This window comes from Pseudomonas serbiensis, assembly GCF_030580745.1.
Lineage (GTDB): Bacteria > Pseudomonadota > Gammaproteobacteria > Pseudomonadales > Pseudomonadaceae > Aquipseudomonas > Aquipseudomonas serbiensis.
In genome coordinates this window covers 57,672-113,965 of sequence record NZ_JAUQOO010000006.1, presented here as the reverse complement: position 1 = coordinate 113,965, position 56,294 = coordinate 57,672, and the positions used below count along the sequence as shown (strand labels likewise).

54 protein-coding genes (2 of these 54 cut by a window edge) are annotated in these 56,294 nt (G+C 58.6%); 29 read left to right on the top strand and 25 right to left on the bottom strand.

What is annotated here, in order from left to right:
* The 4 genes in view from Q6A51_RS10065 to Q6A51_RS10050 are tightly spaced (at most 9 nt apart) and all read left to right on the top strand, a layout consistent with a single transcriptional unit that may run on beyond the window.
* Positions 1-249 carry the 3' portion of a DUF4426 domain-containing protein gene (locus Q6A51_RS10065; RefSeq protein ID WP_201018879.1) on the top strand. 186 nt of this gene lie to the left of the window's left edge, so the window shows 249 of its 435 coding nt (coding positions 187-435); the start codon falls outside the window, past its left edge; the stop codon is at positions 247-249.
* Positions 246-842, top strand: coding sequence for an RdgB/HAM1 family non-canonical purine NTP pyrophosphatase (gene rdgB, locus Q6A51_RS10060; RefSeq protein WP_304574721.1), 597 nt, complete (start codon positions 246-248; stop codon positions 840-842). Before Q6A51_RS10065 ends, rdgB begins: the two co-directional genes overlap by 4 nt.
* Positions 839-2,053 (top strand): radical SAM family heme chaperone HemW, encoded by a 1,215-nt coding sequence (gene hemW / locus Q6A51_RS10055; protein WP_236124167.1) that lies wholly within the window; start codon positions 839-841, stop codon positions 2,051-2,053. The genes rdgB and hemW overlap by 4 nt, the downstream gene beginning before the upstream one ends.
* 9 nt (positions 2,054-2,062) lie before the next feature.
* Positions 2,063-2,386, top strand: coding sequence for a DUF3392 domain-containing protein (locus tag Q6A51_RS10050; protein ID WP_025262281.1), 324 nt, complete (start codon positions 2,063-2,065; stop codon positions 2,384-2,386).
* A 66-nt stretch (positions 2,387-2,452) separates the two neighbouring features.
* Here the strand turns inward: Q6A51_RS10050 and trmB are convergent, their stop codons facing one another.
* The 4 genes from trmB to Q6A51_RS10030 all read right to left on the bottom strand — a co-directional run bounded on the left by trmB (position 2,453) and on the right by Q6A51_RS10030 (position 4,723).
* Complete coding sequence (gene trmB / locus Q6A51_RS10045) at positions 2,453-3,100, bottom strand: tRNA (guanosine(46)-N7)-methyltransferase TrmB (RefSeq protein ID WP_236124183.1); 648 nt, start codon at positions 3,098-3,100, stop codon at positions 2,453-2,455.
* Between the two features lie 97 nt (positions 3,101-3,197).
* Positions 3,198-3,992, bottom strand: coding sequence for a thiazole synthase (locus Q6A51_RS10040; protein ID WP_025262283.1), 795 nt, complete (start codon positions 3,990-3,992; stop codon positions 3,198-3,200).
* A 47-nt stretch (positions 3,993-4,039) separates the two neighbouring features.
* On the bottom strand, positions 4,040-4,240 hold the full coding sequence (thiS, locus tag Q6A51_RS10035) for a sulfur carrier protein ThiS (RefSeq protein WP_117166447.1): 201 nt from the start codon (positions 4,238-4,240) through the stop codon (positions 4,040-4,042).
* Between the two features lie 99 nt (positions 4,241-4,339).
* Positions 4,340-4,723 (bottom strand): DUF423 domain-containing protein, encoded by a 384-nt coding sequence (locus tag Q6A51_RS10030; protein ID WP_304574720.1) that lies wholly within the window; start codon positions 4,721-4,723, stop codon positions 4,340-4,342.
* An 81-nt stretch (positions 4,724-4,804) separates the two neighbouring features.
* On the opposite strand from Q6A51_RS10030, the gene mtgA reads away from it, so the two are divergent.
* Positions 4,805-5,515, top strand: a complete 711-nt coding sequence (gene mtgA, locus Q6A51_RS10025) for a monofunctional biosynthetic peptidoglycan transglycosylase (RefSeq protein WP_201003884.1) — start codon at positions 4,805-4,807, stop codon at positions 5,513-5,515.
* A gap of 71 nt (positions 5,516-5,586) precedes the next feature.
* Here the strand turns inward: mtgA and rpoH are convergent, their stop codons facing one another.
* The 4 genes from rpoH to ftsY all read right to left on the bottom strand — a co-directional run bounded on the left by rpoH (position 5,587) and on the right by ftsY (position 9,701).
* On the bottom strand, positions 5,587-6,441 hold the full coding sequence (gene rpoH, locus Q6A51_RS10020) for an RNA polymerase sigma factor RpoH (RefSeq protein ID WP_025262287.1): 855 nt from the start codon (positions 6,439-6,441) through the stop codon (positions 5,587-5,589).
* 112 nt (positions 6,442-6,553) lie between these two features.
* On the bottom strand, positions 6,554-7,579 hold the full coding sequence (gene ftsX, locus Q6A51_RS10015) for a permease-like cell division protein FtsX (protein ID WP_201003886.1): 1,026 nt from the start codon (positions 7,577-7,579) through the stop codon (positions 6,554-6,556).
* A complete protein-coding gene (gene ftsE / locus Q6A51_RS10010; RefSeq protein WP_201003888.1) occupies positions 7,576-8,247 on the bottom strand; it encodes a cell division ATP-binding protein FtsE in 672 nt (223 codons plus the stop codon). The genes ftsX and ftsE overlap by 4 nt, the downstream gene beginning before the upstream one ends.
* A complete protein-coding gene (gene ftsY, locus Q6A51_RS10005) occupies positions 8,244-9,701 on the bottom strand; it encodes a signal recognition particle-docking protein FtsY (protein ID WP_304574719.1) in 1,458 nt (485 codons plus the stop codon). The genes ftsE and ftsY overlap by 4 nt, the downstream gene beginning before the upstream one ends.
* Before the next feature lie 255 nt (positions 9,702-9,956).
* Here ftsY and Q6A51_RS10000 point away from each other — a divergent pair, with 255 nt between their 5' ends.
* From Q6A51_RS10000 to rsmD, 3 genes are read left to right on the top strand one after another with little or no spacing between them, the layout of a single operon-like run.
* Positions 9,957-11,309, top strand: a complete 1,353-nt coding sequence (locus Q6A51_RS10000; protein ID WP_201003891.1) for a M16 family metallopeptidase — start codon at positions 9,957-9,959, stop codon at positions 11,307-11,309.
* Entirely contained in the window at positions 11,306-12,799 is a 1,494-nt protein-coding gene (locus tag Q6A51_RS09995) for a M16 family metallopeptidase (protein ID WP_304574718.1), read from the top strand. Before Q6A51_RS10000 ends, Q6A51_RS09995 begins: the two co-directional genes overlap by 4 nt.
* Positions 12,799-13,383 carry a 16S rRNA (guanine(966)-N(2))-methyltransferase RsmD gene (gene rsmD, locus Q6A51_RS09990; RefSeq protein ID WP_304574717.1) on the top strand — a complete coding sequence of 195 codons (585 nt, stop codon included), beginning with the start codon at positions 12,799-12,801 and terminating at the stop codon, positions 13,381-13,383. Before Q6A51_RS09995 ends, rsmD begins: the two co-directional genes overlap by 1 nt.
* 111 nt (positions 13,384-13,494) lie before the next feature.
* Here rsmD and Q6A51_RS09985 read toward each other — a convergent pair whose 3' ends face one another.
* Both Q6A51_RS09985 and Q6A51_RS09980 read right to left on the bottom strand, forming a co-directional pair.
* Positions 13,495-14,106: a hypothetical protein gene (locus Q6A51_RS09985; RefSeq protein ID WP_201018884.1), complete on the bottom strand. Its 612-nt coding sequence runs from the start codon at positions 14,104-14,106 to the stop codon at positions 13,495-13,497.
* Positions 14,075-15,127: an AAA family ATPase gene (locus tag Q6A51_RS09980; protein WP_201018885.1), complete on the bottom strand. Its 1,053-nt coding sequence runs from the start codon at positions 15,125-15,127 to the stop codon at positions 14,075-14,077. Before Q6A51_RS09980 ends, Q6A51_RS09985 begins: the two co-directional genes overlap by 32 nt.
* 272 nt (positions 15,128-15,399) lie before the next feature.
* Here Q6A51_RS09980 and Q6A51_RS09975 point away from each other — a divergent pair, with 272 nt between their 5' ends.
* Entirely contained in the window at positions 15,400-16,446 is a 1,047-nt protein-coding gene (locus Q6A51_RS09975; protein ID WP_201018886.1) for a hydrolase, read from the top strand.
* A 58-nt stretch (positions 16,447-16,504) separates the two neighbouring features.
* On the opposite strand, the gene Q6A51_RS09970 is transcribed toward Q6A51_RS09975, so the two are convergent.
* Positions 16,505-17,359: a sulfurtransferase gene (locus tag Q6A51_RS09970; protein WP_304574716.1), complete on the bottom strand. Its 855-nt coding sequence runs from the start codon at positions 17,357-17,359 to the stop codon at positions 16,505-16,507.
* A 50-nt stretch (positions 17,360-17,409) separates the two neighbouring features.
* Positions 17,410-18,081 carry a TetR/AcrR family transcriptional regulator gene (locus tag Q6A51_RS09965; RefSeq protein WP_201018888.1) on the bottom strand — a complete coding sequence of 224 codons (672 nt, stop codon included), beginning with the start codon at positions 18,079-18,081 and terminating at the stop codon, positions 17,410-17,412.
* Positions 18,082-18,247: 166 nt separating this feature from the next.
* On the opposite strand from Q6A51_RS09965, the gene Q6A51_RS09960 reads away from it, so the two are divergent.
* From Q6A51_RS09960 to Q6A51_RS09950, 3 genes are all read left to right on the top strand, one after another.
* On the top strand, positions 18,248-19,657 hold the full coding sequence (locus Q6A51_RS09960; protein WP_201018889.1) for a coniferyl aldehyde dehydrogenase: 1,410 nt from the start codon (positions 18,248-18,250) through the stop codon (positions 19,655-19,657).
* Positions 19,658-19,816: 159 nt separating this feature from the next.
* Complete coding sequence (gene coaD, locus Q6A51_RS09955) at positions 19,817-20,299, top strand: pantetheine-phosphate adenylyltransferase (protein WP_025258126.1); 483 nt, start codon at positions 19,817-19,819, stop codon at positions 20,297-20,299.
* Between the two features lie 88 nt (positions 20,300-20,387).
* Positions 20,388-20,639, top strand: coding sequence for a YfhL family 4Fe-4S dicluster ferredoxin (locus Q6A51_RS09950; protein ID WP_025258125.1), 252 nt, complete (start codon positions 20,388-20,390; stop codon positions 20,637-20,639).
* Positions 20,640-20,671: 32 nt separating this feature from the next.
* Here the strand turns inward: Q6A51_RS09950 and Q6A51_RS09945 are convergent, their stop codons facing one another.
* From Q6A51_RS09945 to Q6A51_RS09935, 3 genes are all read right to left on the bottom strand, one after another.
* Positions 20,672-21,010 carry a multidrug transporter gene (locus tag Q6A51_RS09945; RefSeq protein ID WP_201018890.1) on the bottom strand — a complete coding sequence of 113 codons (339 nt, stop codon included), beginning with the start codon at positions 21,008-21,010 and terminating at the stop codon, positions 20,672-20,674.
* A gap of 105 nt (positions 21,011-21,115) precedes the next feature.
* A complete protein-coding gene (gene mutM, locus Q6A51_RS09940) occupies positions 21,116-21,928 on the bottom strand; it encodes a bifunctional DNA-formamidopyrimidine glycosylase/DNA-(apurinic or apyrimidinic site) lyase (RefSeq protein WP_304574715.1) in 813 nt (270 codons plus the stop codon).
* A gap of 45 nt (positions 21,929-21,973) precedes the next feature.
* Positions 21,974-22,840 carry an HDOD domain-containing protein gene (locus tag Q6A51_RS09935; protein ID WP_201018892.1) on the bottom strand — a complete coding sequence of 289 codons (867 nt, stop codon included), beginning with the start codon at positions 22,838-22,840 and terminating at the stop codon, positions 21,974-21,976.
* Between the two features lie 190 nt (positions 22,841-23,030).
* On the opposite strand from Q6A51_RS09935, the gene Q6A51_RS09930 reads away from it, so the two are divergent.
* Positions 23,031-24,227 (top strand): class I SAM-dependent rRNA methyltransferase, encoded by a 1,197-nt coding sequence (locus Q6A51_RS09930; RefSeq protein WP_201003911.1) that lies wholly within the window; start codon positions 23,031-23,033, stop codon positions 24,225-24,227.
* 266 nt (positions 24,228-24,493) lie between these two features.
* Complete coding sequence (ilvD, locus tag Q6A51_RS09925; protein WP_304574714.1) at positions 24,494-26,341, top strand: dihydroxy-acid dehydratase; 1,848 nt, start codon at positions 24,494-24,496, stop codon at positions 26,339-26,341.
* 78 nt (positions 26,342-26,419) lie between these two features.
* On the opposite strand, the gene Q6A51_RS09920 is transcribed toward ilvD, so the two are convergent.
* Both Q6A51_RS09920 and Q6A51_RS09915 read right to left on the bottom strand, forming a co-directional pair.
* The gene (locus tag Q6A51_RS09920) at positions 26,420-27,475 is read right to left on the bottom strand and encodes an HAD family hydrolase (protein WP_201018895.1); all 1,056 of its coding nucleotides are present in this window, start codon (positions 27,473-27,475) and stop codon (positions 26,420-26,422) included.
* Between the two features lie 177 nt (positions 27,476-27,652).
* Complete coding sequence (locus Q6A51_RS09915) at positions 27,653-28,165, bottom strand: dihydrofolate reductase (protein WP_304574713.1); 513 nt, start codon at positions 28,163-28,165, stop codon at positions 27,653-27,655.
* 103 nt (positions 28,166-28,268) lie between these two features.
* Here Q6A51_RS09915 and Q6A51_RS09910 point away from each other — a divergent pair, with 103 nt between their 5' ends.
* From Q6A51_RS09910 to Q6A51_RS09900, 3 genes are all read left to right on the top strand, one after another.
* Positions 28,269-29,648 carry a DUF2868 domain-containing protein gene (locus Q6A51_RS09910; protein WP_304574712.1) on the top strand — a complete coding sequence of 460 codons (1,380 nt, stop codon included), beginning with the start codon at positions 28,269-28,271 and terminating at the stop codon, positions 29,646-29,648.
* The gene (locus tag Q6A51_RS09905; RefSeq protein ID WP_304574711.1) at positions 29,641-31,026 is read left to right on the top strand and encodes a GTPase/DUF3482 domain-containing protein; all 1,386 of its coding nucleotides are present in this window, start codon (positions 29,641-29,643) and stop codon (positions 31,024-31,026) included. Before Q6A51_RS09910 ends, Q6A51_RS09905 begins: the two co-directional genes overlap by 8 nt.
* Positions 31,027-31,161: 135 nt before the next feature.
* A complete protein-coding gene (locus Q6A51_RS09900; protein ID WP_025258115.1) occupies positions 31,162-31,617 on the top strand; it encodes a YkgJ family cysteine cluster protein in 456 nt (151 codons plus the stop codon).
* A 94-nt stretch (positions 31,618-31,711) separates the two neighbouring features.
* Here the strand turns inward: Q6A51_RS09900 and typA are convergent, their stop codons facing one another.
* Together typA and thiI are read right to left on the bottom strand one after the other, a co-directional pair.
* Positions 31,712-33,532 carry a translational GTPase TypA gene (gene typA, locus Q6A51_RS09895; protein WP_201003925.1) on the bottom strand — a complete coding sequence of 607 codons (1,821 nt, stop codon included), beginning with the start codon at positions 33,530-33,532 and terminating at the stop codon, positions 31,712-31,714.
* 140 nt (positions 33,533-33,672) lie between these two features.
* Positions 33,673-35,127, bottom strand: coding sequence for a tRNA uracil 4-sulfurtransferase ThiI (gene thiI, locus Q6A51_RS09890; protein WP_304574710.1), 1,455 nt, complete (start codon positions 35,125-35,127; stop codon positions 33,673-33,675).
* 332 nt (positions 35,128-35,459) lie between these two features.
* Here thiI and glnA point away from each other — a divergent pair, with 332 nt between their 5' ends.
* The 6 genes from glnA (at position 35,460) to ntrC (ending at position 41,473) form a co-directional block, all read left to right on the top strand.
* Positions 35,460-36,866: a glutamate--ammonia ligase gene (glnA, locus tag Q6A51_RS09885; RefSeq protein WP_201003928.1), complete on the top strand. Its 1,407-nt coding sequence runs from the start codon at positions 35,460-35,462 to the stop codon at positions 36,864-36,866.
* A gap of 170 nt (positions 36,867-37,036) precedes the next feature.
* Positions 37,037-37,459 (top strand): cupin domain-containing protein, encoded by a 423-nt coding sequence (locus Q6A51_RS09880; RefSeq protein ID WP_201018900.1) that lies wholly within the window; start codon positions 37,037-37,039, stop codon positions 37,457-37,459.
* A 34-nt stretch (positions 37,460-37,493) separates the two neighbouring features.
* A complete protein-coding gene (locus Q6A51_RS09875; RefSeq protein ID WP_304574709.1) occupies positions 37,494-38,021 on the top strand; it encodes a DUF4124 domain-containing protein in 528 nt (175 codons plus the stop codon).
* Entirely contained in the window at positions 38,005-38,649 is a 645-nt protein-coding gene (locus tag Q6A51_RS09870) for a DUF4124 domain-containing protein (protein ID WP_236250213.1), read from the top strand. Before Q6A51_RS09875 ends, Q6A51_RS09870 begins: the two co-directional genes overlap by 17 nt.
* A gap of 305 nt (positions 38,650-38,954) precedes the next feature.
* Positions 38,955-40,040, top strand: coding sequence for a nitrogen regulation protein NR(II) (gene glnL / locus Q6A51_RS09865; RefSeq protein WP_201003932.1), 1,086 nt, complete (start codon positions 38,955-38,957; stop codon positions 40,038-40,040).
* Positions 40,037-41,473 (top strand): nitrogen regulation protein NR(I), encoded by a 1,437-nt coding sequence (gene ntrC / locus Q6A51_RS09860; RefSeq protein ID WP_201003934.1) that lies wholly within the window; start codon positions 40,037-40,039, stop codon positions 41,471-41,473. Before glnL ends, ntrC begins: the two co-directional genes overlap by 4 nt.
* 62 nt (positions 41,474-41,535) lie before the next feature.
* Here ntrC and mgrA read toward each other — a convergent pair whose 3' ends face one another.
* From mgrA to Q6A51_RS09840, 4 genes are all read right to left on the bottom strand, one after another.
* Positions 41,536-42,573 carry an L-glyceraldehyde 3-phosphate reductase gene (gene mgrA, locus Q6A51_RS09855; protein WP_201018902.1) on the bottom strand — a complete coding sequence of 346 codons (1,038 nt, stop codon included), beginning with the start codon at positions 42,571-42,573 and terminating at the stop codon, positions 41,536-41,538.
* Between the two features lie 49 nt (positions 42,574-42,622).
* The gene (locus tag Q6A51_RS09850) at positions 42,623-43,567 is read right to left on the bottom strand and encodes a sulfonate ABC transporter substrate-binding protein (RefSeq protein ID WP_304574708.1); all 945 of its coding nucleotides are present in this window, start codon (positions 43,565-43,567) and stop codon (positions 42,623-42,625) included.
* A 153-nt stretch (positions 43,568-43,720) separates the two neighbouring features.
* On the bottom strand, positions 43,721-45,049 hold the full coding sequence (locus tag Q6A51_RS09845) for an LLM class flavin-dependent oxidoreductase (protein ID WP_304574707.1): 1,329 nt from the start codon (positions 45,047-45,049) through the stop codon (positions 43,721-43,723).
* A gap of 45 nt (positions 45,050-45,094) precedes the next feature.
* Entirely contained in the window at positions 45,095-47,362 is a 2,268-nt protein-coding gene (locus tag Q6A51_RS09840) for a TonB-dependent receptor (RefSeq protein WP_304574706.1), read from the bottom strand.
* A gap of 216 nt (positions 47,363-47,578) precedes the next feature.
* Here Q6A51_RS09840 and Q6A51_RS09835 point away from each other — a divergent pair, with 216 nt between their 5' ends.
* The gene (locus Q6A51_RS09835; RefSeq protein ID WP_201003944.1) at positions 47,579-48,625 is read left to right on the top strand and encodes a LacI family DNA-binding transcriptional regulator; all 1,047 of its coding nucleotides are present in this window, start codon (positions 47,579-47,581) and stop codon (positions 48,623-48,625) included.
* Positions 48,626-48,745: 120 nt separating this feature from the next.
* On the opposite strand, the gene betT is transcribed toward Q6A51_RS09835, so the two are convergent.
* Positions 48,746-50,704 carry a choline transporter BetT gene (gene betT / locus Q6A51_RS09830; protein ID WP_236124185.1) on the bottom strand — a complete coding sequence of 653 codons (1,959 nt, stop codon included), beginning with the start codon at positions 50,702-50,704 and terminating at the stop codon, positions 48,746-48,748.
* 298 nt (positions 50,705-51,002) lie between these two features.
* Complete coding sequence (epsC, locus tag Q6A51_RS09825; RefSeq protein ID WP_201018907.1) at positions 51,003-51,956, bottom strand: serine O-acetyltransferase EpsC; 954 nt, start codon at positions 51,954-51,956, stop codon at positions 51,003-51,005.
* Between the two features lie 197 nt (positions 51,957-52,153).
* Between epsC and Q6A51_RS09820 the strand changes: the two genes are divergently transcribed.
* The 5 genes from Q6A51_RS09820 to Q6A51_RS09800 form a co-directional block, all read left to right on the top strand.
* Positions 52,154-53,152, top strand: coding sequence for a D-cysteine desulfhydrase (locus Q6A51_RS09820; protein ID WP_304574705.1), 999 nt, complete (start codon positions 52,154-52,156; stop codon positions 53,150-53,152).
* A gap of 149 nt (positions 53,153-53,301) precedes the next feature.
* Positions 53,302-54,099 carry a cystine ABC transporter substrate-binding protein gene (gene tcyJ, locus Q6A51_RS09815; RefSeq protein WP_201018909.1) on the top strand — a complete coding sequence of 266 codons (798 nt, stop codon included), beginning with the start codon at positions 53,302-53,304 and terminating at the stop codon, positions 54,097-54,099.
* The gene (tcyL, locus tag Q6A51_RS09810; protein ID WP_201018910.1) at positions 54,096-54,764 is read left to right on the top strand and encodes a cystine ABC transporter permease; all 669 of its coding nucleotides are present in this window, start codon (positions 54,096-54,098) and stop codon (positions 54,762-54,764) included. The genes tcyJ and tcyL overlap by 4 nt, the downstream gene beginning before the upstream one ends.
* 3 nt (positions 54,765-54,767) lie before the next feature.
* Positions 54,768-55,511, top strand: a complete 744-nt coding sequence (gene tcyN, locus Q6A51_RS09805; protein ID WP_304574704.1) for an L-cystine ABC transporter ATP-binding protein TcyN — start codon at positions 54,768-54,770, stop codon at positions 55,509-55,511.
* 578 nt (positions 55,512-56,089) lie between these two features.
* Positions 56,090-56,294, top strand: partial view of a hypothetical protein gene (locus tag Q6A51_RS09800; RefSeq protein ID WP_304574703.1) — the beginning only. 521 nt of this gene lie beyond the right edge of the window; 205 of the gene's 726 nt are visible here — the first part of the coding sequence; the start codon lies at positions 56,090-56,092; its stop codon lies beyond the right edge, outside the window.

The following is a 56,294-nucleotide window of genomic DNA, read 5'->3' as shown; positions in this document are numbered from 1 at the left end:
GGCGTGATCAATATCTCCGTGCTGAAGGATGGCAAACCGCAGGCGGCACAGGTCAGCGGCACGATCAAGGACCTGACCAGCGCTTCGATCCCCTTGAGTTTCAAGCAGATCACCGAGCGCGGCGCGGTCTACTACATTGCGCAATACCCTGTGCCACAGCAGGAAAACCGAACCTTCGACATCCACGTTAAAACTGGCAGCGATACCAATAGCTTCAGTTTCAACCAAGAGCTTTTCCCGGGCCAATGATGAACCTCACGCAACTTGTATTGGCCAGCCACAACGGCGGCAAACTCAAAGAACTCCAGGCCATGCTGGGCGACAGCGTGCAGTTGCGCTCCGTGGGCGAGTTCAGCCACATCGAGCCGGAAGAAACCGGCCTGTCCTTCGTCGAGAATGCGATCCTCAAGGCCCGCAACGCCTCGCGCCTTTCCGGCCTGCCGGCACTGGCCGATGACTCGGGGCTGGCGGTGGATTTTCTCGGCGGAGCGCCAGGCATCTATTCGGCACGCTACGCCGACGGCAAGGGTGACGCCGCCAATAACGCCAAGCTGCTGGACGTCCTGAAAGACGTGCCCGACGAGCAACGCGGCGCACAGTTCGTTTGCGTGCTGGCACTGGTTCGCCATGCCGACGACCCCTTGCCGATCCTCTGCGAAGGCCTGTGGCACGGGCGCATCCTGCATGCGGCCAGCGGCGAACATGGCTTCGGTTACGATCCACTGTTCTGGGTGCCTGAGCGCAACTGCTCCAGCGCCGAACTCAGCCCGACCGAGAAAAACCAGCTCAGCCATCGCGCCCGCGCCATGGCCATACTGCGTCAGCGCCTGGGTCTGCAATGATCCACGATCCACCTGCGCAGCCCCTGTTTCTGGGTGAGGCTGGCTTTTCGTCCGAAAGCCCAAGGGCTGCCCTGCCGCAACTGCCACCGTTGTCGCTGTACATCCATATCCCGTGGTGCGTACGCAAATGCCCGTACTGCGACTTCAACTCTCACACTGCCAGCCCGGTGTTGCCGGAGCAGGAATATGTCGATGCGCTGCTGGCAGACCTGGATCAGGACCTGCCTCACGTCCATGGCCGGGAACTGCGTTCGATCTTCTTCGGCGGCGGTACGCCGAGCCTGTTCAGCGCCGAAGCCTTGGGCCGGCTGCTGGCCGGTGTCGAGCAGCGCATCCGCTTTGCCAGCGATATCGAAATAACTCTGGAAGCCAATCCAGGCACCTTCGAGCAGGTCAAGTTCAGCGCCTATCGCGGGCTGGGCATCAACAGGCTGTCCATCGGCATCCAGAGTTTCCAGGAAGCAAAGCTCAAGGCTCTGGGACGGATTCACAACGGTGACGAAGCGATTCGTGCTGCCGACATGGCGCGCATGGCCGGTTTCGACAACTTCAACCTGGACCTGATGCACGGCCTGCCGGACCAGTCTCAGGACGAAGCCCTGAACGACCTGCGTCAGGCCATCGCACTGGCACCGACACATCTGTCCTGGTACCAGTTGACGCTGGAGCCCAACACCGTTTTCTGGAACCAGCCGCCAGTCCTGCCCGAAGACGACATCCTCTGGGATATTCAGGAAACCGGTCAGCAACTGCTGGCTGACAGCGGCTATGCGCAGTACGAAGTCTCTGCCTATGCCCAGCCTGGCAAGGCAGCGCGACATAACCTCAATTACTGGAGTTTCGGGGACTTCATCGGTATCGGTGCAGGCGCCCATGGCAAACTCAGCCATCCGGACGGTCGCATTGTCCGCACCTGGAAAACACGCCTGCCCAAGGATTATCTCAATCCGAAAAAGCCGTTCCAGGCCGGTTCCAAGCTGTTGAGCGTCGAGGAATTGCCTTTTGAGTTCCTGATGAATGCACTGCGCCTCACAAATGGTGTGGACGCTGCATTATTTCGCGAAAGAACAGGTCTAAGCGTCGATTCACTGGCCAGCGCCCGCCGACAAGCCGAACAACGCGGCCTGCTGCAAGCCGACCCGACACGTCTGGTCGCAACCCCGCAAGGCCAGCTTTTTCTCAATGACTTGCTGCAATACTTTCTGACCTAAGGACCCTGCATGGATCTCATACTCGATCTGCTCGCCACCGTCTCGCGATGGAGTCGCAACAATCTGTCAGAAATTGCACTGGCACTTGTGGGCTGTTTGTTGGTGCTGTTCGGTTCGGACTTCAAGGTATGGATCGAGCAACGTATCAGCAGCATGACAGGCGCATTGCGCATCCCGCTTCTGGCGCTGCTGTGTACCATCGGCAGCGGCCTGGCGCTGATCTATGCAACACCCTGGGTCGTGCGTGGCCTGAGCCAGTTCAACAATTACAGTCTGGCGCCGGTCTTGTTGGTGGTGCTGGTGTTGATCGGTGTGATTGCGGATCGTAAATAGCTTTTCTTCGCGAATGAATTCGCTCCCACATCAGTCTGTGGAAGCGAATTCATTCGCTAACCGGTTTTAAGCCAGCTTCTCGAACTTCAGATCCCACACACCATGCCCCAGGCGCTCACCACGGCGCTCGAACTTGGTGATCGGACGCTCGGCCGGGCGCGGGACATACTGGTTGTCTTCTGCCTGATTGCGATAACCAGGTGCAGCACTCATCACTTCCAGCATGTATTCAGCGTACGGGCCCCAGTCGGTAGCCATGTGGAACACACCACCGACCTTCAGCTTGCTGCGCACCAGTGCCGCAAACTCGGGCTGCACGATGCGGCGCTTGTGGTGACGGCTCTTGTGCCATGGGTCCGGGAAAAACAGCATCAGGCGGTCGAGGCTGTTATCGGCGATGCACCGGTTCAGCACTTCGATCGCGTCGCAATCGTAGACCCGCACGTTGGTCAGGCCTTGAGTCAGCGCGCCATTGAGCAACGCACCCACACCCGGCGAATGCACTTCGACACCAATGAAGTCGTGCTCAGGCGCAGCCGCCGCCATTTCCAGTAGCGAGTGGCCCATGCCGAAGCCGATCTCCAGAGTACGCGGCGCTGAACGGCCAAACACCTGATCGAAATCCACAGGGGCGTCAGTCAGCTGCAAGCCGAACTTCGGCAAGCCCTGGTCCAGACCGCGCTGCTGGCCTTCGGTCATGCGACCGGCACGCATCACGAAGCTCTTGATGCGGCGGTGATGGCGCTCTTCGCCTTCTTCGGTAGCAGGCGACTCTGGGTGTGGAACGTGCGAATCAATCATCAACGGGCTCTTACTTGATCAGGCCATCCAGCGGCGAAGATGCGCTGGCATAGAGTTTTCTTGGCATACGCCCGGCGAGGTACGCCAGACGACCGGCAATTACAGCGTGCTTCATGGCCTCGGCCATCATGACCGGCTGCTGAGCGTGGGCGATGGCCGAGTTCATCAGCACGGCTTCGCAACCCAGCTCCATGGCGATGGTTGCGTCGGAAGCAGTACCGACACCGGCATCCACCAGAACCGGAACCTTTGTTTCTTCCAGGATGATCTGCAGGTTGTACGGGTTGCAGATCCCCAGGCCACTCCCGATCAGACCCGCCAGCGGCATGATCGCGATACAGCCGATCTCCGCCAGTTGACGGGCGATGATCGGATCGTCGCTGGTGTAGACCATCACGTCGAAACCGTCCTTGACCAGCACTTCGGCAGCCTTGAGGGTCTCGATCACGTTAGGAAACAGGGTTTTCTGGTCAGCCAGCACTTCCAGCTTCACCAGATTGCGCCCGTCGAGCAGCTCGCGGGCCAGACGGCAGGTACGCACAGCTTCGACGGCATCGAAGCAACCGGCCGTGTTAGGCAGAATGGTGTAGCGATCCGGCGGCAGAACGTCCAGCAGGTTCGGCTCGCCCGGGTTCTGACCCAGGTTCGTGCGCCGCACGGCTACCGTGACGATTTCTGCACCCGAGGCTTCGATAGCCAGGCGGGTCTGTTCCATATCCGCGTACTTGCCGGTGCCTACCAGCAGACGCGACTCAAAGGTCCGACCGGCCAGGATGAATGGCTTGTCGCTGCGAACATTGCTCATCGGAAATCCTCTTTAACTAGCACAAGGGGGTCATTGCTGTGCCGGGGCTAGCCGCCGCCGATGGCATGGACCACTTCGACCTGATCGCCTTCGCGCAGGACTGTGGATTCATGCTGGCTGCGGGGCACGATATCCAGGTTCAGCTCGACGGCTACCCGGCGTCCGGCAAGATCCAGACGAGCCAACAAAGCCGCGACGGTTTCACCATCGGGCAATTCAAAGGATTCACCGTTCAACTGAATGTGCATGCGAGACAGCAGCCATCATTTTAGGGGCCAGCATTCTAGCCCGATCAGCCGGTATGACCAAGGCAAAGCCGCGCCATTCGTCTCAAGCGCGGCTCGCGATCACAGGGATACGCCACCCAGACGCCAGGCCGCAACGCCCAGGGCCAGCCAACCGATCAGAAAGGCCAGCCCGCCGAATGGCGTCACGATCCCCAGCTTGCTGATGCCGCTGAGGGTCAGCACATACAGGCTGCCGGAGAACAGCACGATGCCAATGGCGAAGGAGAAACCGGCCCAGGTGACCAGCCGACCGGGAATCTGTGCCGCGAGCACAGCCACGCCGAGCAAAGCCAGCGCATGAACCAGTTGGTAAAGCACGCCGGTATGGAAAATCGCCAGATATTCGGGGCTCAACCGACCTTTCAGGCCGTGGGCAGCAAATGCACCGAGGGCCACGCCGGTAAAGCCGAAAAAGGCAGCAAGCATCAAAAAGCTACGAAGCATCAAGGATCTCCAGTCAAAAATCGTCCAATGGCGCACGGTCTGTATAATGGCCCGCTCAACGGGTTCGGCCAAGCCATCTCTATGCTGCGTTTTCTCTTGCATCGTGTCGCCAAAACCCTGCTGTGGTTTGCAGCAGGCAGTTTCATTCTGGTTCTTGTCCTGCGCTGGGTCCCGCCACCGGGCACGGCGTTGATGGTCGAGCGCAAGATTGAATCATGGATTGATGGCGAGCCCATTGACCTGCAGCGCACCTGGCAGCCGTGGAACAGGATTTCCGACAGTTTGAAAGTCGCGGTCATTGCAGGCGAGGACCAGAAATTCGCCGAGCACTGGGGTTTTGATATCAGCGCCATTCAGGCTGCGATCCTGCACAACGAGCGCGGTGGGTCGATACGCGGGGCCAGTACGCTGAGCCAGCAAGTCTCGAAAAACCTGTTTCTATGGTCGGGCCGCAGCTATCTGCGCAAAGGGCTTGAAGCCTGGTTCACGGCCCTGATCGAGTTGCTGTGGTCAAAGGAGCGCATTCTTGAGGTGTACCTCAACAGCGTCGAGTGGGATGAAGGCGTATTCGGCGCACAAGCCGCAGCGCAGCATCACTTCGGCATCAACGCCAGCGCCCTGTCGACGCAGCAGGCCAGCTACCTCGCCGCCGTACTGCCCAACCCGCGCCAATGGAGCGCCAGCCATCCCAGCAGCTATGTCTCGCGCCGTGCGGGCTGGATTCGTCAGCAGATGCGTCAGTTGGGTGGGGACAGTTATCTGGCGGGGTTGAACAGTAGTCGCAAGCTGTAATTACTGCCTTCGCGAATGAATTCGCGACACAGATACAAAAACGCCCTGAGGTTATCAGGGCGTTTTGCGTATTACGCGGCTATCGATGTCTTGAGCTTGTTCATCGCGCTCTTTTCGAGCTGGCGAATGCGCTCGGCGGAGACGTTGTACTTCTGCGCCAGGTCGTGCAGCGTGGCTTTCTCTTCTGCCAGCCAGCGCTGGTAGAGGATGTCGCGACTACGCTCGTCCAGTACGTCCAGGGCCTGATGCAGATTGGCCGTGGAGTTGTCGCTCCAGTCGGAATCTTCCAGCTGACGCGCAGGATCGTAACGGTGGTCTTCCAGGTAGTTGGCTGGCGACTGGAATGCGCTGTCGTCGTCAGCTTCCGACGCCGGATCGAACGCCATGTCCTGGCCGGTCAGACGGCTTTCCATCTCGCGAACTTCACGCGGCTCAACGCCAAGGCTTTCAGCCACACGATGTACTTCATCGTTGTTCAGCCACGCCAGACGCTTTTTCTGGCTGCGCAGGTTGAAAAACAGTTTGCGCTGGGCCTTGGTCGTGGCGACCTTGACGATACGCCAGTTGCGCAGGATGAATTCGTGGATTTCCGCCTTGATCCAGTGAACGGCGAACGACACCAGACGCACACCCATTTCCGGGTTGAAGCGCTTTACAGCCTTCATCAGGCCGACGTTACCTTCCTGGATCAGGTCGGACTGGGCCAGACCGTATCCCGAATAACTGCGTGCGATATGCACGACAAAACGCAGGTGGGCGAGGACCATCTGACGAGCCGCATCCAGATCCTGTTCATAGTAGAGACTCTCAGCCAGTTCACGCTCCTGCTCAGGCGTCAGCAAGGGAATGCTGTTCACCGTGTGCACGTAAGCCTCCAGGTTCGCACCCGGGACTAAGGCATATGCAGGTTGCAAAGAAGTGGTCATACGGGAAAAACCTCCAACTCATGACTCGTGCAGTTCAGCACTGCGAAATTGACCGGGAACCGCTAGACAAGTTCCCTGCGCTGAAAAGTCAATTGGTTAAACAAAATTCACTTTAACGTGGCGCCAGCTCTCGCAAATGGCGGGCGACCGCAATCCAAGCACCGATATACCCTAACAAGACCGCTCCAAGCAAGAGCGACAGACCATCGGCCAACGGAACACCCGCCAGCGCGAAGTCGCTGCCGTACAGGCCTGCCAGCCCGACGACCGAGTCATTCAGCCAGTCCAGACCGAACGCCAGCACGCCCCAGGACAGGAAACCCGCCCCAAAACCATACAGCGCGCCCATATAAAGGAAAGGCCTGCGCACATAGCTGTCTGTACCGCCGACCAGCTTGATGACTTCGATTTCCGTGCGGCGGTTTTCGATGTGCAGACGGATGGTGTTACCGATCACCAGCAGCAAAGCGGAAACCAGCAAGACCGTCAAGCCGAAGACAAAACGGTCACCCAGCTTGAGAATCGCCGCCAGACGCTCCACCCAGACCAGATCGAGCTGGGCCTGTTCCACTTTAGGCAGGCCGGCCAGTCGGGAGCGAAGGGCTTCAAGTGCAGGCTTGTCGACCTCCGTTGGAGTGACAAGCACTACGCCCGGCAACGGGTTCTGCGGCAACTCCTTGAGCGCCTCGCCCAGGCCGGACTGCTGCTGGAACTCGCCCAGCGCCTGCTCGCTGCTTATGTACTCGGCATCGGCAACGCCTGGCATGGACTTGATTTCGTCACGCAAACGGGCGCCATCCGCCGCATTGGCGTTCAGATGCATATAGATCGATATCTGCGCCGCCCGCTGCCACGACCCACCCAGACGCTCGACATTGCTCAACAGCAATGACAGGCCCATGGGCAGACTCAATGCAATGGCCATCACCAGACAGGTGAAGAAACTGCCGATTGGCTGTTTGCCCAGACGGCGCAGGCTGTCGAGCAGGCTGGAGCGATGGCTTTCCAGCCAGGCGGCCAGCAAGGTGCTGAAGTCCGGGCCATCATCGTCATGATCCTGGCGTTTATTCTGCTTCGGCGGGGAAGGATCGGCGGCCTTGGGCGCGACACGATCCGAGACCTTGCGAGTGGCACTCATGCTCCGGCCTCCCCGTCACCGATCAGACGACCGCGTTGCAGGGTCAGCATGCGATGGCGCATACGCGCGATCAGTGCCAGGTCGTGACTGGCGATCAGCACGCTGGTCCCCAACCGGTTGATGTCTTCAAACACGCCCATGATTTCTGCGGCCAATCGAGGGTCGAGGTTACCGGTCGGTTCATCGGCCAGCAGCAAGGCCGGGCGATGAACGATGGCACGTGCAATACCGACACGCTGCTGTTGGCCTGTGGACAAGTCGCCAGGGTACAGATCCGCCTTGTCGGACAAGGCCACACGCTCCAGTGCCGAATCCACACGTTTGGCGATATCGACCTTGGACAGACCGAGAATCTGCAAGGGCAGCGCGATGTTGTTGAAAACGGTGCGGTCGAACAGCAACTGATGGTTCTGGAACACCACACCGATCTGACGCCGCAAAAACGGAATCTGGGCGTTGCTTATCTGCCCCAGATCCTGACCGGCCAGCATCAATTTGCCAGTTGTCGGGCGTTCCATGGCCAGCAACAGGCGCAGCAAGGTGCTTTTACCGGCACCGGAGTGGCCGGTAACGAACAGGAACTCACCGCGACGTACTCGAAAGCTCAGTTCATGCAATCCGACATGTCCATTCGGATAACGCTTACCGACCTGCTCGAAACGAATCATGTACGCTCCCGCTCCGCAAACAGAGCCTGAACAAAGGGTTCGGCTTCAAAGGTACGCAGATCGTCGATACCTTCACCCACGCCGATATAACGGATCGGCAAGCCAAACTGCTTGGCCAGAGCGAAGATCACACCGCCTTTTGCCGTGCCATCGAGTTTAGTGAGCGCCAGACCGGTCAGGGAGACCGTCTGGTTGAATTGTTTGGCCTGATTGATGGCGTTCTGACCGGTGCCGGCATCGAGTACCAGCAGGACTTCATGCGGCGCTTCGGCATCCAGCTTGCCGATCACACGACGAACCTTTTTCAGTTCTTCCATCAGGTTGTCTTTGGTGTGCAGACGGCCCGCAGTGTCAGCGATCAGCACATCGATGCCACGGGCCTTGGCGGCTTGCACGGCATCGAAGATCACCGAGGCCGAGTCGGCGCCCGTATGCTGGGCGATGACCGGAATATGGTTACGCTCGCCCCAGACCTGCAATTGCTCGACTGCCGCAGCGCGGAAGGTGTCACCCGCCGCCAGCATGACTTTCTTGCCTTCGAGTTGCAGCTTCTTGGCCAGCTTGCCGATGGTCGTGGTCTTGCCCGCGCCGTTGACGCCTACCACCAGAATCACGAACGGCTTGTGCTCGGCCTTGATAACCAGAGGCTGCTCGACAGGCTTGAGCATCGCCGCCAGTTCGCCTTGCAGCGAGGTGTACAGCGCCTGAGCGTCGGTCAACTGCTTGCGCGCAACCTTTTGGGTCAGGCTCTGGATAATCACCGATGTCGCTTCGACACCCACGTCGGCCGTCAGCAAACGGGTCTCGATTTCTTCCAGCAAGTCATCGTCGATTGCCTTTTTACCCAGGAACAGGCTGGCCATGCCCTCGCCAATGCTGGCGCTGGTTTTCGACAAGCCCTGCTTGAGGCGGGCGAAGAAACCGACCTTGGGTGCTTCGGCCTGTGGCTCGGCGGGTGCGGCTTCAACAACAGGCTCGGCAACCTCGGCAACTGGCTGCTCCACTACAGGCGCGGCAACCGGCGGTATAACCGGGACAGGCTCAGGTACCACGGCTGGCACAACTTCCAGCACCGGCGCGGGCTCGATCACAGGCTCGGGAGCAGCATGCACGGGTTCCGGAATCGGCGGCGTGACATGAGCCTCACGCTCATCGGTCAAGGCCACCGGCTCTTCGGCCACAGGCAAGGTCAGCCAGGGCTGCGGAGCAGGCTCACCTGGTTGCACAGGAGCATGCACTTCTGGCGCGTGGGCTTCGAGAGAGGGCTCAGGAACTGGCGGCGCGAGTTGTGGCTCGACAGGCAGCGGCGCTTCGGCGACCGGCTCGGGCTGGGCTGTGGATAACTCTTGCGCCGGTTCTGCGGCTTCCTGCGGTTTTTTACGCAGCCATCCGAACAGGCCTTTCTTTTCTCCAGCCGCGGCTGGGGTCTTCTTGTCGTCGTTGGAACCAAACATGGAGGACGGCTATCTCAAGGTAGCGAAACGCCATAGGGCGCTCCGGAAAATTCTGACATGTACCAAGACTGCTTTTAGGGCTGCTTGTTCATTAGGCCGTTCTTTAATGGCCTGGTGTTTAACCGCGATTTGAACAGGTTTCACTCGCACTTGGCTAATGAAGGCTGTTTCTGTCGCAAACGGATCAGTATCCTAACACCCCCGCGCCCGCCGACGCTAAGTTCAAGCGGGCAGTCCTACAGGTTCAAATTACGAATGAATGCTCTAGCCCGCCGCGCCGCTGGCCTGCTGCTCAGCACGATTTGTCTGCCCCTGACAGCATTGGCCGCCGATCCACAGCCTACTCATGAATTCATGCTGGACAATGGCTTGAAAGTCATCGTCCGCGAAGACCACCGCGCACCGGTCGTGGTATCCCAGATCTGGTACAAGGTCGGCTCCAGCTACGAGACACCGGGCCAGACAGGTCTGTCCCACGCCCTTGAGCACATGATGTTCAAAGGCAGCAGCAAGACAGGTCCCGGTGAGTCTTCATTGATCCTGCGCGATCTGGGGGCCGAAGAAAACGCCTTCACCAGCGACGACTACACCGCCTATTACCAGCTTCTGGCCCGCGACCGCCTGAGCGTGGCCCTGGAGCTGGAAGCCGATCGCATGGCGACCCTGAAGCTGCCGGCCGACGAGTTCAGCCGCGAAATAGAAGTCATCAAGGAAGAGCGCCGCCTGCGCACCGATGACAAGCCCATGAGCAAGGTCTTCGAGCGCTTCAAGGCCATGGCCTACCCGGCCAGCGGCTATCACACGCCGACCATCGGCTGGATGAAAGACCTGAACCGCATGCAGATCGAGGATCTGCGCCACTGGTATCAATCCTGGTATACCCCGAACAACGCCACTCTGGTGGTGGTAGGCGATGTGAAGCCAGAAGAAGTCAAAGCCCTGGCCGAGCGCTTTTTCGGCCCGATCCCGCGCCGCGACGTGCCGCCTGCGAAAAAACCGCTGGAACTGGCCGAGCCTGGCGAGCGTCGCATCAGCATGCACGTCAAGACTCAGCAGCCGAGCCTGATTTTCGGCTTCAACGTGCCGAGCCTGAGCACTGCTGAGGACCAGCGTTCGATCAATGCCCTGCGCCTGATCTCCGCGCTGCTCGACGGCGGCTATAGCGCCCGCATCCCGACTCGTCTGGAACGCGGCGAAGAACTGGTTTCCAGCGCATCCTCCATGTACAACGCCTTCGTCCGCGGCGACAGCCTGTTCATGATCAGCGCGACACCCAACGTGCAGAAGAAAAAGACCCTGGCCGATGTCGAGGCTGGTATCTGGCGCCTGCTCAATGACCTGAAAACCAAGGCGCCTTCGGCAGAAGAGCTGGAGCGCGTACGGGCACAGGTCATTGCCGGTGTGGTCTACGAGCGCGATTCGATCACCAGCCAGGCCACCACCATCGGCCAACTGGAAACCGTCGGTTTGTCCTGGAAGCTGATCGACGAAGAACTGGCTGCTCTGCAAAGCGTGACCCCGGAAGACATTCAGAAAGCCGCCAACACCTACTTCACCCGTGAACGCCTCAGCGTTGCACACGCTCTGCCTGAGGAGAAAGCCAAATGATCAAGCGCAACACTCCCCGCAACGCCCTGCTGGGCCTGGCACTGAGCGCTTCGCTCGGCGCGTTCGTTGCCCAACCGGCTCTGGCAGACAATGCCGCAGGCAACGATGCTGCGCAGGCCACCCCGCAACTGGGCAGCCAACTGCAGACCCTCAAGGAACTGGACGGCAAAACCCCGGCCCGCCGCACGCTGAATATCCAGACCTGGAACACCGCCGAAGGCGCCAAGGTACTGTTCGTCGAGTCCCGCGAGCTGCCGATGTTCGACCTGCGCCTGATCTTCGCCGCAGGCAGCAGTCAGGATCAGGCGTCACCCGGCATCGCGCTGCTGACCAACGCCATGCTCAATGAAGGCGTCAAGGGCAAGGATGTCAGCGCCATCGCTAAAGGCTTTGAAGGCCTGGGTGCCGACTTCGGCAACGGCTCCTACCGCGACATGGCCGTGGCCTCGTTGCGCAGCCTCAGCGCAACGGACAAGCGCGAGCCTGCCCTGAAGCTGTTTGGCGAAGTCGTGGGCAAACCCACCTTCCCTGCCGACTCGCTGGCCCGAATCAAGAACCAGCTGCTGTCCAGCTTCGAGCAGAAGAAACAGAACCCTGGCGCCATTGCCGGTCAGGAACTGTTCAAGAAGCTGTACGGCGACCATCCTTACGGGCACCCAAGCGACGGCAATGCCAAAAGCATCAACGCCATCACCCTCGCGCAACTCAAGGCTTTTCACGCCAAAGGTTATGCGGCTGGCAACACGGTGATCGCACTGGTCGGCGACCTGTCACGTGACGAGGCGCAAACCATCGCCGCACAAGTCTCGGCCTCGCTGCCCAAAGGCCCGGCACTGGCGAAGATCGCCAAGGCTGTCGACCCCAAGCCCGGCAGCACGCACATCGAATTCCCGTCCAACCAGACACACCTGATGCTGGCGCAGATCGGTATCGATCGTAACGACCCGGACTACGCGGCACTGAGCATCGGCAACTCGATCCTGGGCGGTGGCGGTTTCGGCAGTCGCTTGATGACTGAAGTCCGCGAAAAGCGCGGCCTGACCTACGGCGTGTCGTCCGGGTTCTCCCCGATGCAGGCGCTGGGGCCTTTCACGATCGGCCTGCAAACCCGCGCCGACATGAGCGAAAACACCCTGAAACTGGTGCAGGACATCGTGCGTGACTTCCTCGCCAACGGCCCGACCCAGAAAGAACTCGACGACGTCAAACGCGAACTGACCGGCAGCTTCCCGCTGACGGCCGCCAACAACTCCGCGATTGTCGGCCAGTTGGGCTCCATCGGTTTCTATGACCTGCCGCTGACCTTCCTTGAGGACTACATGACTCAGGCCCAGAGCGTGACGGTCGAGCAGGTCAAGACCGCCATGAACAAACACCTGAGCGCCGACAAGATGGTGATCGTCACGGTCGGTCCGACCGTGCCACAGAAGCCACTGCCGCCTCCCACCGACAAACCCGTTCAACGACCTACAGGGGTTCCGGAGCACTAATGGCCAATCCACGTCCGAAGACCCATAACGGTCTGGGCCAACTTCGTATCATCGGGGGAGAATGGGGCAGCCGCCGCCTGACCTTCCCCGACGCCCCCGGCTTGCGCCCGACACCCGATCGCGTGCGTGAAACCCTGTTCAACTGGCTCGCGCCTTATATTGCAGGCGCCAAGGTGCTGGATGTCTTCACTGGCAGCGGCGCACTGTATTTCGAGGCCCTGTCGCGTGGCGCCAGCATGGGCCTGGCACTGGACAGCAACGCTGCTGCAATCGCCAGCCTGCGCCAGAACCTGAACCTGCTGAACTGCACGACAGGCCAGATCGCCCAGGCCGACGCCCTGCGCCACCTGGAAACAGCTGCCGCAACGCCGTTCGACGTAGTCTTCCTCGACCCGCCATTCCACCAGGGTCTGCTGGCCTCGGCCTGCACCCTGCTGGAATCCCGTGGCTGGCTGGCAGACAACGCCTGGATCTACACCGAAAGCGAAAACGCCCCCTCCACCACCGGCCTGCCGGGCAACTGGAGACTGCATCGCGAGAAAAAGGCCGGACAGGTTTATTACGCGCTTTGGCAGCGGGGGTAGGCCCCCGCTCGCGAATGAATTCGCTCCTACGCGGCTGAAGTCCCTGCCGCAAAAACCATTTCACAGGCTTTCCATGGAAGCCTGTGAAATCAGCAGGGCAAAAAATCAGGTTTATGGTGCTCGCGTTATTGCCGGATCCAGCCCTGGAACCCTACAGGTTTCATTCACTACAAACCCCGTCAGCCCATAGGGTTTCAAAGCCATATCGAGTTTTAACTTTAATCGAGCCGCCAAACGCCCATATTCCCGTGGCTCCCAAGTAAGCAGCAAGACCACAACCAGCGGCGGATTTCCTTTTATCGGCGCGACATAAGCACGCAACTCCTGATCACCTTCACGCTGAGCAATCACAACAGACGCCAAAGTGTCCCTGAACTTTTGCATCACTTCATCAATGATAAAAAGCTTTTGGCGCTGTACTTTGACGTCGCCAGCAAAAGACTGCCCGGCCAGCCACTCCTTGGTGCTTGTGACTCCCGAGGGGTCTGCACCTGACATTCTAGGAATATTGGCAGGCTCATAACCCAAGCAATCCTTGATCTCGATCCACCAATGCCTTTCGTCCTTGATGGCCAGAATATCCATCCCTTTGAGCTGCCTTTTCATCCGATCGCAGTACCACTGAGACTCATCGAACTTGATAACCTGCCACTCGTCATCGAATGAAAACGTCAACATCCCTTCAACAACATCAACCATTGGCAATATCCAGCTCTCGATCATACTGAGCGAGCTCTTCATCAAGCATGACCAGCCTCGATAACTCATTCAAAGCAACGGTTTGCTCTACGGCAACGCCTTCCCCCCCTTTCTCTCGTATCAGCCCCCAATACCGAAGCGGAAAAGGATTTTTACGCGCGAGAAGATCAAGCTCCTTCAGAAGGAAGAAGCTGTGGGTAGCGATAAATACCTGAACCCCATGGCTGGATAGAGCATGTATGACATTGGCCACTAGCCTGATCAAACGAGGATTAAGATTTGCCTCAGGCTCATCCCAGAACAGATAGCCCTTGTCGAGTAAAGACCCAGTGGCAATCAGGCGAGCAAGCATTGCAAGCTTCCTTAATCCTTCGGCCACCAGAGGCATCTCCATGGTTCCACTGCCCGGCACGCTCAGGTAAAAGCGCCCATTGGTGTCCAGAACTACCTTACCCCCAAGAGCATCCTCAATAGTCTCCAGAACACGGGCTGCCCATTTCCCTCTGGGACCTTTCAGCGTAGGCGAGCCAAGGTGCAGACATGTGTCACGCCATGTCTCCTCAAACTCAAGATAATGTCCCTCATATACAGAAACAAAACCTGGAAAAATCGTCAGCAATTCACGTGTTGGCAGGTAGAGAGGGCTTTGTCTGTCCCAGCTCACTGGTAGCCGTTCTATCTGCACATCCGTTTTGGCGCTGGTAGCGAAACTGATGGAAGTGTTCAGCGCCTCATCATCAAAAGTCAGTGACACTTCACACCTATCACGACCTTGCTTGCGACGTGCCAGCCTGCCAACCGATTCAGGCCTGAATACGCCGGTCAATTTTTCCGCATAGGCTTTTTGCAGATAGGTCTTGGTGGGTTCAGGCGAATGGGTTTTCTTTGAAGCATCGGAGCTGGTAGCGATCAGCGCATAGGCCACTTTCAACAGATGAGTCTTGCCCATGCCGTTCTCACCGACAATCACGTTGAGGCCAGGGCTGCAAATGAGGTTCAGTTCTCGGAAAACCGTGAGATTTTTAACGCTCAGAGTCTTGAGCATCAGAGGTTTCCTTATGCATCGAATTCAAAGAACGAACAGTATCTTCTGACTGCGCCTGTGTGTAGCACTCAATGCTCCACGAAGCATATATTGGCAGTTAATCGCCCCAAAAATCACGCCTCACAGGAATCAGGGCCCATTCCTACACGGCTCACACATTGACCAGATCCAACGCCATGTCTCCAGGACTTCACATGAGCCCATGTCCACTCAGCCAAAAACCCCTTACATCTCGCATCACTTAATGGCAACTTACGGATCTGCATTCATTGATGAGCAAGACCGTGTCAGCCAGCCCTATTCACAGTTCCTTCGCGAATCATTTCGTCCCGGCTTCAGGTCTGGGTAATCCGCACCTGCAAACATTGTGGGGGCCGTTATGGCGCAGGCGGACATTGCTTGCTCGTACGCGGGAGCGCATGTGGCTGGAAGATGGGGATTTTCTCGATATGGACTGGCATGGTCCGCATGAAGCTGATGCGCCATTGGTACTGGTCCTGCATGGGCTGACCGGGTCCTCGAATTCGCCTTATGTGGCAGGTTTGCAAAAGGCGCTGGCCGCACAGGGCTGGGCCAGTGTGGCGTTGAACTGGCGTGGCTGTTCCGGCGAACCGAATCTGTTGTCGCGCAGCTACCATTCTGGCGCCAGCGAGGACCTGGCTGAAGTCATTGCCCACCTACGGGCCTTGCGCCCGCTGGCTCCGCTGTATGCCGTGGGTTATTCGCTGGGCGGCAACGTTCTGCTCAAATATCTGGGCGAATCAGGTTCAGAGAGCGGGTTACTGGGTGCGGTGGCGGTCTCGGTGCCCTTTCGGCTGGATGAATGCGCCAACCGTATCGGTCAGGGGTTTTCCAAGGTCTATCAACGGCATTTCATGCGTGAAATGCTGGCCTACATCCGGGACAAGCAACGACGCTTCCAGCATGAGGGGATGAGCGAAGGGCTGGCAGAACTGGCTGCTCTGGGCTCGCTGGAAAACATGCGCACGTTCTGGGATTTCGATGGCCGGGTCACAGCGCCTCTGCATGGTTTCGCCAATGCAGAGGACTATTATCGCAAGGCGTCGAGCCGGTATTTTCTGGGGCAGATTCGCACACCGACGCTGATTATCCAGGCGGCCGACGACCCGTTCGTATTTATCCACAGCCTGCCGGAGCCCGATGAGCTTTCAGCGTGCACGGAGTTCGAGTTACAGGCCAGGGGCGGCCATGTGGGTTTTGTCGATGGTTCGCTGAAAAATCCCGGTTACTACCTGGAGCGGCGCATTCCGCTCTGGTTGGGGATGGCCTATGAACGGGACAAGGCCGTTCGCGGATGAATCCACTCCTACAGCAGACTGGCCTGCGCAGGGTTCGAGCGGACTCATTCGCGAAATCTCAAGCGCCGGTCGCAACCTCGCGAGCAGGATCGGTGATCCACTCACTCCAGGACCCGGCATACAGCGTGCCCAGTGGATAACCCGCCAGGCACAAGGCGAACAGGTTATGGCAGGCCGTCACACCCGAACCGCAGTAGGCAACCAGGTCCGTCGCAGAGCGGCCCTGTAGCGCCGCGGCAAAACGCTGCTTGAGTTGATCGGCTGGCAGGAAGCGCCCGTCCGGCCCCAGGTTTTCATTGAAGGCGACGCACTGCGCACCCGGAATATGGCCCGCAACCGGGTCGATGGGTTCGACTTCGCCACGAAAGCGGGCTTCGGCGCGAGCATCGATCAACGTCATTTCCGGGCGTCCGAGACGGCCCTGCAAGCGGCTGGCACTGAGCAGCAGCGACATATCGGGCTCACCCGTGAACGTGCCCGGTTTGTTGCCCGGCGAATCGAGGCTCAGCGGCAGACCCGCCGCATGCCAGGCCTTCAAACCGCCATCGAGCAGATAAACACCATCGCGTTTGCCCAACCACGCCAGCAGCCACCAGGCACGAGCGGCAAAAGCTCCGGGACCGTCGTCATACAGCACGATTTCACTGTCCGGGTTGATGCCCCATGCCTGGAAACGCTGCAACAAGGCTTGAGGGTCGGGCAAGGGGTGACGCCCTGTCTTGCCCTTGGTGACCGGGCCACTGAGATCACGCTCCAGATCCGCAAAAGACGCCCGGTCGATATGGCCTTGAGCGTAACTGCGTTGCCCATGATCGGGATCTTCAAGGGCAAAACGGCAATCGAGGATCACCAGCCCGGGCTCTCGTTGGCGGGCAGCCAATTGCTGAGGGCTGATCAGTTGCGCGATGGACATGACTCACTCCTGTAGGCAGAAAACCGAATATGGATTGCTGATGATTGCTCTCAGCCGCTTTCCCCAAGCACCTTGGGCAGGGGCGTGTAGAAAGCCTCACACAAGACACTGAACTCGTCGCGGGCCTTGGCGCTGATATAGCCGGACTCCAGCATAAGCACCTGATAGACGCCACGTCGAATGGCATCTTCATTCAAGTGCGTGGAATTTTCCCGCGAGGTACACAGAAAACGTACCCAGGATGTCAGGATGATCCAGGTATTGAGGGTCAGCGACTCGACCTGCACCTTGTCCATATTCAGGACACCAGCCTCGACGAAAGCACTGTAAATCGCCATGGCCTGAGCCAGGCAACGCTGGGAAAAACGCCGATAGCGGGTCGCCATTTCAGGGTCGCAAGCCAGCAGGTGCTCAAGGTCGCGATGCAGAAAACGGTAACGCCACATACCGTCGAGTATCGCCAGCAGGTAATCACGCTTGTCCTGAACTGTTGGCTCGCGCCCCTTGGGAGGAAACAGAAAGCTATCCACCAGCGCTTCGTACTCGCTGAACAGCGAGGCGATGATCGCCTGCTTGTTGGGGAAGTGGTAATAGAGATTGCCCGGCGAAATTTCCATGTGCGCGGCAATGTGATTGGTACTTACGCTACGCTCACCCTGCTGATTGAACAGCTCCAGACTGACCTGCACGATACGTTCACGGGTTTTGATACGTGGAGCCATACTCAGCTCGATCCCTCGGGTATGTTGGTATGGAATGTTAGCGCAAGCGGTCGGCATAGATGCAGTGATGTGCATGAAACCTTGAAGACAGAGGGACACGAGCCATTTGACTTTATAGAGCAACAGCTCTAAAACACTCAAAAAATCCCAGCAAGGAACGCATCACATGCCTGACGCCCCGCATTCTTCCAGCGAACTGGAGAACACGTTCGCTCTGCAGCGTCAGGCGTTCGCAGCCAACCCGATGCCCTCGGCAGCGCAACGCTCCCAGTGGCTCAAAAGCCTGGGAGAACTGCTCAGCGACCATCGTCAGGCACTGATCGACGCTATCAGCAGTGATTTCAGTCATCGCAGCGCCGACGAAACCCTGCTGGCCGAGCTGCTGCCAAGCCTGCTGGGGATTCGGGATGCGCGTAAACAGCTCAAACGCTGGATGAAACCTTCACGCCGTCGCGTCGGCCTGGCCTTTCAGCCGGCCTCGGCCAGAGTGGTTTATCAGCCTTTGGGGGTGATCGGGGTTATCGTGCCCTGGAATTATCCGCTGTTCCTGGCCATAGGCCCGTTGATTGGTGCTCTGGCCGCTGGCAATCGGGTGATGCTCAAGCTCAGCGAGTCCACACCTGCGACGGGCGAACTGCTCAAGCGCCTGTTCGCCCGAGTCTTCCCGGAAGACCTGATTGCGGTGGTGCTGGGCGAAGCCGAGGTCGGCATGGCGTTCTCCCGCCTGCCGTTCGATCACCTGTTATTCACCGGCGCGACCAGCATCGGCAAGCATGTCATGCGCGCTGCTGCCGAGAACCTCACACCCGTCACTCTGGAGCTGGGCGGCAAGTCGCCCGCCATTGTGTCCCATGACGTCCCGCTCAAGGATGCCGCCGAGCGTATTGCATTCGGCAAGACCCTCAATGCCGGGCAAACCTGTATCGCGCCGGATTACGTGCTGGTACCGCAGGATCGTGTGCAAGGGTTTGTCGACGCCTACAGGCAAGCGGTTCAGGGTTTTTACCCGACACTGGCTGACAACCCGGATTACACGGCGATCATCAATCAGCGACAACTGGCGCGGCTGAATCACTACCTGGACGACGCCGCGGGCAAGGGCGCGCAGGTCATTGCCCTATACGATCAGGGCCAGGCCCAGCGTATGCCGTTCAGCCTTTTGCTCAACGTCAGCGATGACATGCTGGTCATGCAGGATGAGATCTTCGGGCCGCTGCTGCCCATCGTGCCCTACAAGCATATTGATGAAGCCTTCGCCTACATCAATCAACGCCCTCGCCCACTGGCGCTCTATTACTTCGGCTACAACAGGACCGAGCAGCAACGAGTGCTGGAACAGACCCACTCCGGTGGCGTATGCCTGAACGATACGCTGATGCATGCGGCTCAGGATGACTTGCCATTCGGAGGCATAGGCCCTTCAGGCATGGGGCATTACCACGGGCGGGAAGGTTTTCTGACCTTCAGCCAGGCCAAAGGCGTGTTCATCAAGCAACGTTTCAATGCCGCGCGTTTAATTTACCCGCCGTACGGTAAAGCTATTCAAAGACTGGTCTATAAAGTGTTCCTGCGCTGAATATGGCCATGCATCCGGGCACAGAGATGCCATCAGCCTGATAAAAAATCGCCGATAATCGGCACAATAAGACCATTGCCTGCTACACCTCGACTTGGCCCACCGGGGCGGCTGCGATAACATCCGAGTCCCCAACCGGACTCCGACCAGGACGACGCGATGAACCGAGTGTTGTACCCAGGAACCTTCGACCCTATAACCAAGGGCCACGGCGATCTGGTCGAACGCGCCTCGCGCCTGTTCGACCAAGTGGTCATTGCCGTTGCTGCCAGCCCGAAGAAAAACCCGCTGTTCCCTCTGGAACAACGTGTAGAGCTGGCACGAGAGGTCACCAAACACCTGCCCAACGTCGAAGTCGTAGGCTTTTCGACCTTGCTTGCCCAATTCGCCAAGGAGCAGAACGCCAATGTCTTTCTGCGCGGCCTGCGGGCGGTTTCGGATTTCGAGTATGAATTCCAGCTGGCCAACATGAACCGACAACTGGCACCGGACGTCGAGAGCCTGTTTCTCACTCCGTCGGAACGTTATTCGTTCATTTCATCGACGCTGGTCCGTGAAATCGCGGCACTTGGCGGCGATATCAACAAGTTCGTACACCCGGCCGTGGCCCAGGCACTGACCGATCGCTTCAAACGCTCGTAACGCCGAGGTGCATCGAAAGCGCTAATGCGGCACAATTCGCCGCATTGGTTTTCATACGCCCCGGTACGACCCGCGGCTGGAGTGCTTCATGTCCCTTATCATCACTGACGATTGCATCAACTGCGACGTCTGCGAACCCGAATGCCCGAACGAGGCTATTTCGCAGGGAGAGGAGATCTACGTGATCAACCCGAACCTGTGTACAGAATGCGTCGGTCATTACGATGAGCCGCAATGCCAACAGGTCTGCCCGGTGGATTGCATCCCGCTGGACGAAAATCGCGTCGAAAGCAAAGACGAGCTGATGACCAAATACCGCCTCATCACCGGCAAGGCATAGCCTTTATCCGCCGGTGAACGAAGCGCTCTGCATCACTCCCGCTTGCCATAACCATCGCCGGTGCAACCCAGGCACCTGACGAATGCGGCCTTGCCCGGATCGACCACCAGCGCCTTGCCGGTTGCGCCCAGGTTGCCGCCAGCGGCAGCAAAAGGTGCAGCGATCACGAACAGACCAGTACCGATGATGGTCGCGGCAATCAGCAATGGGCGGGCGATGATCAGGTCACCGATCATGGCGAAAGCGGGTGGGGTCTGGATCTCGTAGGCCGGATCACCACTGCCCGGAGGCAGATCGGCAGCCACGGCAGGTAAAGCCTGTAACCCGATCAACAGGGTCAGAGTGGCGGCGATAATACGAAACGGGCGCATGGCTTGGTCCTTCAGGTGTCGCAGATTGGAGTGCTGATAACTATAAACAGCACTGGGGCTTAAGCAAGCGGCGCAGTATTTCAAGTATTGCACCGGACTACCCGATCAAGTCTGGCACTTGGGACAATAAACGCTCGCCCGCTGGCCCAGCTTGATCTCACGCAAGGTCGTGCCACACACCTTGCACGGCTGCTCGCCACGCCCGTAGACAAAAAGCTCCTGCTGGAAATAGCCCGGCTTGCCGTCACCACCGATGAAATCGCGCAAGGTCGTACCGCCCCGCTCGATGGCATGGGCCAGGATGCGTTTGATCTCGATGGCCAGCTTCAGATAACGCGCGCGGGAAATACCCTTGGCCTCGCGGCGCGGGTCGATACCGGCAGCGAAGAGCGCTTCGGTCGCGTAGATATTGCCCACCCCGACCACTACCGCGTTATCCATGATGAAAGGCTTCACGGCTATCGACTTGCCTCGGGAACGCTCATAAAGACGCTCACCATCGAACAGATCCGTCAGCGGCTCCGGCCCCAGACGGATCAGGAGTTCATGAGTGTGGGGCTCCAGGCTCCAGAGCATTGCGCCAAAGCGACGCGGATCGGTGTAGCGCAACGCCAGCCCTGACTCCAGCTCGATATCCACATGCTCATGCTTGAGCGCCGGCAACCCGGCTTCGACCAGCCGCAGATTGCCAGACATGCCCAGATGACTGATAAGCGTCCCGACTTCAGCCTGGATCAAGAGATATTTGGCTCGCCGCCCGACCTCCACGATCCGCTGCCCGGAAAGGCGTACATCGAGGTCTTCGGGAATGGGCCAGCGCAAACGTCGATCCCGCACGATCACGCGGCTGACGCGCTGCCCTTCAAGGTGAGGGGCAATGCCTCGGCGCGTGGTTTCGACTTCAGGTAATTCAGGCATGGATAACTCGGTGGGGCAAAAGAGAAAAGCAGACGGCGGGCGGGATCAATTCGCGCCCAGCTCACGGATGCTTTCCTTGAGGTATTCGAAGTCGTATTCGGACAAGCCGACATAATCCAGCACAAGATGGCCAATGCTGTTCCACTCGTGGTCTTCGTCCTGATTGCCCAGCACCCGGCAGGACTCACAGATATGCTCGGCCATTTTCAAGGGCGCCAGAAGATTCTTGAGCGCGGCATTGCGGCTCGTATCATCCTCGAAGATTGCCAGGGCATTGTGGTGATTGGCGATGGCATTGCAGACATGTTCCGGCAAACGCCAGGACTTTGCAGTGAAATAGCCGACAACGGCATGGTTGGTGTCGAACCTGCTGTTTTCGGTGTCCACAACCCGGCAATCGGGACCGGCCTTGGCGTAGGACTCTTCCAGCACCGGCATGTAATCCGGGAAACGCTTGAGCATCAGCGGAATCCCGCAATCATGGAACAAGCCCAGCGCGTAGGATTCGTCCACCGTTTGCGAGCCGATTCGCTTGGCCAGCGTCAGACTGGTGATTGCAACGTCCTGGGCGCTGTCCCAGAAGCGGTTGAGCGTCACGATGGTTTCGTCGCTCATCTCGCCCTTGATCGACTGCGCGTTGATCAGGTTGATGACGGTGCGGCTGCCCAGCAGATTTACGGCCTTCTGGATAGAAGCGATCTTGTTGGACAAGCCGTAATGCGGAGAGTTGACGATCTTGAGCAGCGCGCCGGACAGTCCCGGATCCTGGGAAATCAACCGCGCAATCACCGCCAGATCAGGATCAGGCATGTACTGCTCCATTTGCAGATCCACCATGATCTGGGGCTGCGGAGGTACGCTGATACCCTGAAGGGCTTGCTGGATCTGCTCGGGGGTCAACTCTTCGGACATAGGTGCTTACTCAAGGCCATATAAAGATTTTGCCCGCTTAATGAGAATCGGTCCACCAACACTTGGGCACAAGGCTATGACTTTAGCCAACTTTCATGATTCACATCGATTGATCCGGTTAATTGACGGGATGATCCTCCGGCAGCCCAATCACAGGCTATAATCCCGCTCTTTTTTCCGGAGCGACGTCATGTCCCTGCCTAGCTTGCGCCTCAAAGCCAACGCCGACCGTCGCCTGCGCGCCGGTCACCTGTGGGTCTACAGCAATGAAATCGATGTAGCCGCCACCCCACTGAACGGTTTTGCGGCAGGTGATCAGGCGCTGCTCGAAGCCGCTGGCGGCAAGCCATTGGGCATCGTCGCCATGAGCCCGAACAACCTGATTTGCGCACGCCTGCTGTCGCGCGACATCAAGCTGCCGCTGGACAAGTCGCTGCTGGTACATCGCCTGAACGTGGCACTGTCATTACGTGACCGCCTGTTCGACAAGCCGTTCTATCGCCTGGTTTACGGGGACTCGGACTTGCTGCCGGGCCTGGTCGTCGACCGTTTCGGTGACATTCTGGTGGTGCAACTGGCTTCCGCCACCATGGAAAACCACAAGGAAGACGTGCTGGCCGCCCTGATCCAGGTGCTCAAGCCAAGCGGTATCCTGTTCAAGAACGACTCGGCTGCACGCGATGCGGAAGGCCTGACCCGCTACGTCGAAACCGCATTCGGTGTCGTGCCTGAGTGGGTTGCGCTGGAAGAAAACGGCGTGAAGTTCGAAGCTCCGGTGCTCAACGGCCAGAAGACCGGCTGGTTCTATGACCACCGCATGAACCGCGCACGCCTGGCACCTTACGTCAAAGGCAAGCGCGTACTCGACCTGTACAGCTACATCGGCGGCTGGGGTATTCAGGCAGGTGCCTTTGGCGCCAGCGAAGTCACCTGCGTCGACGCCTCGGGCTTTGCCCTTGACGGCGTGGAGCGCAACGCAGCACTGAACGGCTTCGCCGAAAAGGTCACCTGTATCGAAGGCGACGTGTTTGAAGCACTGAAAGAGCTGAAAGCCGGCGAAGAACGCTTCGACGTGATCGTGGCCGACCCGCCCGCTTTCATCAAACGCAAGAAAGACCTGAAAAACGGCGAAGGCGCCTACCGTCGCCTGAACGAACAGGCCATGCGTCTGCTCAGCAAGGACGGCATTCTGGTCAGCGCCTCGTGCTCGATGCACCTGCCGGAAGACGATCTGCAAAACATCCTCCTGACCAGCGCCCGCCACCTGGACCGCAACATCCAGTTGCTGGAACGCGGCGCCCAGGGCCCGGACCATCCGGTACACCCGGCAATCGCCGAAACCCGCTACATCAAGAGCATTACCTGCCGGTTGTTGCCAAACAGCTGACCTGCCGCCCTGTCGTCGGATTGCTGCCAAGGCAAATGCGCGCCTCCTGATTAGCTTTTCAGGAGGTGTCCGCAAGCCCGTCGACCCGTGTAGAATCGACGCTATTCATCGCCAGTCATCCCCGGCGGGTTTATGAGCTCAGGCCGAGTGCACGGTGATCCCGTGGTGTTCGGTTTCTTCGCTGCGTCCGGTCACTGCCGTTTGCGTGTAGCGTCAATAGAAGCTCACTCCCCTTACTGATTAGCCTGTTTTGCCGGAGTGCTCCAATGCCTGATTACCGCTCGAAAACGTCCACCCACGGCCGCAACATGGCCGGCGCACGTGCCTTGTGGCGCGCCACGGGCATGAAGGACGAAGATTTCAAGAAACCGATCATCGCCATCGCCAACTCGTTCACCCAGTTCGTACCAGGGCATGTCCACCTCAAGGACATGGGCCAGCTGGTAGCCCGGGAAGTGGAACGCGCAGGCGGCGTGGCGAAGGAATTCAATACCATCGCCGTGGATGACGGTATCGCCATGGGTCACGACGGCATGCTGTATTCGCTGCCGAGCCGCGAGATCATCGCCGACTCCGTGGAGTACATGGTCAACGCCCACTGCGCCGACGCCATCGTCTGTATCTCCAACTGCGACAAGATCACCCCCGGCATGCTGATGGCGTCGTTGCGCCTCAATATTCCGGTGATCTTCGTTTCCGGCGGGCCGATGGAAGCCGGCAAGACCAAACTGGCCAGCCATGGTCTGGATCTGGTGGATGCGATGGTAATCGCGGCCGACTCCACCGCCAGCGACGAAAAAGTCGCCGAGTACGAGCGCAGCGCCTGTCCGACATGCGGTTCGTGCTCGGGCATGTTCACCGCCAACTCGATGAACTGCCTGACCGAAGCACTGGGCCTGGCATTGCCGGGTAACGGTTCGACGCTGGCGACCCACAGCGACCGCGAGAAACTGTTCCTGACAGCCGGTCGTACCATCGTCGAGCTGTGCAAACAGTATTACGGCAACAACGATGAGTCGGTTCTGCCACGCAATATCGCCAGCTTCAAGGCGTTCGAGAACGCCATGACCCTGGACATCGCCATGGGCGGTTCCACCAACACCATCCTGCATTTGCTGGCTGCCGCCCAGGAAGCCGAAGTCGCCTTCGACCTGCGCGATATCGACCGCCTGTCGCGCAAGGTTCCGCAACTGTGCAAGGTTGCGCCGAACATCCAGAAGTACCACATGGAAGACGTCCACCGTGCGGGCGGTATCTTCAGCATCCTCGGTTCACTGGCCCGTGGCGGTCTGCTGCATACCGACCTGCCGACCGTACACAGCAAGACCCTGGCCGAAGGCATCGCCAAATGGGACATCACCCAGACTGACGATGAAGCCGTGCATACCTTCTTCAAGGCAGGCCCGGCAGGCATCCCGACGCAAACGGCTTTCAGCCAGTCAACCCGCTGGCCGAGCCTGGACGACGACCGTGAAAACGGCTGCATCCGCAGTGTCGAGCACGCCTACTCCCAGGAAGGTGGCCTGGCCGTGCTGTACGGCAACATCGCTCTGGACGGCTGCGTGGTTAAAACCGCAGGCGTGGATGAGTCGATCCATGTCTTCGAGGGCAACGCCAAGATCTTCGAGAGCCAGGACAGCGCCGTACGCGGCATCCTCGCTGACGAAGTGAAAGCTGGCGACATCGTGATCATCCGTTACGAAGGGCCGAAAGGCGGTCCGGGCATGCAGGAAATGCTGTACCCGACTTCGTACCTGAAATCCAAAGGCCTGGGCAAAGCCTGCGCCCTGCTGACCGACGGTCGTTTCTCGGGTGGCACCTCGGGCCTCTCCATCGGCCATGCTTCGCCGGAAGCCGCTGCGGGTGGTGCAATCGGTCTGGTACGCGATGGCGACAAAGTGCTGATCGACATCCCGAACCGCTCGATCAACCTGCTGATCAGCGATGAAGAGCTGGCCACGCGCCGTGCGGAACAGGACAAGAAAGGCTGGAAGCCGGTAGAAGTGCGCCCACGCAAAGTGACCACCGCCCTCAAGGCCTACGCCCTGCTGGCGACCAGCGCCGACAAGGGCGCTGTACGCGACAAGGCACTGCTGGACAAGTTGGTGCCATAAAAGCTGCAAGCTACAAGTCAAAAGCTGCAAGTCAAAAGCTTGCGGCTTATGGCTTGCAGCTTATAGCTACGTTTCCCCTTACTGAATCTCCTCCGGCTTGACGATCACCCAGTTCTTGTCGGCAGTCACCGGCAATCCTTCCCTGGCCTGAGCTTCGGCGTTGCTTTTGATCATGCCTTCCATCTGCTTCATGTACTTGTCTTTGCGGTTGACCCACAGGTGTACACCGCCTTTATTGACGTCCACGCCATGGAACAACATGTAGCCGTCACTGGTTGGCGTATCGCCAGCAACCAGAACGGGTTTCTTCCACTGGTCGATGTAGGTCAGGATGGCCGCCTGCTTGCCTGCCATCCAGGTGGCCGGCGTCCATAGGTAAGGCGTCAACTCCAGGTCCAGATTGCCTTTCTCGTCATATTTGCCAGCGGTGATCTGTTTGCGGGCAGTGGTCAGCTCGCCGGTCTTCCTGTCCTTGAGCAGCATGGTCACGCCAATGACGTTCTGTGGTTTGACGTTGTAGCCGTACTTGGGATCGGAAGCGACCATGCGCACCAGTTCTTCGGAAGCGGCGGTCATGACATAGACCTCGATGCCGTTTTCCATCAGCTTGTTGAACAGTTCTTTCTGACCGGTGAAGATCCGTGGCGGCTCGACATCGAGCTTCTTGACCACATCACCTTCGTAATAAGTCGCCGGAACCGGCTTGCCCGATGCCATCAACTCGTCGACGTAACCTTTCAGTTCCTTGAGCGTGAAGCCCGAGAACACTTGCGCCACCCATGGGTAGCAGACCATGTCATCCAGTTCGCAAAGGCGGTAGTAGTAACTGAACAGGCTTTCCTTGTGGTCGGCGGTGTCCTTGAACGGAATCAGCTTCAGGGACGGGTCCAGTTTCTCGCGGGTGATAAGGCCCTTGTTTTCCATGTACGGCAGCAGCGACTCTTCGAGATCGAAGCGGTAGCTGGTGTTATCCATGTCAAAGACTGCGTAATTACCCTTGTTGGCGTTGGCGGCGATCATGGTGTCCAGTGCCTTGGCGGCAGGCTCTGGCCAGTGTTTCAGATCGGTGGCGAAAGCCTGACTGGCAAGACCCAGGCACAACGCGGCGGCAAGCAGTTTTGGCGCGAACTTCATCAGTGGTTTCCCCTTTGAAATGTATAGGGTCGACCGTAACAAAATGATGTGACTATTAACGTACGTCAGCGACCCCGCGTGTTCTGACGGCGCCATGTCATGGATAGTTCGCGACACGAGGATTTGATTGCGACATATTGGGTGGCTTCGCGAATGGATTCATTCGCGAAAACCGGTTTACCGCCGCTCCCAAACCTCAAAACTGTAGGCAGGCTTGTCATCCTGCGCCGGGATCGGATTCTCGGACACCAGCGCCCATTCGGCGGCATCGAACTCAGGAAACCAGGCATCGCCTTCAGGGTTCAGTGCCACTCGGGTGAGGTAAAGACGGTCGGCATCAGGCAGGCCTTGCGCATAAAGCTGCGCACCGCCGATCAGCATCACTTCATCGACGCCCTTTTCCTGCGCCCATTGCTCGGCACGCACCACGGCGGCTTCCAGGGAAGGAAAGACTTCAGCGCCTTCGAGCTGCAAGTCAGCCTGACGACTGACCACCAGATTCAACCGGCCAGGCAGCGGCCGCCCCAGCGAATCCCAGGTCTTGCGCCCCATGATGATCGGCTTGCCAAGGGTCGTGGCCTTGAAATATTTGAAATCCCCCGGCAAATGCCAGGGCATGGAATTGTCGACGCCGATCACCCGGTTTTCACCAAGGGCGGCAATCAGGCTGAGAGGGAGATTTTTTTTCATGGACGCGAGAATAACAGAGCAACGGAACTGATAGACACCGCATAAGCCCTAAGCTTCACCGCAACGGTTATGCTTTGTGCCTAATTCATCGAAGAGACGCTGTGTGACTGCTCTGACCCCACTCGACACCCTCTGGCTGACCGAAGCTGTACGCCTGCGAGAAGAACAGGCAGGCCTTCTTGAAGACCAGGAAGCCAACCGCCGCGCCCGCGCAACCGAAGGCAGCCTGAGCAGCCGGATCAAGCTGCGCGCCCTGTGGCTGGCCGAACGTGATGGCATGGTCAACGCCCTGCACCACTGGAAGCAAGGCGCTCGCCTGGCCTTGATCGCCTTGGCCGTTATCGCGGTGTTCAGCGGCGCGGGCCTTGCTTTTGCCGCCATGGGCAACGGACAGGCACCGGTCAATGTATTCTGGGCGCTGGGCAGCCTGCTCGGTCTGAACCTGGTGCTGTTGATCAGCTGGGCGCTGGGGCTGATGTTCACCGGGCGCAGCAGTTCGGGCCTGGGTCGACTCTGGCTGTGGGCCAGCGAAAAACTCGCTCGCGACGCACAGGCCGCCCAACTGGCGCCTGCCCTGATTCTGCTGCTGCAACGCCAACGCCTCAACCGCTGGGCTCTCGGCCTGCTGGTCAACGGCCTCTGGCTGGCGGCCTTGCTAAGCGCCATGGTCATGCTGTTGATGCTGATGGCGACAAGACGTTACGGCTTTGTCTGGGAAACCACCATTCTGGGCAGCGAAACCTTCGTCAGCCTGACGCAGACACTGGGCATCATTCCGGCCATGCTGGGTTTCAGCACACCCGATGAACTGATGATCCGCGCTAGCGGCAATGGCGTATTGAGCCTGGAAAATGCCCGTCAGGCCTGGGCTTCCTGGCTGGTGGGCATCCTGCTCGTATTTGGCATCGTACCGCGCCTTATTCTGGCGCTGTTCTGCCTGTGGCGCTGGCAGCGTGGGCGCGCGACCTTGAAGCTGGATCTGGAGCTACCCGGCTACCTTCAATTGCGCGAGCGCCTGATGCCTAGCAGCGAACGCCTGGGCGTCAACGATGCTGCACCGCCACAACTGCATCAGGTAAAACCCAACGCAGGAACCGCCGATAGTGAAGGCGCCTTGCTGGTCGCCATCGAACTGGACGATCAATACCCGTGGCCCCCACAACTGCCGTCCAGCGTGGCTGACGCAGGTGTGCTCGACAGCCGCGAATCACGGCAAAAGCTGCTGGAGCAACTGGCCCACTACCCGCCTGCCCGCCTGCTCATCGCGTGCGACCCACGCCGCTCACCGGATCGCGGCAGCCTGGCCTTGATCGCCGAGCTGGCCAGATACGCCAGCCAGACCCGCATCTGGTTATTGCCAGCGCCAGCCGGTCAAACGCTTGATCCGCAGCGCCTCAATGACTGGCACGCCGCCCTGCAACAACTGGAACTGACGTGGAGCGAGCACTCGCAGGTGAACTGGCTGGAGACAGACAATGACTGAGCTGAGCAAACCACGCGCACTCAAGCTGGCCGTTGTGGGCCATACCAATGTCGGCAAGACGTCACTGCTGCGCACCCTGACCCGTGATATCGGTTTCGGTGAAGTCTCCCATCGCCCCAGCACTACACGCCATGTAGAAGGTGCGCGCCTTTCGGTCGAAGGTCAGGCTCTGCTTGAGCTTTACGATACGCCGGGCCTGGAAGACGCCATTGCCCTGCTCGACTATCTGGAACGACTGGACCGTCCCGGCGAGCGGCTGGACGGCCCCGCCCGGCTCGCGCGCTTTCTGGACAGCAGCGAAGCTCGCCAGCGCTTCGAGCAGGAAGCCAAGGTGCTGCGTCAGTTGCTCGACTCGGACGCGGGTCTGTACGTGATCGATGCCCGCGAACCGATCCTGTCCAAATACCGTGACGAACTGGCGGTATTGGCAAGCTGTGGCAAGCCGCTGTTGCCGGTGCTGAATTTCGTCAGCAGCCCACAGCAGCGGGAGCCGCAGTGGCGCGAATCCCTTTCGCGTCTTGGTTTGCATGCGCTGGTGCGTTTCGACAGCGTGGCACCGCCTGAAGATGGCGAGCGTCGGCTTTATGAAAGCCTGGCGCTGATGATGGAAAGCGCCCGCCCGCAACTGGAGCGGCTGATCGAGGATCAACAGGCCCAACGCAAAGCACGGCGGCATAGCGCAGCGCGGCTGATTGCAGAAATGCTGATCGATTGTGCGGCCTGTCGGCGTAGCGTGGAAACCGATGCGCAGCAGGAACAGAACGCCATCAATGAACTGCGCAAGACCATTCGCCAACGCGAGCAGCGTTGCGTCGAAGCACTGCTCAAACTGTATGCCTTTCGTGTGCAGGACGCTTCGGCAGCCGACTTGCCGTTGCTGGATGGTCGTTGGGGTGATGACCTGTTCAACCCCGAAACCCTCAAGCAACTGGGTGTACGGGTGGGTGGTGGCGTGGCGGCAGGTGCAGCAGCCGGAGCGGGTGTCGATCTGCTGGTCGGCGGAATCACTCTGGGTGCAGCGGCGCTGGTCGGCGCCATTGCCGGTGGCGCGCTGCAAACGGCGCGCAGTTACGGAGGACGACTGCTTGGCAAACTCAAGGGGCAGCGGGAACTGACGGTGGACGACGCCGTGCTGCGCCTGCTGGCTCTCAGGCAACAACACCTTTTGCAGGCGCTGGACGTGAGAGGTCATGCAGCCATGGACAGCATCGAACTGAGCGAGCCGCAGGACAAGGCCTGGCGTGAGGGCAAGCTCCCCGACGCGGTACACAAGGCACGCGCGCACCCGCAGTGGTCATCGCTCAATCCTGGCGCGAAATTGAGTCAAGCCGAGCGACAGGAGCAGATCGAGAACCTGGCAAACTCGCGAATCGTGTAGAGCCCGTCGCGGCCAAGGCCCCTCCCACAAACCAGTGAAGGGGCACCGACAGTCGCTTCACTCATTTTTGCCTACGCTAAACCCGCAAGCCCCGGTATGATCGCGCGCCCGATACACCCGGAAGCCTGAAAAGAAATGAAATCCACCTTGATCGCAGCCGCAGAGATCGATCGTCTCGATACCTGGGCCAAGTATTCCAGCCACATGTGCGGAGGCTGCATTTCCAGCTGCTGCACCTTGCCGGTAGAAGTGAAGATCAAGGATCTGATCCGTATCGGCATCGTTGACGAGTTCGAGAAAGACGAACCAGCCAAGAACATCGCCAAGCGTCTGCAGAAGGAAGGGATTGTCGAGCGCTTCAACCAGAAGTCCGGGATCTTCACCTTGCAGCGCATGAGCAACAACGACTGCCTGTATCTGGATCGCAAGAGCCGCCTGTGTACCATCTATGAAAAGCGCCCGGACACCTGCCGCAACCATCCGAAGATCGGTCCGCGCCCCGGATATTGCGCATACAAGCCAAAGGCCGTCGAGCGTCAGAACAGCGGCGCACTGAACTCGAACTCAGGTCGGGTGCCGCTGAAGTTCTGATCAACAGCTTTCGTAGAAGCGCCAGACACCAGGCATAAAAAAACGCCCCCGGCCTTTCGACCGGGGGCGTTTTTCATTCAGCCGGGGCTAGATATCAAGCCTTGGCTTTCTTGGCAGCGCGGGTACGCTCGCTTTCGTCGAGGATCTTCTTGCGAAGACGGATCGACTTCGGCGTCACTTCGCACAGCTCGTCGTCCTGGATGAATTCCAGAGCCTGTTCCAGAGTGAACTTGACAGGTGGAACCAGAGCGATGGTTTCGTCTTTACCCGAAGCACGCATGTTGTCGAGCTTCTTGCCTTTGGTTGGGTTGACGCCCAGGTCGTTGTCACGGCTGTTCAGACCAACGATCTGACCGTTGTAGATCTCCTGACCGTGCTCAACGAACAGCTTGCCGCGCGCTTGCAGGGTTTCCAGGGAGTAGGTCAGAGCCTTGCCGGTTTCAACCGAAACCAGAACGCCGTTCTGACGGCCGGACATGTCGCCGGACTTCATCACGTCGTAACGGTCGAAGATCGAGGTCAGGATGCCTGCACCGGAGGTCAGGGTCAGGAACTCGTTACGGAAACCGATCAGGCCACGAGCCGGGATGTTGTACTCAAGGCGAACACGGCCTTTGCCATCCGGAACCATGTTGGTCAGGTCGCCTTTACGCAGACCCATTTGCTCCATGATCGCGCCTTGTGCATCTTCCGGCAGGTCGATGGTGACGTTTTCGTACGGTTCGTGTTTCACGCCGTCAACCAGACGGATGATCACTTCCGGACGACCTACGGCCATTTCGAAGCCTTCGCGACGCATGGTTTCGATCAGAACCGAGAGGTGCAGCTCACCACGGCCGGAAACCTTGAACTTGTCAGCCGAGTCGCCTTCTTCAACGCGCAGTGCAACGTTGTACAGCAGCTCTTTGTCCAGACGTTCCTTGATGTTACGGCTGGTGACGAACTTGCCTTCTTTACCGCAGAAAGGCGAGTCGTTGACCTGGAAGGTCATGGCAACAGTTGGCTCGTCGACGGTCAGCGGCTTCATTGCCTCTACTGCAGTCGGGTCGCACAGGGTATCGGAGATGAACAGCTCGTCGAAACCGCTGATGCAGACGATGTCGCCAGCAGCTGCTTCTTCAACGTCGATGCGGTGCAGACCGTGGTGACCCATCAGTTTCAGGATACGGCCGTTGCGCTTCTTGCCATCGGTGTCGATAGCAACAACCGGAGTGTTCGGCTTGACGCGACCACGAGCGATACGGCCAACACCGATAACACCCAGGAAGCTGTTGTAGTCCAGAGCGGAGATCTGCATCTGGAACGGACCATCGCGGTCAACCGACGGCGCAGGTACGTTGTCGACGATCGACTGGTACAGCGGGGTCATGTCTTCAGCCATTTCGGTGTGGTCCAGACCGGCAATACCGTTCAGGGCCGAGGCGTAGACGACTTTGAAGTCCAGCTGTTCTTCGGTGGCACCCAGGTTGTCGAACAGGTCGAAGATCTGGTCCAGAACCCAGTCAGGACGCGCGCCTGGACGGTCAACCTTGTTGATGACCACGATTGGACGCAGGCCGGCTTCGAAAGCCTTCTTGGTCACGAAACGGGTTTGCGGCATAGGGCCGTCTTGAGCGTCAACCAGCAGCAGAACGGAGTCGACCATCGACATCACGCGCTCTACTTCACCACCGAAGTCGGCGTGGCCAGGGGTGTCCACGATGTTGATGTGGTAGCCATTCCAGTTGATCGCGGTGTTCTTCGCGAGAATGGTAATACCGCGCTCTTTCTCCTGGTCGTTGGAGTCCATGACGCGCTCGTCGTTGAGCTCGTTACGCTCCAGAGTGCCGGACTGACGCAGAAGTTTGTCTACCAGGGTAGTTTTGCCATGGTCAACGTGAGCAATGATGGCGATGTTACGTAGATTTTCGATCACTTGTGTATCTCGATCAGAGGATTCGGTGAGCTGACTGTTGTCAGGCAGCAATTAACATTGAGTCGGCAAAAGCCGTTACGGCTTGACGACTGGTGTCGGGGGGCCGGTGACGCAAGCCACAGGCAAACAGCCCCGGGCACTTAGCTCGGTCGATAAACGCGCACATTGGCATGCCCCTCACTGAGCAGATGGTGAGCATGCAGGCGACTCATGACGCCTTTGTCGCAATACAACAGGTACTGGCGCGTGTTATCCAGTTCCTTGAAGCGGCTGTTCAATGCATAGAACGGCAGCGTCTGTATTTCTATGCCCGGCACTTCCAGCGGCAGGTCTTCCTGGGCATCCGGGTGACGGATGTCGATGATGACCTGGCTGGCCAGCGCCTGGCTGACTTCCTCTATTTCGACATTCTGGCTCAGATCGTCGATCACCCGATCGATGGTCACCAGCCTGGCACGCTCGAGCGCTCGCTCGAGAACAGCCATGTCAAACTGCTTCTCTTCGTACTCAACGCGGTTACGCTTGGCGTTGGTCTTGGGGTTGACCGAAATCACCCCGCAATATTCAGGCATGTGCCGGGCGAATTCGGCAGTGCCGATTTCAGTCGCCAGATCGACGATGTCCTGCTTGTGGCTGGCAATCAGTGGCCGCAGCACCAGTTTGTCGGTAGCCGAATCGATGACCGAAAGATTGGGCAGCGTCTGGCTGGACACCTGCGAAATCGCTTCACCGGTCACCAGCACATCGATTTCGAGACGGTCGGCAACAGATGAGGCAGCGCGTAACATCATACGCTTCAAAACTACACCCATATGACTGTTATCGACTTTCTGCAGAATTTCTCCCAGAACTTCCTCGAAAGGCACGCTGACAAACAGCACTCGCTGGGAACTGCCGTACTTCTTCCAGATGAAATGGGCGACTTCCATAACACCCAGCTCATGAGCGCGGCCACCCAGATTAAAGAAGCAGAAGTGCGCCATGAGGCCACGACGCATGATCTGGTAAGCCGCAACGGTCGAGTCGAAACCGCCCGACATGAGGACCAGGGTCTGCTCCAGCGCGCCCAGCGGATAACCGCCCATGCCCTGATGCTGGTCATGAATGACAAACAGACGCTGGTCGCGGATTTCCATACGCACGACGAGTTCGGGCTTTCGCAGCTCGATACCGGCAGCGCCGCACTGCTGGCGCAACTTGCTGCCGACGTATTTTTCGACGTCCATGGAGCTGAAATCATGCCGCCCTGCACGCTTGCAGCGCACCGAAAACATCTTGCCGGGCAGCAGGTCGCCGTAATGCGTCCTGCATTTGGCAACGATGTCATCCAGATCACCCAGCGGATACTCGGCAACCTGCAGGAAATTGGCGATACCCGGCATGCAGCTCAGGCGCTCGGTGATGCCCTGCAGGACTTTGGGATCGGTCAGCCTTGTTTCGACCTCAAGATTGTCCCATACGCCACCCACGACAATGTCCGCGTCCAGTTCCCGGAGCACGGTACGAATGTTCTTGGCCAGCTGGCGGATGAACTTCTTGCGCACCGGCGGGCTTTTGATGGTGATTTCGGGAAAAACTTTAACGATTAGCTTCATGGAAACGGTACGTGAGGTGCCGGCCGAAAAAGGGGGGCGCGGATTATAGCGGAAATTGCTCAAGGTTTAACCAGTTATCGTACTACCAATCATCGTCGCACCAAAAAAGCACGCCAAGGCATTTTAAAGCCCCATAAAGGTGCGTCATTTTGCCGATAAATCCGTTTTTGACTCCGAAAAGGCTCTGTTTGGGGCGAAAAACCCAACTCGGGGCACTGGCATGCAAATTGCTCCCTTGTGAGGCAGGTTGCCTTGGCAGAGTATCTGCGCCGGCATCACCCAAATTTAAGGGGCCATAACCATAACCAGGCCCTAGCCACCCGGAGGACACCATGTCGAAGTCGGTTCAACTCATCAAAGATCATGACGTTAAATGGATTGATCTGCGCTTCACTGACACCAAAGGCAAGCAGCAACACGTCACGATGCCTGCTCGCGACGCGCTGGACGACGACTTCTTCGAAGTCGGCAAGATGTTCGACGGTTCCTCCATCGAAGGCTGGAAAGGCATCGAAGCTTCCGACATGATCCTGCTGCCGGACGACGACTCCGCCGTGCTGGACCCATTCACCGAAGAGCCGACCCTGATCCTGGTCTGCGACATCATCGAACCTTCGACCATGCAAGGCTACGATCGCGACCCACGCGCCATCGCTCACCGGGCAGAGGAATACCTGAAGACTACCGGTATCGGTGACACCGTATTCGTCGGTCCGGAGCCTGAGTTCTTCATCTTCGACTCGGTCAAATACAAGTCCGACATCTCCGGCTCCATGTTCAAGATCTTCTCCGAGCAAGGCTCGTGGATGACTGACCAGGACGTGGAAGGCGGCAACAAAGGCCACCGTCCAGGTATCAAAGGCGGCTACTTCCCGGTTCCACCGGTCGACCACGACCACGAAATCCGCACCGCAATGTGCAACGCTCTGGAAGAAATGGGCCAGATCGTCGAAGTTCACCACCACGAAGTGGCAACTGCCGGCCAGAACGAAATCGGCGTCAAGTTCAACACCCTGGTGAAGAAAGCTGACGAAGTTCAAACCCTGAAATACGTTGTTCACAACGTAGCCGATGCCTATGGCCGCACTGCGACCTTCATGCCGAAGCCTCTGTACGGCGACAACGGTTCGGGCATGCACGTTCACCTGTCCATCGCCAAAGATGGCAAGAACACCTTCGCTGGCGAAGGCTATGCCGGCCTGTCCGACACCGCTCTGTACTTCATCGGCGGTATCATCAAGCACGGTAAGGCTCTGAACGGCTTCACCAACCCGTCGACCAACTCCTACAAGCGTCTGGTCCCAGGTTTCGAAGCTCCGGTAATGCTGGCCTACTCGGCTCGCAACCGTTCCGCTTCGATCCGTATTCCTTACGTCTCCAGCCCACGCGGCCGTCGTATCGAAGCCCGCTTCCCGGATCCAGCAGCCAACCCGTACCTGGCATTCGCTGCACTGTTGATGGCTGGCCTGGACGGCATCCAGAACAAGATCCACCCTGGCGATGCAGCTGACAAGAACCTGTATGACCTGCCGCCTGAAGAGGCGAAAGAGATCCCACAAGTTTGCGGCAGCCTGAAAGAAGCCCTGGAAGAGCTGGACAAAGGTCGTGCGTTCCTGACCAAAGGCGGCGTTTTCAGCGACGACTTCATCGACGCTTACATCGACCTGAAAAGCGAAGAAGAAATCAAGGTACGTACTTTCGTACACCCACTGGAATACGAGCTGTACTACAGCTGCTAATCCAGTTGCGCCAGCATTGATGGCGTAAATGAGGCCTCCTTCGGGAGGCCTTTTTCATGCCCGCGCTTTTTTACTGACATGTAGTAAATACTTAGCACCTTGCTGCCCGAGCTTTTTGGAATCCTTGCGTTTCGCCTTGAAATCTATCAATCGCAAAACCGGGGGTCTCCATGAACATCAAAATCCTGCTGGTCGTCGCCAGCTTGTTATTGGGCAACATGGCTTTCGCTGACAAAAGCATGCAGGGCACAAACCAACCCACATCCCGGACATTGCTCGAAGCCACCCAGTCATGGGACGGAACGCTCTATAAGGCTTATCCCGAGGGCCAGCCGGAACTGAGCATTCTCAAAATCACCATCCCGGCGAACAGCACGCTGAAATGGCACCAGCACCCCGTTCCAAACGCAGCCTATGTCCTTTCCGGCGAACTCACGGTCGAAGCAAAGGAGGGAGGCAAGTCCATTCATATCAAAGCAGGTGACACCCTGGCCGAAATGGTGGATATCATTCACCGTGGCAAGACCGGCAATACACCGGTCGAACTCGTTGTGTTCTATGCTGGAGCCGCTGGAACACCGTTATCCCGGTAAAACGGCCATGCCTCGTATTGTCACTGGAGCCTTCATGCGTCTTTGCCTTGTCTGCCTGTTGCTGATGATCAGTTGGCCCGCCGCTGCGCAGATCTACAAATACACCGACGCCAATGGCAATACGGCCTACAGCAATCAGCCGCCGGATGGCACCAAGGCCGAGGCCGTCGTACTGCCACCACTCAACAGCGTCGATACGTTACCGGCACCCAGAAATCCCGCTCCCGTCCAGCAAGAGCGGCAGGCCTCGCAGCAACCCGCAGTCGCCTACCAGACCCTTGAACTCACCGACCTGCCGACGGACGAAGCGTTGCGCGCCAATAACGGCACCTTCACGATTGGCGTGCAGATTCAGCCGCGCCTGCAATCCGGCCACAGGCTCCAGTTACTGGTGGACGGCAATCCTTACGGCACACCCACCAATATCCCACGCCTTCAAGTGGTGAATATCGACCGGGGCGAACACAGCTTTGCGGTAGTGGTGCTGGACTCTCAGCGCATCATCCAGCAAAGCCCGACACAGACCCTCACCGTGCAGCGCGTCCATGTCAACGGGCCTTGAAATGCGCCTGATTCATGGCCTGCTGATGTCCCTGCTACTGCTGACAACCCTGCCAGCAACGGCTGACGTCTATACCTACATCGACGCCAATGGCAATCGGGTGTTTACCGATCAGCCACACAAGAACGCCAAGCGCGTAGAGATCCCGCCCAGCAACAACATGACGGGCACGCCTCCCGCACCCACCCGGCAGGCAACGCCTGCAAAACCCAAGGCCAGGGCGATGTTTCGCTATCAACTGCTGCGGGTTCTGGTACCCGAACCTGACGGGACAGTGCGCAGCACAAGTGGCGATGCGATCGTGACCGTCACCAGCGAACCGGCCCTGCAACCCGGCCATAACTATCGACTGCTCCTGGATGGGCAACCTGTAGGCCAGCCCGGACGCAGCCCGGTCTTTGCGCTGAGCAATATCGACCGGGGCACGCATCAGTTGTCGGTCGAGATCTTCGACGAGTTTGGCCGCGTACTTGAAAAGACGCCCAACCAGCCCTTCCACATGCTGCGTATCTCGCTGGCACAAAAACGTGCCGCCAACCCCTGCAAGCTCAATGAGTACGGCGTACGTCCCGAATGTCCGCTCAAGGACAAGCCCAAAGAAGAAAACAGCATCCTGCCTTTTTTCTAGGCCGGAAAAAGCATCTCGCCAACAAAGCACCTTAATGGTGCATCATGCTATCTGCTACGCATCAATACAGCCCATTCTGGTTCAGAAATAGCCATCAGGCGGCGCTTTATGCGAGCACCGATCCCAAAAAAGCCCGATTTTGCGAATTAAAACGCTTCTTTTCGGAGCCTTGGTTTGGTTCTTGCAACTTCGCTGATACAGCACCCCATTAAGCACCCGTATCAGTGGCTTTGCTGATGCTGACCAGAACGGCTCAGCCCTGCACCTCCGCGATTGCAATGTGCCAAAAGAGGTCAACAAGATTCATGACTATCAGCGACGCGCTGCACCGTCTGTTACTGGACAACCTGACCACTGCCACCATTCTGCTCAATGCCGATCTGCGCCTTGAGTACATGAACCCGGCAGCTGAAATGCTGCTGGCCATCAGTGGTCAGCGCAGCCATGGGCAATTCATCAGCGAGCTGTTCACCGAGTCCGCCGAAGCACTGAGTTCGCTTCGTCAGGCTGTGGAGCAGGCTCATCCTTTCACCAAACGTGAAGCCATGCTTACCGCACTGACCGGCCAGACCCTGACCGTCGACTATGCGGTGACGCCTATTCTCAACAAGGGCGAAACCCTGTTGCTGCTTGAGGTTCATCCACGTGATCGCCTGCTGCGCATCACCAAGGAAGAAGCCCAGTTGTCCAAGCAGGAAACCACCAAGATGCTGGTGCGTGGCCTAGCTCACGAAATAAAGAACCCCCTCGGCGGGATTCGCGGTGCCGCTCAGTTGCTGTCCCGAGAGCTGCCTGAAGAAAGCCTCAAGGACTACACCAACGTCATCATCGAGGAAGCCGATCGCCTGCGCAATCTGGTGGACCGGATGTTGGGGTCCAACAAGCTGCCCTCACTGGCCATGACCAATGTTCATGAGGTGCTTGAGCGGGTCTGCAGCCTGGTCGAGGCAGAAAGTCAGGGATGCATCACCTTGGTGCGCGACTATGATCCAAGTATCCCCGACGTCCTGATAGACCGTGAACAAATGATCCAGGCTGTGCTCAATATCGTGCGTAACGCGATGCAGGCCATCAGCGGCCAGAACGAGCTGCGCCTGGGACGAATCACCTTGCGTACTCGCGCCATGCGTCAGTTCACCATCGGGCACATTCGCCATCGTCTGGTGAGCAAGATCGAAATCATCGACAACGGCCCCGGTATTCCGGCCGAGCTTCAGGAAACCATTTTCTACCCCATGGTCAGTGGCCGCCCGGATGGTACGGGACTCGGTCTTGCCATTACCCAGAACATCATTAGCCAGCACCAGGGCCTGATCGAATGTGAGAGCCATACCGGCCACACCACTTTCTCGATATTCCTGCCGCTGGAACAAGGAGCCGCTTCGACATGAGCCGTAGTGAAACTGTCTGGATCGTAGATGACGATCGTTCCATCCGCTGGGTACTGGAAAAGGCCCTGCAACAGGAAGGCATGACCACACAAAGCTTCGATAGCGCGGATGGGGTGATGAGTCGCCTGGCCCGTCAGCAACCGGACGTGATCATTTCCGATATCCGCATGCCGGGTGCCAGTGGCCTCGATCTGCTGGCGCGCATTCGCGAGCAGCATCCGCGCCTGCCGGTCATCATCATGACCGCCCATTCGGATCTGGACAGCGCCGTAGCGTCGTATCAGGGCGGTGCTTTCGAGTACCTGCCCAAACCTTTCGACGTCGATGAAGCTGTCTCGCTGGTCAAGCGCGCCAACCAGCACGCCCAGGAACAGCAAGGCCTGGACGTTGCACCTGCCCTGACCCGCACCCCGGAAATCATTGGTGAAGCGCCAGCGATGCAGGAAGTGTTTCGCGCCATCGGGCGTTTGAGCCACTCCAACATCACCGTGCTGATCAACGGCGAATCGGGTACCGGTAAAGAGCTGGTCGCCCACGCCCTGCACCGCCACAGCCCGCGCTCGGCTTCGCCGTTCATTGCACTGAACATGGCAGCGATTCCAAAGGATCTGATGGAGTCGGAGCTGTTTGGCCACGAAAAAGGCGCCTTTACCGGCGCGGCCAACCTGCGGCGCGGCCGCTTCGAGCAGGCCGATGGCGGCACGCTGTTCCTCGATGAAATCGGTGACATGCCAGCCGATACTCAGACGCGCCTGCTGCGCGTACTGGCTGACGGCGAGTTCTATCGGGTCGGCGGTCATACGCCGGTCAAGGTCGATGTGCGCATCATTGCCGCAACTCACCAGAACCTCGAAACACTGGTGCAGGCCGGCAAGTTCCGTGAAGACTTGTTCCACCGCCTGAACGTGATCCGTATCCACATTCCACGCATGTCGGACCGTCGCGAAGACATCCCGACCCTGGCCAAGCACTTCCTGAGCCGCGCTGCGCAGGAACTGGCGGTAGAGCCCAAGCTGCTCAAGGCCGAGACCGAGGAATATCTCAAGCATCTGCCATGGCCGGGCAACGTCCGCCAACTGGAAAACACTTGCCGCTGGATCACGGTCATGGCTTCAGGCCGTGAAGTGCATATCAGCGACCTGCCGCCCGAACTGCTCAGCCTGCCACAAGACGCCGCGCCAGTGACCAACTGGGAACAGGCATTGCGTCAGTGGGCCGATCAGGCACTGTCTCGCGGCCAGTCCAGCCTGCTGGACAGCGCCGTACCGACCTTCGAGCGCATCATGATCGAAACCGCGCTCAAGCACACAGCCGGTCGCCGTCGCGACGCCGCCGTGCTGCTGGGCTGGGGCCGCAACACCTTGACCCGCAAGATCAAGGAGCTGGGCATGAAGGTCGATGGCGGGGATGACGATGAAGGGGATGAGGGTTAAACCCCCACTCCCCCCCATTCATGATGTGATCTGCAGGAGCGAATGAATTCGCTCCTACGCAGTTATTGGGCCAGCGAAGGCTTGGCCCAGAGGTTGATCCCGCCTTCCACGGCAAAACGATCGATCTCGGCCAGTTCCTCACTGCTGAACTCAAGGTTCTTCAACGCGCCGACGTTCTCGATGATCTGCTCCGGACGGCTGGCACCAATCAGGGCAGAGGTCACACGCGGATCACGCAGCGTCCAGGCCAGAGCCATCTGCGCCAGGCTTTGACCACGACGCTTGGCAATCTCGTTGAGCGCCCGCACATGGGCGATGTTTTCTTCGGACAAATGCGAAGCCTGCAACGAACCGCCACCCGGGCGATTGACCCGAGCGTCCTGCGGCACACCATTCAGATACTTGTCCGACAGCAGCCCCTGAGCCAGAGCGGTAAAGGCAATCACGCCAGTGCCCAGCTCTTCGGTTGCATCGAGCAGATCTTTCTCGACCCAGCGATTGAGCAGGTTGTAAGCCGGTTGATGGATCAACAGCGGCACCTTCCACTCTTTCAGCAGCGCGGCAATTTCGCGGGTTTTCGAGCCTGAGTAGGAAGAAATACCGATGTACAACGCCTTGCCCTGCTGCACGGCAGTGGCCAGTGCGCCAGCGGTTTCCTCCAGCGGAGTATCAGGGTCGAAGCGATGGGAATAGAAGATATCCACATAGTCGAGGCCCAGGCGTTGCAGGCTCTGGTCGAGGCTGGCCAGCACGTACTTGCGTGACCCGCCACCCTGCCCGTAAGGCCCAGGCCACATGTCCCAGCCTGCCTTGGTGGAGATGATCAGTTCATCGCGGTACTGCTTGAAGTCTTCGCGCAGCAAACGACCGAAATTGACTTCGGCACTGCCATAGGGCGGGCCGTAGTTGTTGGCCAGATCGAAATGATTGATCCCCAGATCGAATGCCGTGCGCAGCATGGCGCGCTGGGTTTCGATGGGCGTGGTGTCACCGAAGTTGTGCCAAAGACCAAGCGAGAGAGCCGGCAACACCAGCCCACTGCGGCCGGTACGGCGATAAGGCATGTCGTTATAGCGGTTTTCGGCAGCGATGTAGGTCATTGAGTCCTCTCTTGTAAGGTGGTTTCGGATGGCCTTCGCGTGAATGAATTCATTCGCGAACGCCTCCCTTCAATACAGCCTGCTGTACATCGACCCGCTTGGGCACCAGTCGGTTCTCGTAGAACAGATCGGCGGTGGCCTGTTGGGCGCGGATGATTTCAGGCGTGATCGGCAGGCTGGGTGATTCTGGACGATGGTCGATGTACTGACCGATCACCGCTTCAGGCAAGCCCATGCTGCGCGACAGTATCTGGATACTCTCGGCACGCTGGCTACGGGTCAGCGCGTCGGCGGCGCTCAGTTCGTTCAATACCTGCTGAACGAAATCACCGTTGCTCTCGGCATAGGCTCGACGAGCCGTGTAGATCGGACCGGACAACCCAAGCCCTTCGCCATTGGCCAGCACACGGCTGTGCCCTTCATTGATGGCGATGGAGTAATAGGGGTCCCAGATGGCCCAGGCATCGACGCTGCCGTTTTCAAACGCGGCACGGGCATCGGCCGGAGTCAGGTAGATCGGCTGGATATCCTTGAAGCTCAGACCGGCCTTGTTCAAGGCACGCAACACCAGATTGTGGGCGCTGGAGCCTTTCTGCAACGCGACCTTGCGGCCTTTCAGGTCAGTCACGCCTTTGAGCGGGCTGTCGTTGCGCACCAGTATGGTTTCAGCTTGCGGCTTGGCCGGCTCGGCGCCGATGTACACCAGATCGGCGCCTGCCACCTGAGCGAAGATCGGCGGGATATCACCGGTCGAAGCGATATCCAGACTGCCGATATTCAAGGCCTCAAGCATCTGCGGCCCGGCTGGAAACTCGATCCACTTGATCTGGGTATTGGCGAAGCGCTTTTCCAGCAAGCCGTGTTCCTTGGCCAGTACCAGTGTGATGGAGCCCTTCTGATAGCCGATGCGCAGGGCGTCCGGCTCTTTGGCAATCGCGGTGTTGAACACCCCGCACAAGGTCAGGACGGCGGCGATGAAGGCCTGTGGTTTCATGGGAGTTTTCCTTATGAATAGGATTGCACTGCAAAACCATCGCAGGAGCGAATCGGGCGGCGCTCCGCTCATTCGCGAGAGGCCGGTACATCCGCAGAAGATCTGTCGCCTTCAATGGCGTCTCGCGGATGAACCCGCTCCTACAGTCGTCAGTTACTCAAACCGGTTCGATGGTCTTTGCAGCCCGAGGTTTTCACGCAGGGTCGAACCTTCGTATTCGGTGCGGAACAATCCGCGGCGTTGCAGCTCAGGCACCAGCAGGCGGGCCACATCTTCCAGACCGCCCGGCAGATGCGGTACCAGCACGTTGAAGCCGTCCGCAGCACCTTGCTCGAACCAGGTCTGTAGCTCATCGGCGATCTGCGCTGGCGTGCCGATCAGGCTGTAATGCCCTCGGCCACCGGCGATGCGACGTCCCAGTTGCGCAAGGTTCAGGTTTTCCTTCTCGGCCAGATCGGTCAGCAGCTTTTGCCGACTGCGCTGGCCGCTGTCGGTCAATGGCAGTTCCGGCAACGGTCCATCAAGCGGATAGCCCGACAGATCGAAGTTGCCCAGCATGCGGCCCAGCAACGCCACGCCCACATGAGGGTCGACCAGATCCTGGAACGACTCGAATTTAGCCTGAGCCTCAGCCTCGGTTTCAGCCACCACGATAAACACGCCAGGCATGATTTTCAGCGACTCGGCACTGCGCCCGTATGCCTTCAGTCGCCCCTTGATATCGGCGTAGAACGCCTGGGCATCGGCCAGTGAAGTCTGGGCCGTGAAGACCACTTCAGCCGTTTGCGCCGCCAGATCACGCCCGACCTCCGAAGAACCCGCCTGCACCACGACAGGCTGGCCTTGTGGAGAGCGCGCCACATTCAGCGGGCCTTTGACATTGAAGTGTTCGCCGTGATGGTCGAGCACATGCAGCTTGGCGGGGTCGTAATATTCCCCGCAGGCCTTGTCGCGGATAAAAGCGTCGTCCGCCCAGCTGTCCCAGAGCCCGGTCACTACCTGATGAAACTCGCGGGCACGACTATAGCGCTCGGCGTGTCCCACATGCTCTTCACGGCCGAAGTTCTGAGCTTCGGCGGCGGCATCGGAAGTCACCAGATTCCAGCCAGCCCGCCCGCCGGACAGATGATCCAGCGAGGCGAACTTGCGGGCGACATGGTAAGGCTCGTTATAGGTCGTGGTCGCCGTTGCAATCAGGCCGATGTTATCGGTCACTGCGCTCAGGGCCGACAGCAGCGTCAGCGGCTCGAAATGATCGGAGCGCGCCATGTGACTGGCGATATCTCCGGTCGCGGCCGCCACACTGTCAGCCACGAACAATGCGTCGAACCGCGCATCTTCCGCCACCCTGGCCAGATGCTTGTAGTGCTTGATATCAAGCCCTGCATTGGCCGGAACATCCGGGTGACGCCAGGCCGCCACATGATGCCCGGTGGCCATTAGAAACGCGCCTAACTTCAACTGACGAGCGGACTCGCTCATAACCAACTCCTTACCGATTCATTGAGGGTTGTTGCACGCAACGGCTCAAAAATCCTTACGCAACTGCACACCGAAATAACGCTCGTCATCACGTGGTACTGCACGGTAGATGTAGTTACCGCCAGTGGCCAGCATCGGCGAGTAAGACTTGTCAGCCAGGTTCTTGCCCAGCAACGCTACACGCCAGCCTGCGTTGTAATCCGCCAGGGCAACGCTCGCATTCCAGATGCCGTAAGCGCCTTGTTTGGTGTCGGCGTTCTGGCTGATGTCGTACTGCACTTCGCTCTGCCAGCTGTAATCGGTACCCAGCTCGATGTCCAGGCCGTTATCCAGCGGGATGGTGTAGTCGGCGCGAACGTAGCTTTTCCAGTCAGGGCTGTATGGCAGAGTCTTGCCATCGACATTGCAGGACGCCGCCGCACCGGCCGGGCATGCGAAGCTGTCGATACGCGCCTTGGTGTAAGCCACTGCACCGGAGATTTTCAGGTTGGTGGTGGCCTGCAAGGCGTAATCGAGTTCGACACCTTCAGTGCTGACACTACCGGCGTTGATCAGGCGCGTTACCACCTGCCCGGCCACGCTGTCGAAGAAGTTCGCCTGATAGTTGTCGTACTCGCTGCGGAAGACCGCCAGGTTGGTGGTCAGGCGATTGTTCCAGCTGGTGGCCTTGATACCGACTTCCCAGGTGTTGGAAGTTTCCGGTTTGAGCGCATCGGTATCACGCGGCTGCATGTTGAAGAACACGTTATAAGCCGGGCCTTTGTAGCCGCGCGAGTAAGTGACATAAGTGGTCACCGCATCGCTGAGATCGTATTGCAGACCCAGACGACCGGACTTGCCATCTTCATCCACGGTGCCCGAGCTGCTGGTCGCCGGCTGGATGCCGCTGACCGTAGTGGCCGAGGTGGATACACGACGGTGGTCATATTCCAGCTTGTCGTGGGTCCAGCGCAGGCCGGCGATCGCACGGAAATCAGGCGTGAAGTTGAAGGTGGTTTCACCAAATACCGAGTAGCTTTCACTGGTAGTGCTGTAGTCGGCGATGCCACGGTCCTGGGTCGTTGGCGTGATCAAGGTGCGCTGATAGGTTTCATCGCTCTTGCCATGCATGTAGAACAGGCCGCCGACATACTCCAGGAACTCACCTTTCGGCGAAGCCAGGCGCAGTTCCTGAGAATACTGGTTGTACTCCAGCTGGCCCTTGTCTTCGGTGCCGGGGAATGCAGCGGTGATGGTGCCGAGACGATCGCCATCCTGATACTGGGTGTTGTCCCAGCCGCGCCAGGCGGTGATGGAGGTCAGGGTGTAGTCGCCCAGCTTCCAGTCCAGTTGGCCGGACAAGCCTTTGTTGATGTCATCGACATGGCTGCGGTAATCGCTGTTCACATCGCGGTTGTCGCTGTCGGCCCGTACAGGCGACAAGGCACTGCTGAACGCTGGCGTCAGCGACTTGCTGACCACGCCGTTGGGCGCATCGTCATGAGCCTCCATGTAGTCGGCGGTCAGGGTGAACTTGATGTCGTCATTCGGGGTGAACTCCAGCTTGCCCCGTGCGCCCTTACGGTTATAGCCGTTGACTTCCTGACCGTTGAGCTTGTTGTCGACGTTGCCGTCGTAGCTGCCGAACAGGGTAGTGATCGAGCCCTTGAGGGTCTGCGGAATCAGGCTGCCGCCGATACCGAAGCGCGTGCGGCTTTCGTTACCGCTGAAATAGGACTGATCGATATAGCCATGTGTCTCTTCGGTCGGAGCCTTGGTGACCACGTTGAGCACACCGGCCGAAGCGTTCTTGCCGAACAACGTGCCCTGAGGGCCGCGCAGGACTTCGATGCGCTCCAGATCCAGCAGGTCCAGGGTTGCCTGGCCGGGACGACCGAGCACGACACCGTCGATGACCGTCGCAACGGTCGGCTCGACGCCCGGCGATGTGGAGATAGTGCCCACACCACGGATGAACAGCGAGGTGTCCTTGTTGGAAGCGCCGGTGCGGAAGTTCAGGGTCGGGATCTGCTGCACGATGCTGGAAACACCATTGCGGTTGTCGCGCTCCAGTTGCTCGCCTTCAACCACGGAAACTGCGACAGGCACCTTCTGCAACGACTCTTCGCGGCGCGTGGCGGTAACGGTGACCGCTTTGAGCGTGGGCGCCTCGGCGTTCTGCGTGGCTTCGGTTTCGGCCATCGCCGGAGCCAGCGGCAAAGCCGCCAGGCCCATCAGCAGCATGCCGCAACGACGTCCGCGCGCCGTGTTGGCCTGGCCGACGGCTTGCGCCAGAAGGTTGTGTTTGACGCTATCCCCAAGTGTTGTGTGCATCTGCGTGCCTGCCTGATATGTGCCCTGGTCGGTCAGTGTTCAAGCACTGACGTCTGAAATTGCTGGCTAACCGGGTTCGGGCATTCGCGGTGGCGAGTAGCAGACAAACCAGTTTGTTAGCGCTAACATCGCCAGTATCAGTAACCGACACATAGATCGTCAAATACTGAAAAATTACCTTTATATTCTTTTTTCTTTTATACGAAGTGACTGCACATGGCTGACGAGATTCCTGCGACACGCAAACGCCGAGGCGCAGGCCGCGTGACCATCACTGGCGTGGCAAAGCAGGCAGGCGTTTCGGCCATTACCGTGTCGCGTTATTTCAACCAGCCGGATCAGGTTTCCCCCGAACTGCGCGAACGCATCGCCGCAGCGGTCAATCAACTGGGCTATGTACCCAATCTGGTGGCAGGAGGCCTGGCATCGGCGCGCAGCCGGGTCGTGGCCATGGTGATTCCCAACATTTCCGGCCCGATCTTCGCCAACACCATTCAGGGCTTCAGCGATACCTTGAGCAAGCACGGCTTCCAGTTGCTACTGGCCTCCAGCTACTTCTCCACCGAACAGGAAGAAAGCGCGGTACGGGCATTTCTGGGCTGGTCACCGGCAGCGCTGGTGCTGACCAGCCGCTTTCACAGTGCTGCCACAGAGAAAATGATCGAGCAGGCGGATATCCCGGTGATCGAAACCTGGGACCACCAACCTGGTCGCAGCCCGATCCAGATCGGGTTCTCGCATTACGAAGTGGGCGTCACCGCTACACGTTATCTGCATGACAAGGGCTACCGACGCATCGCCTTCGTGCAGAACAGCATGGCAGGTGACTTCAGTGCTCTGGAACGTCGTGACGGCTACATAGCCACCCTGGAAACATTCGGCCTGAAACCCACAGTCTTCGTCCCGGATGAAGGGCTGGCACCCTTCGAGGCAGGCAAACAGGCGATGGATGCGCTCATGAGCCGCGCAACCAGGCCCGACGCCATCTTCTTCGCCAACGACAACCTGGCCGCCGGTGGACTGCTCGCCAGCCAGCGCGCAGGCCTGCAAATACCAAAGGACTGCGCGGTCATGGGCTTTGGCGACTACGCCTTCGCACAAATGATGATGCCCAGCCTCAGCACCATCAAACCACCCGCCCTGGAAATCGGCGTCCTGGCTGCACAGCGCGTACTGGAAAGCCTGGGCGTACTGCCGCTGGAAGGGGAAATACAAAGGCTGAACCTGCTCGATTGCAGCCTGATTGAGCGGGAAAGTACGTGACAATGTAGCTGCAAGTTATAAGCCGCAAGCTGCAAGCTACAAGCTACAAGCTACAAGCTACAAGCTACAAGCTACAAGCTACAAGCTTTTGACTTGAGGCTTAAAGCTTGCAGCTTGCCCCTACCTCACCAAATGCAAAAACTGCATATGCCGTTCGTACTGGTCCAGTATGTCGTTGATGACCTGTTCCTTGGTGTAGCCCACCAGATCGTAGTCCTGGCTGCCTTCGCTCAAGTGGACTTCGGCTCGGTAGTAACGACGGTTGTTCAGTTGTTTCGAGCCCATGCCGCCGCGGGCGAATGACGGGGTGAAGAAGCCTTTCATCTGCACCTGGTAAATGAACGGTCGTTCTTCGCCGTGGCCGATTTCCAGGCTGACGGAGTCGTTGGATGGATCGGGTTGAGTATCGACACTCAGGCCTTTCTCAACGAACACCGCAGTCACTTCTTCAATCGCAGGGCGCACGGTCTGGTCGAGGAAGCGATAGACCTCGTCACGCGATGGATAGTGCACGGCCTGGCTAAGGCGCTGTCGCCAGCCTCCACGTCGCGCACCGGAAGCCGGGGCCAGCGAGTAGGTCTGGGCGATCTGGCGTTGGCTCTCCATGAAGAACGCCTTGTGCAGCCCCCACATCATCAGCAGCAGAATCAGCGAGAACGGCAGCGAGGTCAGCACGACGGCGGACTTCAGCGCATCGATGCTGCCGGAGAACAGCAACCCGCTGGTAATCACCGCTGTCGCCACACCCCAGAACACACGCAGCCATTTCGGACCGTCTTCGTCCGGGCCGCCGCCCTTGGCCGACAGGGTAGACAGCACTACAGTGCCCGAGTCCGCCGAGGTGACGAAGAAGACGAAGCTGATGAACACCGTCACTGCAATGACAGTCTTGCTCCATGGATAGGTTTCCAGCAGCAGGTACAGGGTCATCGACGGATCATCGATGGCTGACTGTCCCAGCGCAGTCATGCCGTGGTTGAGCACTTGCTCGATGGCGCTGTTACCGAATATCGACATCCAGGCGAGGGTGAAACCCAGCGGGATCAGCAGCACGCCAAAGACGAATTCGCGAATGGTCCGGCCACGGGAAATACGCGCAATGAACAGGCCTACGAAAGGCGCCCATGCAATCCACCAGGCCCAATAGAAAACCGTCCAGCCGCCCAGCCAGCCATTGGCGTCGCTACTGTAGGCATAGACATCGAAACTCTTGGTCGGCAGTGCGCCCAGATAGTCGCCGATGTTCTGCACCAGCGTGTTGAGCAGATGTTGAGTAGGGCCGGCGAACAAGACGAACAGCAGCAGTGCGCAGGCGAGCAGCATGTTGATGTCGGACATGACTCGCACGCCCTTGTCGACGCCCGAGACGGCTACCAGAATTGCAGCGCCCATCATCAACGTGATCAACCCGACCTGAATCCATTGGGTATGGGACACGCCGAACAGGTAATCCAGCCCCGAGTTCAGGTGAAGCACGCCGAATCCCATATCGGCGCCAAGACCAAAGATGGTCGCGATGATGCCAAAGCCATCGACGGCATAACCGATAGGGCCGTTGATACGCTTGCCGATCAGCGGGTACAGCGCCGAGCGCAAGGCCAGCGGCAGGTTGTGCCGATAGGCGAAGTAAGCCAGTGCCATGCCGACGAAGGCAAATACGCCCCAGCCATGCAAGCCCCAGTGCAGGAACAGCAACTGCATGGCCTGACGCGCAGATTCAGTGGTTCCGCCCTCGCCCTGTGGCGGTTGGAGCATGTGGGTCAGAGGCTCGGAGACACAGAAGAAGAACAGCGTGATGCTGATCCCGGCGGCAAACAACATGCCCGCCCATGACAGATAGCTGAACTCGGGCTCGTCGTGGTCGGCACCGAGCTTGATCTTGCCGTAGCCAGACAAGGCGGTGACCACCACGAAGACCAGATACAGCGTCATGGCCAGCATGTAGTACCAGCCAACCGTATTGGCCGCCCAGTTCTGCGCTGCCAATAACCATTCGCCGCTGGCTTGCGGGAAAGCAATTACGGTGACGCCAAAGATCAGGATGACACTCGCGGCAAAGTAGAACACCGGAGCATTCATGCGGACCTGGCCGCTGGATGGGGAAACGGACGTACTCATGAACGGCACGCCTCTGCTTCAAGACAAAAAGCGCCATAAAAAGAGGGGAACACGGGAAGGACTCCTGGTATGAGCGGGCAGAAAACTACCTGCAAAAAACAAATCGCATACAGGGGAATGCGGGCTCAGACCGGGATATGACGCACGATGGCGCAGGATCGTTCCCTACGCCAAGGAGCAACAGTGGCAAGTGGCAAGCCACAAGCCACAAGCCACAAGCTTGAAGCTTGAAGCTTGAAGCTTGAAACTACCAACTCTCTTACTTCTGAGTTCCGTCGTCCTGTTGCAGCAGGTTGGCCTGGGTCAGGTTGCAACCGGCCGGGACGCTACGGGTCAGCCAGACGTTGCCGCCGATGGTCGAGCCCTTGCCGATGGTGATACGCCCAAGAATGGTCGCACCGGCATAGATCACCACATCGTCTTCGACGATCGGGTGACGTGCATGACCTTTCTGCAACTGGCCATCTTCGTCTGCCGGGAAACGCTTGGCGCCCAGTGTCACCGCCTGATAGATCCTGACCCGCTCACCAATAATGGCCGTTTCGCCAATCACCACGCCCGTGCCATGGTCGATAAAGAAGCTCGGCCCGATCTGTGCGCCAGGGTGGATGTCGATGCCGGTGGAAGAATGGGCGATTTCCGAACTGATACGCGCCAACAGAGGCAGACCGGCCCGATACAGGTGATGCGCCAACCGGTGATGGATCACCGCAAGAATGCCCGGATAGCACAACAGAACCTCATCGACACTGCGCGCAGCCGGATCGCCATGATAGGCAGCCAGCACGTCGGTATCGAGCAGCAGGCGAATGGCTGGCAAGGCCGTGGCGAAATCCTGGATCAGTTCCAGCGCCCGTTCGTCGATCCCCTGAGTCTCGCCGCCCTGTTGATGCGCCACGTAACGCAACTCCAGCCGAGCCTGGGCCAACAGCGCATTGAGCGCCACATCCAGGGTATGACCGACGTAGAAATCCTCGCTTTCTTCGCGCAGATCCACCGGCCCCAGACGCATGGGAAACAAGGCACCGCTCAAGGCTTCGAGAATCTCGCCCATGGCCGCCCGGGAAGGCAGCTCCCGACCACCATGTTCACCGCTCACCCGCCTGTTGCGAGTACGCCAGTCTTCTCGCGCTGTGCGCAACTGGCTGACGATCCGCTGCAACTGCCAATGGCTGGAGCGGCCTGGGGCAGGTGCTTCTGGAATATCGCTCACGCTGAACTCTCCTTGATTCAAAGAAGGCAACCCGATGATGGTGGCCACTGCGGCCTCCACTCTACGGCAAACATTTGTGCGGAAAAAATAACAATTTGCGTAGGGCTTTAACCCCCTTGTCATAAAACATCGTGGGTTGCCGTGCAGGAAACCTCTGCATATAGTCCGATAACTCCCTTCTCGGCTTATCTACCACGATGATCAAAAAACAGCTGGCACGTTTCAATCGCCTTGACCTGATAGGCGCTCCCACCCCGCTGGAAAAGCTTGAGCGCCTGTCGACCTGGGCGGGCCGTGATATCTATATCAAGCGCGATGACACCACGACCCTTGCGCTGGGCGGCAACAAGGTACGCAAACTGGAATACCTGGCGGCCGACGCACTGGCTCAGGGTGCCGACACACTGATCACAGCCGGCGCAATCCAGTCCAACCATGTGCGCCAGACCGCAGCACTGGCCGCTCGTCTCGGGCTGGGTTGCGTTGCGCTGCTGGAAAACCCCATCGGCACTGAAGACACCAACTACCTGCACAACGGCAATCGCCTGCTGCTGGATCTGTTCGACGCCAAAGTCGAACTGGTGGAAAACCTCGATAACGCCGATGAGCAACTGCAAGCCCTGGCCGCACGCCTGCGCACCAGTGGCAAGAAGCCTTACCTCGTACCGATTGGCGGCTCCAGTGCCGTAGGCGCACTGGGCTATGTGCGTGCCGGGCTGGAACTGGCCGAGCAGATCAAGCAGACCGGCCTTGATTTCGCCGCCGTGGTACTGGCCTCCGGCAGCGCTGGCACCCACAGCGGTCTGGCCCTGGCGCTGGCTGAGCAGTTGCCCGAACTGCCCGTGATTGGCGTCACCGTTTCCCGCAGCGAAGAAGCCCAGTTCCCCAAGGTCCAAGGCCTGGCCGAACGTACCGCCGAGTTGCTTGATGTCGCACTCCCCCCCGCCTTCAAGGTGCAACTGTGGGACGAATACTTCGGCCCGCGCTATGGTGAACCTAACGCAGGCACGCTCTCGGCAATCAAACTGGTGGCCAGCCACGAGGGGCTGCTGCTTGATCCGGTCTACACCGGCAAGGCCATGGCGGGCCTGCTCGATGGCATCGGGCGTCAGCGCTTCAATGACGGTCCGCTGATCTTCCTGCACACCGGTGGTGCGCCAGCGTTGTTTGCTTATCCGGGTGTGTTCAGCAGCTAATGAAGCGGCGCCGACGCATATACCGAAAGAAAAACTGAAGATGCTTTTTAGTTCTTTTTGTTTATAAGCAACTCGATTTATATTCGCGACCGCCACACGCTGTCGCCAGGTCTGACTTGCCTGACATCTCATACAAACAAGGGGCTCGCATGAACATTTCCGCTATTCGTCGCACGTTTCTCTTCTCGGCTCTGAGCCTGGTGCTCGGCACCGGTATTGCGGGGCAAGCCATGGCAGGCGAACAACTGCAAAAGATCAAGGACAGCGGTACCCTCAATGTGGGTCTGGAAGGCACTTATCCGCCATTCAGCTTCGTGGACGAAAACGGCAAGCTGACCGGCTTCGAGGTCGAATTGTCCGAGGCTCTGGCCAAGGAACTTGGCGTCAAGGCCAAGGTGCAACCGACCAAATGGGACGGCATCCTCGCCGCTCTGGAGTCCAAGCGTCTGGATCTGGTGATCAACCAGGTCACCATTTCCGACGAGCGCAAGAAGAAGTACGACTTCTCCCAGCCCTACACCATCTCCGGTCTTCAGGCGCTGACCCAGAAGAAAAACGAAGACACTATCAAGACCCCTCAGGATCTGGCGGGCAAGAAAGTCGGTGTCGGTCTGGGCACCAACTATGAGCAGTGGATCAAGACCAACGTCCCGACTGCCATCGTCAAGACCTACGACGATGATCCGACCAAGTTCCAGGACCTGCGCGTAGGCCGTATCGACGCCATTCTGGTCGACCGTCTGGCGGCTCTGGAAATTGCAGCCAAGACCAAGGATGCCTTTGGTGTAGCGGGTGCTCCGTTCTCCCGCCAGGAATCCGGTATTGCCCTGCGCAAGGGCGAGCCTGAATTGCTGGACGCCATCAACAAGGCACTCGACAAGCTGCGTGCCGACGGCACTCTGGGCAAACTGTCGCAAAAGTACTTCAACGCTGACGTGACCAAATGATCGAAGAGGGTCTGAAACTCGTAGCAGACTCTGCGCCCTTTCTGCTCAAGGGCGCGTACTACACGGTCATTCTCAGTCTTGGCGGGATGTTTTTCGGATTGCTGCTGGGCTTCGGCCTGGCACTGATGCGCCTGTCGCGTTTCAAGCTGGTGAGCTGGACGGCACGTATCTACGTGTCGTTCTTCCGTGGCACACCGCTGCTCGTGCAATTGTTCGTGATCTATTACGGCCTGCCTCAACTGGGAATCGAACTGGACCCGCTGCCTGCAGCGCTGATCGGTTTCTCGTTGAACATGGCTGCCTACGCCTGTGAAATCCTGCGCGCTGCCATCGGTGCCGTAGAGCGCGGGCAGTGGGAAGCGGCGGCCAGTATCGGCATGACCCGCTGGCAGACCATGCGTCGGGCGATCCTTCCGCAAGCAGCACGTACTGCCCTGCCACCGCTGGGCAACAGTTTCATTTCTCTGGTCAAGGACACGGCCCTGGCCGCTACGATTCAGGTGCCGGAGTTGTTCCGTCAGGCACAACTGATCACCGCCCGAACCTTTGAAATCTTCACCATGTACCTTGCCGCCGCGCTGATCTACTGGGTCCTTGCATCGCTGCTCGCGCACCTGCAAAACCGTCTCGAAGCGAGGGTCAATCGGCATGATCTGGAGTCTTGAAGCATGATCGTGGTTGAAAACCTCACCAAGGAGTTCAAGGGCCAGCAAGTGCTCAAGGGCATCGACCTGCGCATTGAAGCCGGGGAAGTCGTGGCAATCATCGGCCCCAGCGGCTCGGGGAAAACCACGTTGCTGCGCTGCCTGAATCTGCTTGAAACACCCACCAGCGGGACGATCAAGGTAGGTGACATCCAGATTGATAGCAGTCGCACCTTGAGCCAGCAACAGAACCTGATCCGCCAGTTGCGCCAGCAGGTCGGGTTTGTGTTCCAGAACTTCAACCTCTTCCCCCATCGAACGGCGCTTGAAAATGTCATCGAAGGCCCGGTGGTGGTCAAGAAGGTTGACCGGGAAAAGGCCATTGCTCTGGCCCGGCAGCTGCTGGCCAAGGTCGGGCTGTCGGGCAAGGAAGATGCCTATCCGCGTCGTCTGTCCGGTGGGCAGCAGCAACGGGTCGCGATTGCCAGGGCATTGGCAATGGAACCCCAGGTCATCCTCTTCGACGAACCCACCTCTGCGCTGGACCCGGAGCTGGTCGGCGAAGTGCTGACGGCCATTCGGGCACTGGCCGAAGAAAACCGCACCATGGTTATCGTCACCCACGAGATGAGCTTTGCGCGGGATGTCGCCAACCGGGTGATTTTCATCGACAAGGGCGTGATCGTTGAGCAAGGAGAAGCCAAGGCCTTGTTCGCCAACCCGAAGGAAGAACGTACCAGGCAATTTCTGGAACGCACCAGAACCTGACCCTGAAAGCAGCCCACCACACAAGCAGCGTCCCGATGGCGCTGCTTTTGCCGACATTACATTTCCACACGAATTGATCGATCAACATCCCTGGCAGGTGAACGCCTCAAAGCCCGGGAAAAATATCGAATTGATTTCTTGAACACTCCCCGCCTCACGATCAGCCCTTCATCCTGCCCCGACACGCACAAATCTCCCTCCTGCGCCTGCTCATCAGGTAGTTGTTGTTCATGTAACGAACATTACAGGGCACATCTTTGTAGTAGGACGTTAGTTTGTTTAAAAGTAAACAGCCTCGGTATATCGATGTAGGAATTATCTATTTTTTCAAAAGCCCCTCATCGCCCTCCATTCGCATATTGACACTCGCACACAAAACCCATTAGCTCACTCCAAATAACAGATATGGCATCACTGCAAGTTTCAAGTACGTTCTTACAACACCTTGCAATGTTTGCCACAGCTCCAAACTTCAAGGTACTTATCAACTCATACTTTCAGACCATGCGACCACAGAAAAACCGCACAGGCGATAACAACCCGTTACTGGCACTTCTGTTAACCAAGAGTATTCGGACATGAGCCACACCTATTGCAACCCCGCTTCCTCGAAGCTTTCACCCCCCTTCATTCCCCAGGCCAGCCGTCACGGCATCGGGGTGCGGATAGCGTCTCATTTGATGGTTCATATTCATCCCTATAACGATATGGATGAAGGTGACCTGATCGAACTGTTCTGGGATGGCTGCTACGTCGCGTCGAAAATCCTTACGGCCTTCGACA

Bases quoted from the DNA above. Each gene is read 5' to 3' on its own strand.
- rdgB (WP_304574721.1), top strand. From the start codon at position 246: ATGATGAACCTCACGCAACTTGTATTGGCCAGCCACAACGGCGGCAAA.
- hemW (WP_236124167.1), top strand. From the start codon at position 839: ATGATCCACGATCCACCTGCGCAGCCCCTGTTTCTGGGTGAGGCTGGC.
- Q6A51_RS10050 (WP_025262281.1), top strand. From the start codon at position 2,063: ATGGATCTCATACTCGATCTGCTCGCCACCGTCTCGCGATGGAGTCGC.
- trmB (WP_236124183.1), bottom strand. From the start codon at position 3,100: ATGCGTGCCGGTCGCATGACCGAAGGCCAGCAGCGCGGTCTGGACCAG.
- Q6A51_RS10040 (WP_025262283.1), bottom strand. From the start codon at position 3,992: ATGAGCAATGTTCGCAGCGACAAGCCATTCATCCTGGCCGGTCGGACC.
- thiS (WP_117166447.1), bottom strand. From the start codon at position 4,240: ATGCACATTCAGTTGAACGGTGAATCCTTTGAATTGCCCGATGGTGAA.
- Q6A51_RS10030 (WP_304574720.1), bottom strand. From the start codon at position 4,723: ATGCTTCGTAGCTTTTTGATGCTTGCTGCCTTTTTCGGCTTTACCGGC.
- mtgA (WP_201003884.1), top strand. From the start codon at position 4,805: ATGCTGCGTTTTCTCTTGCATCGTGTCGCCAAAACCCTGCTGTGGTTT.
- rpoH (WP_025262287.1), bottom strand. From the start codon at position 6,441: ATGACCACTTCTTTGCAACCTGCATATGCCTTAGTCCCGGGTGCGAAC.
- ftsX (WP_201003886.1), bottom strand. From the start codon at position 7,579: ATGAGTGCCACTCGCAAGGTCTCGGATCGTGTCGCGCCCAAGGCCGCC.
- ftsE (WP_201003888.1), bottom strand. From the start codon at position 8,247: ATGATTCGTTTCGAGCAGGTCGGTAAGCGTTATCCGAATGGACATGTC.
- ftsY (WP_304574719.1), bottom strand. From the start codon at position 9,701: ATGTTTGGTTCCAACGACGACAAGAAGACCCCAGCCGCGGCTGGAGAA.
- Q6A51_RS10000 (WP_201003891.1), top strand. From the start codon at position 9,957: ATGAATGCTCTAGCCCGCCGCGCCGCTGGCCTGCTGCTCAGCACGATT.
- Q6A51_RS09995 (WP_304574718.1), top strand. From the start codon at position 11,306: ATGATCAAGCGCAACACTCCCCGCAACGCCCTGCTGGGCCTGGCACTG.
- rsmD (WP_304574717.1), top strand. From the start codon at position 12,799: ATGGCCAATCCACGTCCGAAGACCCATAACGGTCTGGGCCAACTTCGT.
- Q6A51_RS09985 (WP_201018884.1), bottom strand. From the start codon at position 14,106: ATGATCGAGAGCTGGATATTGCCAATGGTTGATGTTGTTGAAGGGATG.
- Q6A51_RS09980 (WP_201018885.1), bottom strand. From the start codon at position 15,127: ATGCTCAAGACTCTGAGCGTTAAAAATCTCACGGTTTTCCGAGAACTG.
- Q6A51_RS09975 (WP_201018886.1), top strand. From the start codon at position 15,400: ATGAGCAAGACCGTGTCAGCCAGCCCTATTCACAGTTCCTTCGCGAAT.
- Q6A51_RS09970 (WP_304574716.1), bottom strand. From the start codon at position 17,359: ATGTCCATCGCGCAACTGATCAGCCCTCAGCAATTGGCTGCCCGCCAA.
- Q6A51_RS09965 (WP_201018888.1), bottom strand. From the start codon at position 18,081: ATGGCTCCACGTATCAAAACCCGTGAACGTATCGTGCAGGTCAGTCTG.
- Q6A51_RS09960 (WP_201018889.1), top strand. From the start codon at position 18,248: ATGCCTGACGCCCCGCATTCTTCCAGCGAACTGGAGAACACGTTCGCT.
- coaD (WP_025258126.1), top strand. From the start codon at position 19,817: ATGAACCGAGTGTTGTACCCAGGAACCTTCGACCCTATAACCAAGGGC.
- Q6A51_RS09950 (WP_025258125.1), top strand. From the start codon at position 20,388: ATGTCCCTTATCATCACTGACGATTGCATCAACTGCGACGTCTGCGAA.
- Q6A51_RS09945 (WP_201018890.1), bottom strand. From the start codon at position 21,010: ATGCGCCCGTTTCGTATTATCGCCGCCACTCTGACCCTGTTGATCGGG.
- mutM (WP_304574715.1), bottom strand. From the start codon at position 21,928: ATGCCTGAATTACCTGAAGTCGAAACCACGCGCCGAGGCATTGCCCCT.
- Q6A51_RS09935 (WP_201018892.1), bottom strand. From the start codon at position 22,840: ATGTCCGAAGAGTTGACCCCCGAGCAGATCCAGCAAGCCCTTCAGGGT.
- Q6A51_RS09930 (WP_201003911.1), top strand. From the start codon at position 23,031: ATGTCCCTGCCTAGCTTGCGCCTCAAAGCCAACGCCGACCGTCGCCTG.
- ilvD (WP_304574714.1), top strand. From the start codon at position 24,494: ATGCCTGATTACCGCTCGAAAACGTCCACCCACGGCCGCAACATGGCC.
- Q6A51_RS09920 (WP_201018895.1), bottom strand. From the start codon at position 27,475: ATGAAGTTCGCGCCAAAACTGCTTGCCGCCGCGTTGTGCCTGGGTCTT.
- Q6A51_RS09915 (WP_304574713.1), bottom strand. From the start codon at position 28,165: ATGAAAAAAAATCTCCCTCTCAGCCTGATTGCCGCCCTTGGTGAAAAC.
- Q6A51_RS09905 (WP_304574711.1), top strand. From the start codon at position 29,641: ATGACTGAGCTGAGCAAACCACGCGCACTCAAGCTGGCCGTTGTGGGC.
- Q6A51_RS09900 (WP_025258115.1), top strand. From the start codon at position 31,162: ATGAAATCCACCTTGATCGCAGCCGCAGAGATCGATCGTCTCGATACC.
- thiI (WP_304574710.1), bottom strand. From the start codon at position 35,127: ATGAAGCTAATCGTTAAAGTTTTTCCCGAAATCACCATCAAAAGCCCG.
- glnA (WP_201003928.1), top strand. From the start codon at position 35,460: ATGTCGAAGTCGGTTCAACTCATCAAAGATCATGACGTTAAATGGATT.
- Q6A51_RS09880 (WP_201018900.1), top strand. From the start codon at position 37,037: ATGAACATCAAAATCCTGCTGGTCGTCGCCAGCTTGTTATTGGGCAAC.
- Q6A51_RS09875 (WP_304574709.1), top strand. From the start codon at position 37,494: ATGCGTCTTTGCCTTGTCTGCCTGTTGCTGATGATCAGTTGGCCCGCC.
- Q6A51_RS09870 (WP_236250213.1), top strand. From the start codon at position 38,005: ATGTCAACGGGCCTTGAAATGCGCCTGATTCATGGCCTGCTGATGTCC.
- glnL (WP_201003932.1), top strand. From the start codon at position 38,955: ATGACTATCAGCGACGCGCTGCACCGTCTGTTACTGGACAACCTGACC.
- ntrC (WP_201003934.1), top strand. From the start codon at position 40,037: ATGAGCCGTAGTGAAACTGTCTGGATCGTAGATGACGATCGTTCCATC.
- mgrA (WP_201018902.1), bottom strand. From the start codon at position 42,573: ATGACCTACATCGCTGCCGAAAACCGCTATAACGACATGCCTTATCGC.
- Q6A51_RS09850 (WP_304574708.1), bottom strand. From the start codon at position 43,567: ATGAAACCACAGGCCTTCATCGCCGCCGTCCTGACCTTGTGCGGGGTG.
- Q6A51_RS09845 (WP_304574707.1), bottom strand. From the start codon at position 45,049: ATGAGCGAGTCCGCTCGTCAGTTGAAGTTAGGCGCGTTTCTAATGGCC.
- Q6A51_RS09840 (WP_304574706.1), bottom strand. From the start codon at position 47,362: ATGCACACAACACTTGGGGATAGCGTCAAACACAACCTTCTGGCGCAA.
- Q6A51_RS09835 (WP_201003944.1), top strand. From the start codon at position 47,579: ATGGCTGACGAGATTCCTGCGACACGCAAACGCCGAGGCGCAGGCCGC.
- betT (WP_236124185.1), bottom strand. From the start codon at position 50,704: ATGAATGCTCCGGTGTTCTACTTTGCCGCGAGTGTCATCCTGATCTTT.
- Q6A51_RS09820 (WP_304574705.1), top strand. From the start codon at position 52,154: ATGATCAAAAAACAGCTGGCACGTTTCAATCGCCTTGACCTGATAGGC.
- tcyJ (WP_201018909.1), top strand. From the start codon at position 53,302: ATGAACATTTCCGCTATTCGTCGCACGTTTCTCTTCTCGGCTCTGAGC.
- tcyL (WP_201018910.1), top strand. From the start codon at position 54,096: ATGATCGAAGAGGGTCTGAAACTCGTAGCAGACTCTGCGCCCTTTCTG.
- tcyN (WP_304574704.1), top strand. From the start codon at position 54,768: ATGATCGTGGTTGAAAACCTCACCAAGGAGTTCAAGGGCCAGCAAGTG.